Source organism: Chelatococcus sp. CO-6, assembly GCF_001271345.1.
GTDB classification, from domain to species: Bacteria; Pseudomonadota; Alphaproteobacteria; order Rhizobiales; family Beijerinckiaceae; genus Chelatococcus_A; species Chelatococcus_A caeni.
This window is the reverse complement of record NZ_CP012398.1, coordinates 2241195-2298865: the sequence shown is the minus strand read 5'-3', so window position 1 is coordinate 2298865 and position 57671 is coordinate 2241195. Positions and strand designations below refer to the sequence as shown.

Annotated in this window: 48 protein-coding genes (2 of these 48 cut by a window edge); 32 read left to right on the top strand and 16 right to left on the bottom strand. The window is 65.1% G+C overall.

Going from position 1 to position 57671, the window contains the following annotated elements; translation table 11 throughout:
• The 4 genes in view from AL346_RS10760 to AL346_RS10745 are tightly spaced (at most 39 nt apart) and all read left to right on the top strand, a layout consistent with a single transcriptional unit that may run on beyond the window.
• Nucleotides 1-2974: the 3' portion of a DEAD/DEAH box helicase gene (locus AL346_RS10760; protein ID WP_019400646.1), read on the top strand. Its footprint begins 2672 nt before the window's first position; the window shows 2974 of its 5646 coding nt (coding positions 2673-5646); its start codon lies off the left edge, out of view; its stop codon occupies nucleotides 2972-2974.
• 1 nt (nucleotide 2975) lies between these two features.
• Nucleotides 2976-3590 carry a PD-(D/E)XK nuclease family protein gene (locus tag AL346_RS10755; RefSeq protein WP_019400647.1) on the top strand — a complete coding sequence of 205 codons (615 nt, stop codon included), beginning with the start codon at nucleotides 2976-2978 and terminating at the stop codon, nucleotides 3588-3590.
• A gap of 39 nt (nucleotides 3591-3629) precedes the next feature.
• Nucleotides 3630-4133, top strand: coding sequence for a hypothetical protein (locus AL346_RS10750; RefSeq protein WP_019400648.1), 504 nt, complete (start codon nucleotides 3630-3632; stop codon nucleotides 4131-4133).
• Between the two features lie 5 nt (nucleotides 4134-4138).
• Entirely contained in the window at nucleotides 4139-4588 is a 450-nt protein-coding gene (locus AL346_RS10745) for a very short patch repair endonuclease (RefSeq protein WP_019400649.1), read from the top strand.
• Nucleotides 4589-4619: 31 nt separating this feature from the next.
• Here AL346_RS10745 and AL346_RS10740 read toward each other — a convergent pair whose 3' ends face one another.
• Entirely contained in the window at nucleotides 4620-5489 is an 870-nt protein-coding gene (locus AL346_RS10740) for a nucleotidyl transferase AbiEii/AbiGii toxin family protein (protein ID WP_019400650.1), read from the bottom strand.
• The gene (locus AL346_RS10735; protein WP_026014859.1) at nucleotides 5482-6099 is read right to left on the bottom strand and encodes a type IV toxin-antitoxin system AbiEi family antitoxin domain-containing protein; all 618 of its coding nucleotides are present in this window, start codon (nucleotides 6097-6099) and stop codon (nucleotides 5482-5484) included. Before AL346_RS10735 ends, AL346_RS10740 begins: the two co-directional genes overlap by 8 nt.
• A 311-nt stretch (nucleotides 6100-6410) precedes the next feature.
• Between AL346_RS10735 and AL346_RS10730 the strand changes: the two genes are divergently transcribed.
• From AL346_RS10730 to AL346_RS10690, 9 genes are all read left to right on the top strand, one after another.
• On the top strand, nucleotides 6411-7370 hold the full coding sequence (locus tag AL346_RS10730; protein WP_019400652.1) for an ArdC family protein: 960 nt from the start codon (nucleotides 6411-6413) through the stop codon (nucleotides 7368-7370).
• Nucleotides 7367-7771 carry a DUF2958 domain-containing protein gene (locus AL346_RS10725; protein ID WP_019400653.1) on the top strand — a complete coding sequence of 135 codons (405 nt, stop codon included), beginning with the start codon at nucleotides 7367-7369 and terminating at the stop codon, nucleotides 7769-7771. Before AL346_RS10730 ends, AL346_RS10725 begins: the two co-directional genes overlap by 4 nt.
• A 120-nt stretch (nucleotides 7772-7891) precedes the next feature.
• Entirely contained in the window at nucleotides 7892-8380 is a 489-nt protein-coding gene (locus tag AL346_RS10720) for a RadC family protein (RefSeq protein ID WP_050996451.1), read from the top strand.
• Nucleotides 8381-8555: 175 nt separating this feature from the next.
• The gene (locus tag AL346_RS10715) at nucleotides 8556-10664 is read left to right on the top strand and encodes a ParB/RepB/Spo0J family partition protein (RefSeq protein WP_019400655.1); all 2109 of its coding nucleotides are present in this window, start codon (nucleotides 8556-8558) and stop codon (nucleotides 10662-10664) included.
• A 99-nt stretch (nucleotides 10665-10763) separates the two neighbouring features.
• Nucleotides 10764-11174 (top strand): hypothetical protein, encoded by a 411-nt coding sequence (locus tag AL346_RS10710; protein WP_019400656.1) that lies wholly within the window; start codon nucleotides 10764-10766, stop codon nucleotides 11172-11174.
• Entirely contained in the window at nucleotides 11171-11389 is a 219-nt protein-coding gene (locus tag AL346_RS10705; protein WP_019400657.1) for a DUF6117 family protein, read from the top strand. Before AL346_RS10710 ends, AL346_RS10705 begins: the two co-directional genes overlap by 4 nt.
• A 104-nt stretch (nucleotides 11390-11493) precedes the next feature.
• Entirely contained in the window at nucleotides 11494-15810 is a 4317-nt protein-coding gene (locus tag AL346_RS10700; RefSeq protein ID WP_019400658.1) for a strawberry notch family protein, read from the top strand.
• The gene (locus AL346_RS10695) at nucleotides 15807-16850 is read left to right on the top strand and encodes a toprim domain-containing protein (RefSeq protein ID WP_026014861.1); all 1044 of its coding nucleotides are present in this window, start codon (nucleotides 15807-15809) and stop codon (nucleotides 16848-16850) included. Before AL346_RS10700 ends, AL346_RS10695 begins: the two co-directional genes overlap by 4 nt.
• A gap of 325 nt (nucleotides 16851-17175) precedes the next feature.
• Nucleotides 17176-18111, top strand: coding sequence for a DUF2493 domain-containing protein (locus tag AL346_RS10690; RefSeq protein ID WP_019400660.1), 936 nt, complete (start codon nucleotides 17176-17178; stop codon nucleotides 18109-18111).
• A 63-nt stretch (nucleotides 18112-18174) separates the two neighbouring features.
• Here the strand turns inward: AL346_RS10690 and AL346_RS10685 are convergent, their stop codons facing one another.
• Complete coding sequence (locus AL346_RS10685) at nucleotides 18175-19008, bottom strand: RES family NAD+ phosphorylase (protein WP_019400661.1); 834 nt, start codon at nucleotides 19006-19008, stop codon at nucleotides 18175-18177.
• A gap of 324 nt (nucleotides 19009-19332) precedes the next feature.
• Here AL346_RS10685 and AL346_RS25365 point away from each other — a divergent pair, with 324 nt between their 5' ends.
• Complete coding sequence (locus AL346_RS25365) at nucleotides 19333-19500, top strand: hypothetical protein (RefSeq protein ID WP_019400662.1); 168 nt, start codon at nucleotides 19333-19335, stop codon at nucleotides 19498-19500.
• A gap of 144 nt (nucleotides 19501-19644) precedes the next feature.
• The gene (locus tag AL346_RS10680) at nucleotides 19645-20085 is read left to right on the top strand and encodes a hypothetical protein (RefSeq protein ID WP_019400663.1); all 441 of its coding nucleotides are present in this window, start codon (nucleotides 19645-19647) and stop codon (nucleotides 20083-20085) included.
• A gap of 445 nt (nucleotides 20086-20530) precedes the next feature.
• Here the strand turns inward: AL346_RS10680 and AL346_RS25020 are convergent, their stop codons facing one another.
• A complete protein-coding gene (locus tag AL346_RS25020; protein WP_156332731.1) occupies nucleotides 20531-20683 on the bottom strand; it encodes a hypothetical protein in 153 nt (50 codons plus the stop codon).
• On the opposite strand from AL346_RS25020, the gene AL346_RS10675 reads away from it, so the two are divergent.
• The 17 genes from AL346_RS10675 (at nucleotide 20682) to AL346_RS10600 (ending at nucleotide 32681) form a co-directional block, all read left to right on the top strand.
• Nucleotides 20682-21002, top strand: coding sequence for a DUF736 domain-containing protein (locus tag AL346_RS10675; RefSeq protein ID WP_053193627.1), 321 nt, complete (start codon nucleotides 20682-20684; stop codon nucleotides 21000-21002). The genes AL346_RS25020 and AL346_RS10675 overlap by 2 nt on opposite strands.
• Nucleotides 21003-21193: 191 nt before the next feature.
• Nucleotides 21194-21442 carry a helix-turn-helix transcriptional regulator gene (locus tag AL346_RS10670; protein WP_019400666.1) on the top strand — a complete coding sequence of 83 codons (249 nt, stop codon included), beginning with the start codon at nucleotides 21194-21196 and terminating at the stop codon, nucleotides 21440-21442.
• 135 nt (nucleotides 21443-21577) lie between these two features.
• Nucleotides 21578-21844 carry a DNA -binding domain-containing protein gene (locus AL346_RS10665; protein WP_026014862.1) on the top strand — a complete coding sequence of 89 codons (267 nt, stop codon included), beginning with the start codon at nucleotides 21578-21580 and terminating at the stop codon, nucleotides 21842-21844.
• A gap of 72 nt (nucleotides 21845-21916) precedes the next feature.
• Nucleotides 21917-22261: a transcriptional regulator domain-containing protein gene (locus AL346_RS25940; RefSeq protein WP_371259728.1), complete on the top strand. Its 345-nt coding sequence runs from the start codon at nucleotides 21917-21919 to the stop codon at nucleotides 22259-22261.
• Entirely contained in the window at nucleotides 22221-22730 is a 510-nt protein-coding gene (locus tag AL346_RS10660) for a DUF2285 domain-containing protein (protein WP_019400669.1), read from the top strand. Before AL346_RS25940 ends, AL346_RS10660 begins: the two co-directional genes overlap by 41 nt.
• 134 nt (nucleotides 22731-22864) lie before the next feature.
• Nucleotides 22865-23146 (top strand): AlpA family transcriptional regulator, encoded by a 282-nt coding sequence (locus tag AL346_RS10655; protein WP_019400670.1) that lies wholly within the window; start codon nucleotides 22865-22867, stop codon nucleotides 23144-23146.
• Between the two features lie 11 nt (nucleotides 23147-23157).
• Complete coding sequence (locus AL346_RS10650) at nucleotides 23158-24303, top strand: replication initiator protein A (protein ID WP_019400671.1); 1146 nt, start codon at nucleotides 23158-23160, stop codon at nucleotides 24301-24303.
• Nucleotides 24300-24938 carry a ParA family partition ATPase gene (gene parA, locus AL346_RS10645; RefSeq protein WP_019400672.1) on the top strand — a complete coding sequence of 213 codons (639 nt, stop codon included), beginning with the start codon at nucleotides 24300-24302 and terminating at the stop codon, nucleotides 24936-24938. Before AL346_RS10650 ends, parA begins: the two co-directional genes overlap by 4 nt.
• Nucleotides 24935-25189: a hypothetical protein gene (locus tag AL346_RS10640; RefSeq protein ID WP_019400673.1), complete on the top strand. Its 255-nt coding sequence runs from the start codon at nucleotides 24935-24937 to the stop codon at nucleotides 25187-25189. The genes parA and AL346_RS10640 overlap by 4 nt, the downstream gene beginning before the upstream one ends.
• Complete coding sequence (locus AL346_RS10635; protein ID WP_019400674.1) at nucleotides 25186-25707, top strand: DUF2840 domain-containing protein; 522 nt, start codon at nucleotides 25186-25188, stop codon at nucleotides 25705-25707. Before AL346_RS10640 ends, AL346_RS10635 begins: the two co-directional genes overlap by 4 nt.
• Entirely contained in the window at nucleotides 25704-26249 is a 546-nt protein-coding gene (locus AL346_RS10630) for a S26 family signal peptidase (protein ID WP_019400675.1), read from the top strand. The genes AL346_RS10635 and AL346_RS10630 overlap by 4 nt, the downstream gene beginning before the upstream one ends.
• Before the next feature lie 47 nt (nucleotides 26250-26296).
• Entirely contained in the window at nucleotides 26297-26632 is a 336-nt protein-coding gene (locus AL346_RS10625; protein WP_026014863.1) for a DUF736 domain-containing protein, read from the top strand.
• Between the two features lie 3 nt (nucleotides 26633-26635).
• Nucleotides 26636-27403, top strand: coding sequence for a lytic transglycosylase domain-containing protein (locus tag AL346_RS10620; protein ID WP_019400677.1), 768 nt, complete (start codon nucleotides 26636-26638; stop codon nucleotides 27401-27403).
• Between the two features lie 243 nt (nucleotides 27404-27646).
• Entirely contained in the window at nucleotides 27647-29386 is a 1740-nt protein-coding gene (locus AL346_RS10615; RefSeq protein ID WP_019400678.1) for a VirD2 family relaxase/mobilization nuclease, read from the top strand.
• Nucleotides 29387-29509: 123 nt separating this feature from the next.
• Nucleotides 29510-31495 carry a conjugal transfer protein TraG gene (locus AL346_RS10610; protein WP_019400679.1) on the top strand — a complete coding sequence of 662 codons (1986 nt, stop codon included), beginning with the start codon at nucleotides 29510-29512 and terminating at the stop codon, nucleotides 31493-31495.
• 3 nt (nucleotides 31496-31498) lie between these two features.
• Nucleotides 31499-31930, top strand: coding sequence for a hypothetical protein (locus AL346_RS10605; RefSeq protein ID WP_019400680.1), 432 nt, complete (start codon nucleotides 31499-31501; stop codon nucleotides 31928-31930).
• 535 nt (nucleotides 31931-32465) lie between these two features.
• Nucleotides 32466-32681 carry a hypothetical protein gene (locus AL346_RS10600; protein WP_167095637.1) on the top strand — a complete coding sequence of 72 codons (216 nt, stop codon included), beginning with the start codon at nucleotides 32466-32468 and terminating at the stop codon, nucleotides 32679-32681.
• Between the two features lie 247 nt (nucleotides 32682-32928).
• Here the strand turns inward: AL346_RS10600 and AL346_RS10595 are convergent, their stop codons facing one another.
• The 12 genes from AL346_RS10595 to AL346_RS10540 form a co-directional block, all read right to left on the bottom strand.
• Nucleotides 32929-34461: a thymidine phosphorylase family protein gene (locus AL346_RS10595; RefSeq protein ID WP_053193624.1), complete on the bottom strand. Its 1533-nt coding sequence runs from the start codon at nucleotides 34459-34461 to the stop codon at nucleotides 32929-32931.
• Complete coding sequence (locus AL346_RS10590; RefSeq protein ID WP_019400684.1) at nucleotides 34458-35816, bottom strand: MBL fold metallo-hydrolase RNA specificity domain-containing protein; 1359 nt, start codon at nucleotides 35814-35816, stop codon at nucleotides 34458-34460. The genes AL346_RS10595 and AL346_RS10590 overlap by 4 nt, the downstream gene beginning before the upstream one ends.
• 55 nt (nucleotides 35817-35871) lie before the next feature.
• On the bottom strand, nucleotides 35872-36870 hold the full coding sequence (locus tag AL346_RS10585; protein ID WP_019400685.1) for a ribose-phosphate pyrophosphokinase: 999 nt from the start codon (nucleotides 36868-36870) through the stop codon (nucleotides 35872-35874).
• Between the two features lie 123 nt (nucleotides 36871-36993).
• Nucleotides 36994-38304 carry a glucoamylase family protein gene (locus tag AL346_RS10580; RefSeq protein WP_156332730.1) on the bottom strand — a complete coding sequence of 437 codons (1311 nt, stop codon included), beginning with the start codon at nucleotides 38302-38304 and terminating at the stop codon, nucleotides 36994-36996.
• A gap of 135 nt (nucleotides 38305-38439) precedes the next feature.
• On the bottom strand, nucleotides 38440-39222 hold the full coding sequence (locus AL346_RS10575; protein ID WP_026014865.1) for a hypothetical protein: 783 nt from the start codon (nucleotides 39220-39222) through the stop codon (nucleotides 38440-38442).
• 166 nt (nucleotides 39223-39388) lie between these two features.
• A complete protein-coding gene (locus AL346_RS10570; protein ID WP_245258839.1) occupies nucleotides 39389-41992 on the bottom strand; it encodes a cation-translocating P-type ATPase in 2604 nt (867 codons plus the stop codon).
• Between the two features lie 185 nt (nucleotides 41993-42177).
• Nucleotides 42178-50595, bottom strand: coding sequence for a GH36-type glycosyl hydrolase domain-containing protein (locus AL346_RS10565; protein WP_245303197.1), 8418 nt, complete (start codon nucleotides 50593-50595; stop codon nucleotides 42178-42180).
• Nucleotides 50592-51617: a universal stress protein gene (locus tag AL346_RS10560; RefSeq protein ID WP_082312490.1), complete on the bottom strand. Its 1026-nt coding sequence runs from the start codon at nucleotides 51615-51617 to the stop codon at nucleotides 50592-50594. Before AL346_RS10560 ends, AL346_RS10565 begins: the two co-directional genes overlap by 4 nt.
• Nucleotides 51618-52124: 507 nt before the next feature.
• Nucleotides 52125-53777, bottom strand: coding sequence for a phosphoglucomutase (alpha-D-glucose-1,6-bisphosphate-dependent) (pgm, locus tag AL346_RS10555; RefSeq protein WP_019400692.1), 1653 nt, complete (start codon nucleotides 53775-53777; stop codon nucleotides 52125-52127).
• Nucleotides 53778-53798: 21 nt separating this feature from the next.
• Nucleotides 53799-54404: a histidine phosphatase family protein gene (locus AL346_RS10550; protein ID WP_019400693.1), complete on the bottom strand. Its 606-nt coding sequence runs from the start codon at nucleotides 54402-54404 to the stop codon at nucleotides 53799-53801.
• The gene (locus AL346_RS10545) at nucleotides 54401-56785 is read right to left on the bottom strand and encodes a phosphoketolase (RefSeq protein WP_019400694.1); all 2385 of its coding nucleotides are present in this window, start codon (nucleotides 56783-56785) and stop codon (nucleotides 54401-54403) included. Before AL346_RS10545 ends, AL346_RS10550 begins: the two co-directional genes overlap by 4 nt.
• Before the next feature lie 4 nt (nucleotides 56786-56789).
• Nucleotides 56790-57671: the 3' portion of an acetate/propionate family kinase gene (locus AL346_RS10540; protein ID WP_019400695.1), read on the bottom strand. 342 nt of this gene lie beyond the right edge of the window; the window shows 882 of its 1224 coding nt (coding positions 343-1224); the start codon falls outside the window, past its right edge; its stop codon occupies nucleotides 56790-56792.

Genomic DNA, 57671 nt, shown 5'->3' with positions numbered 1-57671 from the left:
CGGTGCGGGGCTGTCACGCGTCACCGACCTCGAGGAAGAGGCCGCGCGGCGGCTGCTGACCACCGGGATGAATCCCGGAGGCGTCGACCGCAGCGTCATGTGGACCGATCTCGACGAGCATCAGGGGGAATGGCAGCGGCTGTTCGACTGGACCCGGTCTCCGCCGGCCTACAGGCCGGCGCTCTCCGGCGAAGAGCAGGCGCACCGCGCGCGCATCCAGGTCGCTGCGCGCGAAGCCGTCGCCGAGACCCTGTTCTCCGGCGGCCGGCGCGATCTCGAATCGCTGAAGCTCGGCTACGTCACGTTCGACCGCATGCGGCACACCACCGCGCCCGCGGTGGTGCGCGAAGCGGCCGACAGCTGCATCCGCATGCTCGGCAAGCGGCGGCGCATCGACACCCATCGCGCGACCGTCGATGATCCGCGCCTTCCCAAATACGCCCGCGATTATCTTGAAGCGGTCGCCGTGCTGAACGGCCGCACCCCCGCTGACTTCGAGCGCGATGTCACGGACCTCCTGGCGGCAGCCGGTGTGTTCGACCAAGGGTTGCTGCTTTTCCGCGGCCTTTTCGCCGCGGACGCGGGCGACACCTATTATGAGTGCGCGCGCTGCTCGCGCATCCATCTGCACGCAAGCGGCGGAATCTGCAGCGGCTGCCAAAGCCGGCTCGACACGCCCCTGCGCATCGGCATCGACGATGCGGGCCAGGAGGGCGACTACTACCGCTGGCTGGCCGTGAGCGCCGGCCCAATCTTCCGGCTCAACTGCGCCGAGCTCACCGGCCAGACCGACAAGCTGATGGCGCGCGACCGCCAGCGCCTGTTCCAGAACATCACGGTCGGCGCCGAAGTGCCGCTCACCGACAATATCGACCTCCTGAGCGTGACCACCACCATGGAGGCCGGCGTCGACATCGGATCGCTGCTCGCCGTGATGATGGCCAACATGCCGCCGATGCGCTTCAACTACCAGCAGCGCGTCGGCCGCGCCGGACGCCGCGGCGCTCCGCTGTCCCTGGCGCTGACGCTCTGCCGTGGCCGCAGTCATGACGACTATTACTTCCAGCGCCCCGAGCGCATCACGGCGGATCCGCCGCCGCCGCCCTATGTGGATACCAACCGGCCGCAGATCCTCCTGCGGGTTCTCGCCAAGGAAGTGCTGCGCCAGATCTTCTCGGATCTCAGCCTGTTCCCCGGCACCGCAGGCGACAGCGTGCACGGCGAATTCGGCACGGCCGCCGCCTGGACGCAGCCGCCGCCCAATCCGCCCGCCGGCTATCGGGGCACGACTGTCGCCGACATCATCCAGGACTGGATCAGCCGGCATCAGGCGGCGGTCGCCGCCATCTGCGATGCGCTGCTCGTCGGTACGCGTCTCGCCGGTGACCCCGCCCAGCGAGCGGTCGCGATCGGCTGGATCACCAACAGCCTCGTGCCAGAGATCACGGCCGCGACCCAGGACCAGAGCCTCATCCAGATCGGCCTGAGCGAGCGCCTAGCCAATCGCGGCATCCTGCCGATGTTCGGCTTCCCGACCCGCGCGCGGCTGCTCTATCATAAGCAGCCCTCGAACTGGCCGCCCCGCCAGGTCGTCGACCGCGATCTCGAGCTGGCGGTCAGTATGTTCGCGCCTGGCGCCGAGACCGTCAAAGAGCGGACCATCCACACCGCCATCGGCGTCGCGCACTACCGGCCCCAGGGGCCGCGCGCCGTGGAAGAGGTCAACCCGCTCGGTCCGTCGGTGCGCATCGGACTGTGCGGAAACTGCCAGCATGTCGAGACGGTGACGCCCGACGTACCGGCCTGCCCGGTGTGCGCCTCGCCGACAGGGCCGGACGAGCGCGACTATCACCCGATGGACCTGCGCCAGCCCAAGGGCTTCGTCAGCTATTTCACCAAGGCGCGCGACTATGACGGCGTGTTCGACTTCGTTCCGCGCGCCGCGCGTCCGAAAGTGGGCCGGCCCGCCTTTCCGATCGTCCCGCATCTGAATTTCGATGTGGGCGCAGGCCAGGGACGGCTGCACGTCGTCAACGACAATGCCGGCCGGCTCTTCCATTTTTCGCAGGAGCGCTGGGCGGGAACCGAGGCGATGATCGACGTCGCCGCGGCAAATGCCGCCGAGGAGAAGCACGCCGCGTCGGTCGGACGCCGGCCAGGGCGGCCCCTCGCGCCGACGGGAGCGATCGTACCCTGCGCGCTGGCGGCGATCAGCGAGACCGACATGCTGCTGCTCGGCATCCGCGACTATGGTCCCGGGAGCGGCGCTGATCCACGGACGCCGCAAGGACGGGCCGCGCTCTACTCGCTGGCCTTCATGCTGCGCCGCGCGGCGGCCGTCCTTCTCGACATCCAGGACTATGAGCTAAAGGCCGGCATCCGCAGCCAGGAGGATCCCGCACTCGGCACCGTCACCGGCCAGGTCTTCCTTTCCGACACGCTGGAGAATGGCGCGGGCTATGCGACCCACCTTGGGAACCCGGCGGCAATGCAGGAACTGCTGGAGATGATTGCGCAGCCGACGCCGCGCGAGTTTCATGACCGGCTCGCGGCCCATTCGCACGCGGACGCCTGCGACACATCCTGCCCCGACTGCCTGCGCAGCTACAGCAATCTCGCCTACCACAATCTGCTCGACTGGCGGCTGGCGGTCGACATGGCGGAGCTCGCGCTCGATCCGTCGATTCCGCTCCTGTTGTCGTCGCCGAGATGGAGCCGTGTCGCGGATCTCGCGGCCGTCACTCTCGAAGCCGCGCGGCCCGGCTTCAGCCGCACGCTGTTCGGCGGTTTGCCGGCCCTGACCGATGGGACGGAGGCGGTCATCGTCACCCATCCGCTGTGGCTGACGGAACGGGCGACGGTGGGCCCGGAACTCGCGGCTGCCTGGGACGATGCCGAGCGCAGCCACGGCCTCAGGGTCGACCCCCAGCGCAGCTTCATCTCGGTGTTCGAGGCACTGCGGCGGCCGGTCTAGCATGCCCGGCCAGATCGCTCTCACGCCCATCGACCGCACCAGCCCGACCCTGTGGTCCCACATGCGGCTGTGCGCACTCCGCGGCGCCTTTGCCGCATCATCGGCGGCACAGGGACTTGTTCTGCATGATCCACGCACGTGGCTCGGGACCGCTTTCCACAAGGTCATGGAGGCCGCCGCCCGGCCCGGCGCAACGAAGGCCGACGCAGAACAGGCCTGGACGGCGACGGTCGCTCAGGCATCCGCAGCGGCCGCCTCGCACGCGCTGGACGCGCGCTACGCGGCGCCAGAGCGATGGCCCGGCTATTTTCTTGTCCGGCAGAGGGCGCTCGCCTCGGCGCAGCGCACCATCGCCACGAACCCCGGCGGCCAGCGCCGGCCGGCGCCTGTTGGCGGCACGCGTGGAAGCGGCGCCTCGACCGAGCGGCTACTGCTGGCGCGCGGCGGCCGCCTTGCCGGACGGCCGGACCGCTTCGACGGCCGCGTGCTGACCGAATACAAATCCTCCATTCCGGATCCAGCCTGGCGCGGAGCAGACGCGATCCTTGAAGGCTTCCGCCGACAGCTGCGCCTCTACGCTGCCATCATCGCAGAAGCCCTGGGCCGCTGGCCGTAGGAGGGGCGCATCGTCGCTGCCTCGGGTCAGACCCTGGACGTGCCGATCGATCCTCCCGCCTGCAACGCCGAAGCCAGCGACGCGCTGGCGGCGCTCGACAGCCTCAACCGGCAGCTCGCCGCGGAGGCGCCTGCCGGCGCGCTCGCGCAGCCCGAAGACCAGGCGTGCGCGGACTGTCCCTTCCAGGTCCTCTGTCCTTCCTTCTGGCCATGGCTTGCAGCAACAGGGTCAGGCGGGCTGCCCGAAACAGCGGCTGCTGGCGTGCTGGACAGGATAGAGCTGGGCCTGGATGGCGACCTTTACACCGCCTACCTCTCTGTCGATCAGCCATCCATGCCGCCGGGCATACAGCCACTTGTGCTGCGCCGGAGCATTCACGGCGACCTGACGGCTTCGCCGCCAGGCGCGCACTGGAGAATCGTCGCGGCTAAGCTGAAGCCCGACGGGCGTCTGCGCGCAGATCCGTCCACCTGCGTCTTCGCGCTGGACGACCTTCCGGGCATCGTGACGGCAGATGAATCTGCGCGTGAAAGGGCAGACTAGCTGAAATGTCCAGGTCCAAGTCATCGCCAATCGCGAAGATACCACCACGGCGGAAACGCGAGCCGCTCACGCGCTCGCAGATTATGGCGCGTATCCGATCCAAGAACACCAAGCCGGAAGTGCTGACGCGCTCAGCCGTGCAGGCGCTCGGCCTGCGTTTCCGCAATCACGTGGATGACCTTCCCGGCAAGCCCGATCTTGCCAACAAGACGCGCAAATGGGCAATCTTCGTCCATGGATGCTTCTGGCATTCGCACGCTGACTGCCGGCTCGCGTCGTCACCCAAGTCGAATACCCGATACTGGAGCGAGAAGCTCGCCCGCAACCGGTCCCGCGATGCGGAAAAGATCACGGCTCTGGAAGCTCGGGGCTTCCGTGTCCTCGTCGTCTGGGAGTGCGATGTCCGCGATGGCGCCCGGCTGCAGCGTGCGCTTGAGGCGTTCTTCGCCTCCTAAACGGCAGTTCACGCTTGCGCGCCGTTATCAGCTATGTGGTGAGCTTTGCGGCTACCGCCGCGTGAGGCAGAAGAAAAGCAGACAGGTCCTCGATCACGTCCGCAAGCGTTCCAGGATCAAGCGCGACATCCCCGATGAACGCCTTCCATTGGCGCTGCTTCTGTTCGTCAGCCGCAAAGTCGGTCGTCAGCGCATCAGGCAGGCCGGTAGGGATTTCCGTATTGCGCCGCGCAAAGGTTGCGGCGATCGCGCGTGAAAGCCTGTCATCGTCGAATGCGAACGATCGGCTGAGAATCCAGATGTCGTAGAAGTCCTTCATCCGGCTGTTCGCCCGGCCCAGCGCCACCATCGCCTGGAATTTCTCGGCGATCACTGTCTCCCGCGCGTAGGCGCGCAGCCTCGGCGCGGGGAGATCGAGCATGACCGGATAGTCGACGACTTCCGCCCCAGGCTCCAGCGCATCGCCAAAGCCGATATCGATTGTCAGATTGATCCGGGCGCCGCCGACCGAAGCGATCGCACGCAGACGGAGACCGCCATAGTCGAGTTCCTCGCGAATTCGGTCGACACGCAAGGTATCCGGATCGAACACGACGCCGTCTTCAACGTTTTGGGCGAGGATGTCCCGGAATGCCGCCACCATCGCCTCTTCGCTCGGGTCACCGAAACCCAGCAGATCGAGATCACGCGTCCCGCGGTGCGGATCGTCGAACCAGCTCATCATCAGCATGGCTCCTTTCAACACGAAGCGGTCGGCGTGGGGTGACTGGCTGAGCCGGAACAGAAGGCGCTCCAGCGCGAAGCGCGTGAGCACCAGATCGAAGCTCTGTCCCTTCGTCTTGGAGAGGTTGAGGAGCCGAGCGCGCACCGAGGCGCCGATATTCTTGATCTCCTTAGCCATTGGCGGTCAGCGCTTCCAGATAGGGGCGGATCACCGTGCCGACCCCGCCCGTATCCGCCGCCCTGGCGATCTCTGCAGGCGCGGATTTTCGTTGGCGCAGAGCCTCTTGCAGGCCTTCGAGCGCGACGGCAAGACCGATCTTGCCGCGATGGCGGAAGCAGTCCGCGACGGTCTTTGCCACACCGAACACCTTTACCGATACGCCTTCGATCACATGGGTTTCAACGCTGTCGGCAAGCAGATCGTCCGAGAAACGCAGCACACGGATCGGCATGTCGCTCGGCTTCGGCGTCCAGTCGTTCCGGCCGATCGCCATCCACACCTTCTTCGGAAGCTGATCCGTGAGGCCATGAAAGGCGAGTGCCGAGACGAGGCAGATCACGCCCTTGGGGAAACGCTTGGCCGCCTCGGCGAGGCTGTGGTTTGCGTCGAGCTCTGCGTCGGGGAGCTGGTAGAGCCCGCGCGCCAGGCGGATGACCTCGCCATCCTTTTCCATACGGCTGACGGTTGCGGCGGTTACACCGGCATCCCTGAGTTCCGAAAAGCGCAGAATCCCACGCGCCGCGAGGAGATCGCGGGCTGTCTCGCGCTGGGATCGGGCCTGAGGCATAGATACATACTCTCGCACTTCAACATCCGTAGTGCGAGGTTTTGTATCACATGGGGCAGTAAAGGAAAAGACCAAGGAGGTTGCTGAATCGGCTGATTGGAAGCCATCGCGCCGCTGATTGGAAGCGTATGGACCGCGACGTGGAAAGCCCAGGAGGGGAAGGCCTTCCCCTGCGGTTGAGCCTGTAGTCTCGCCCGACCCCTTCTGCGGGGACACCCCGCAACGCCCCGAGAGTGAGAGTGCGGACCGGTTTGCCGTGACGGGTTGGAAGCCGAGGGAGAGGCCCTTGGCGCCCGTCGCGGAGAACCGCGATGTCCAGACACAAGCAAAACGCCGGCGCAAGACGCGACCGGACCAATCTCTATTCCGAGATCACCGACAAGATCATCGCCGAGCTGGAGGCGGGCCGCGTGCCCTGGGTCCAGCCCTGGGGCACGGCTGCGGCGAAGGCGCCGCTCGCCATGCCGAAGAATGCTTCGACCTCCCGGCCTTATTCGGGGATCAATGTGCTGCTCCTGTGGGGCGCGGTGATCGAACATGGCTTTACCGGCCAGAGCTGGCTCACCTTCCGCCAGGCCCTCTCGCTTGGCGGCAATGTCATGAAGGGCGAGCGCGGCACCTCCGTCGTCTATGCCGACCGCTTCGTGCCGGAGGACGAGAAGCGGCGCGCGCGCGAGACCGGCGAGGAAGCCCAGGCGATTCCCTTCCTGAAGCGCTTCACGGTTTTCAACACCGACCAGTGCGAGAACCTGCCCGGGGATGTCGCGACGGCCGCGCTGCCGGTTCCGGAGGGGCTGATAGAACCCGCCGTGGAGGCGCTGATCGAGGGCACCGGCATCGATTTTCGCATCGGCGGCAACCGGGCCTTCTATGTGCCGGCCCACGACTATGTTCAGGTCCCGCCGCCGCAGGCCTATTTCGAGCCGATCAATTGGCACCGGACCGCGCTTCATGAAATCGGTCACGCCAGCGGCCATCACAAACGGCTCAACCGCGATCTTTCCGGCTCCTTCGGCTCCAAGAAATACGCCTTCGAGGAACTGATCGCCGAGATCAACGCTGCCTTCTGCTGTGCCTCGCTCGGCATCGTGCCGACCGTCCGGCACGCCGATTACATCGGCTCCTGGCTCGACGTCATGCGCGAGGATTCCCGCGCCATCGTCCGTGCCGCCTCGCAGGCCAGCAAGGCGGCGGACTGGATCCTGTCCTTCCTTCCGGATGCCGGCAGCTCCGCCGTCAATGCCGACCTCATCGACAGGAGGGCGGCATGATTCTCCTGACACCTGATCTGCGCGTTCGGCTGCTCGCCAACGGCCGTCAGCGTGACGTCGACCATGTGCCGGTCGTGAAATTCTTCAATCCGCTCGGCGAAGGCGTCTGGCTCGCGACCGAGCTGGATCCGGACGGCGACATCATGTTCGGCCTCGCCGATATCGGCTATCCGGAACTTGGCAGTTTCTCGCTGGAGGAAATGGAGTCCATCCGGTTGCCCTTCGGCATGGGGATCGAGCGGGACCTGCTCTTTGCCACTGATCTTCCGATCTCGGTCTGGGCTGAGGCGGCAAGAGAGGCTGGCAGCATACGTGCGGCCGAGCGCATTCTTTACGCCCGCGCCCGCGGCGATGCCGCGCTCACCCGGAAATCCGCCGACACGGAAACCCGCAAAGTCTGATTTCCGGCTCTCCGGCTTTGCGATCCTGCGCCGCTCTCTCCGAGGCAGAGGGCGGCGCCTCGCCTCGTGACGGGTTGAGAGCATTGGCATCGGGCCTGCTGCCCGTCGGGAGACCTGAACATGACCCGGCATCAGAAGACATTTGGTGTGGAGCCGCAGTCCGCACCGCTCTCGGCCCAGGAGCAAGTCGTCATCTATGAGGCGCGCCAGATCCTGCTGCGGCACCTCAACCAGAATCCGGTCCTGTCATCCTGGCAGGCGGTGCTGGACTATTGCGCTCTCACCATCCGCGGCGAAGTGGAGCGGTTTCATGTCCTCTATCTCAACCGCAAGAACCGTCTCATCTCGGATGAGTGCCTCTCCATCGGCACGGTCGATCACGTCCCGGTCTATCCCCGGGAAGTTCTGAGGCGGGCTCTGGCGCTAAACGCGACCGCGCTGATCATCGTCCACAATCATCCTGCCGGTGATCCTGAACCGTCGCCATCCGACATTGCGATGACGAAGGAAATCCAGAAAGGCTGCAAGTTTATGGGCCTGACGCTGCATGACCATATCATCGTCGGTATCGGCCGGGAGGTCAGTCTGCGCGCCCGAGGCGAAATCTGATTGTGTGTCGGACAGCCAATTGGCGCTTGGTTTATCCGCACGCGATTTCCCGAAGTGGCGGCCTGTCACAGGAAGCCGACCGCGCCACCCGGAGAGTCAGAGGAGGGAGGGGATTTCCGTGACGGGTTGGAAGTCGAGAGAGAGGCTCTCGGCGCCCGTCGCGGAGTAACCCATCATGGCAACCGCCAGTCAGAAAATCACCCTCAGCGCCTCGCGCGACATCCCCTTCAACAAGCTCGTCCTCTCGCAGTCCAATGTCCGGCGCCTGAAGGCCGGCGTCTCTATCGAGGAACTGGCCGAGGACATCGCCCGCCGCGGCCTCCTGCAGAGCCTCAATGTGCGACCGCTCCTCGACGCCGAGGGCAAGGAAACCGGCATGTTCGAGATTCCCGCCGGCGGCCGCCGCTACCGGGCGCTCGAACTCCTCGCCAAGAAGAAGCGCCTCGCCAGGACGACGCCCGTGCCCTGCATCGTGCGGGAGGCCGGCAGCGACATCTCGGCGGAGGAGGATTCCCTGGTCGAGAACGTTCAGCGCGCCCCGCTGCACCCGCTCGACCAGTTCCGCGCCTTCCAGACCTTGCGCGAACAGGGCACGACCGAGGAGGAGATCGCCGCGCGCTTCTTCGTTTCCCCCAGCATCGTCAAGCAGCGGCTCAAGCTGGTCACCGTGTCGGAGAAGCTCCTCGACCTCTATGCCGAAGACGGGATGACGCTCGAGCAGCTCATGGCCTTCACCGTCTCGGCCGACCATGCGCGACAGGAACAGATCTGGGAGTCGATCCAGCATAGCTGGTCGAAGGAACCCTACCAGATCCGCCGCATCTTGACGGAAAACACCGTGCGCGCCGCCGACCGACGCGTGCGCTTCGTGACCATCGAAGCCTATGAAGAGGCTGGCGGCACCGTCATGCGCGACCTGTTCCAGGACGATGACGGCGGCTGGGTCGAGAACGTGCCGCTGCTGGAGCGTCTCGTCGCCGACAAGCTCAAGGCCGAGGCGGAGACCATCGCCGGCGAAGGCTGGAAGTGGATCGAGGTCGCCGCCGATTTTCCCTACGGCCATACGCAAGGCCTGCGACAGCTTTCCGGCAGACCGGTCGATCTGACCGACGAGGAACGCGCGACGCGCGACGCGCTGCGTGACGAATATGACCGTCTCGAATCCGAGTATGCCGAAGCCGACGAATTGCCCGACGAGGTGGATGAACGGCTCGGTGAGATCGAGGCAGCACTCGGCGCGTTCGAGGACCGGCCGAAGCGTTACGATCCTGCCGAGATCGGCCGTGCCGGCGTGTTCGTCGGCATCGGTCATGATGGCAGGCTCAGCGTCGACCGGGGCTATGTCCGGCCTGACGACGAAGCTCCGGCGGGCGGCGACACCGGCGTTGACGGCGACGGCGGCCAAACGCCGGGCAGTGACGGTCAACGCAGGGTCATTTCGGTCGGCGGCGAGCCCGAGCCGCAGGATGACGAGGACGATGTGGTCAAGCCGCTGCCCGAGCGGCTGGTGATCGAACTGACCGCACACCGCACTCTCGCACTGCGCGACGCGCTGGCGAGCAATCCGCACATCGCCATGACCGCGCTCCTCCACAAGCTGGTGCGCGATACCTTCCAGCACGTCTCCTCGCCGGGATGCCTCGAGGCTTCGATTCGACATGTGTTCTTTCCCGTGCAGGCCGACGATCTCAAGGACAGTGCATCCGCCAAGTCCGTCGACGATCGGCAGGAAGCCTGGAAGGCCGATCTTCCCCTCGGCGACGATGACGCGCTCTGGGAGAGGCTCGACGATCTCGACGACGCAAGCCGCATGGCGCTTCTCGCTCATTGCGTCTCCTTCGGCGTCAATGCGCTCCACGAGAAGGCCAATCCCTACGGCGCCGGGCCGACCGTGCACGGCGTGCAGCAGCGCATTCGCGAGGCTGACCGGCTGGCGCGCGCCACCGGTCTCGACATGGTGGAGGTTGGCTGGCGTCCGGCGGTCGACAACTATTTCGGCCGGGTGACGAAGCCGCGCATCCTCGACGCCGTGCGCGAGGCGAAGGGCGAGGAAACCGCACAGCTCATCGATCATCTGAAGAAGCCGGACATGGCCAAGGAAGCCGAGCGACTGCTCGCAGATAGCGGCTGGTTGCCCGAACCGCTTCGCCTTCCCGCGCTGGACGACGACGTGGACTCCGAGGTGAACAGCGGCGAATCCGAAACGCTGCCGGCCTTTCTCGCCGACGAGGAGGAGGTCGACGGCGAACCCGCCGACGAGCCTCAGCCCGTGGCCGCCGAATAAGCAGACGCGGGGCGGTCCCGCGCCGCCCCGCGTCCTTCACCATCAATTCCGACAACGCCCGGTCCCCGCACCGGGCGTTTTTCGTTTCCGGAGGCCACCATGGCTGACTATTTCACACACTTCTCCTGCCTGCTCGACGTAGGCACGCCCGGCAATGCCGCCCGGGCGCTCGACATCTACAATGATCTCTGCGCGCAAGGTGCGATCGAGGATCCGCCCTCCGACGGGTTTCTCCTGTCGATCGATCCCGCCCACGGAGGCTCAAAGCTCTGGATACGGGAAGACGGCACCGGCGATCCGCAACGCGTTGTCGACTTCGCTTTGCGCTGCGCCGACACCTTCGCGCTCACCGGCCGCTGGGGCTTTCAATGGGCGAACACCTGCTCGCGTCCGCGCATCAATGCCTTCGGCTGCGGCGCCCATGTGCTCGATCTCGGTCGGCGGGACACCGTCGCCTGGATCGGCACCCATGGCTGGCTCGACGATACGATCCGAGGAGGCCGGCCATGAGCATTCCCGATCATGCCCGCGCCAATTTCGAGACGCTCCTGCGCGCGGCGGCCGACGGCAATCTCGCTCTCATGGAGTGTGTCGACGCCGCGACGGGTACACCGCGCTACGTCATCTGCGCCGTCGGTCGCGACGGCGAGGACTTCGTCTTCACGCCCTTCGGCCACCTCGCCGAGGGCAAGCCCTGCGAGGCCTATGTGCCGCCGGCGCCATGAGAGGGAGAGGATGGCCGGGACGGGTTTGAGCCGGGACGGTCAAAGAGAGAGCGCCGCCTGGTTCGACCCGTTCCCGCTCTCCCGAGGTCTCCTTCATGACGCAAATGATCCCCGCCGCGGCGCGCGCCGCCGCCACACATCTGATAGCCGATGTCGAACCGATCCCGCACGCCGCCGATGCGGCCCGGACGCTTCTCGTTCATCTCGAAAAGGGCCGCAGTATCGATGCGCCAATCCTGAGGAACGCCATGGAGACCGCCTCTGGCGGCTCCGATGCCGACGGCGCCTGGGACTGGAAGCTGGCCTATGACGCCTGCGAGGCGGCGACCATCCTGTTCCTGCGCAAATACGGCAAAGTGCTTTTGCGCAAAGCCGGCTCTCCGGCGGCGGCGCTACCGCTGCTCGAGAAGATCACCGATCTCCTCCCGACCCATACCCGCCGCTCCGAAGAAAGTCAGGCCTTCCAGCAATTCTCGACGCCGATTCCGCTCGGGTTTGTCGCCGCCACCGCGGCCGCGATCACGCCGCGCGATGCCGTGCTGGAACCCTCGGCGGGCTCCGGGCTGCTCGCTATCCTCGCCGAGATCGCCGGCGGCAGACTCATTCTCAACGAGCTTGCCGACGCGCGCGCGGATCTTCTCTCCTCCCTCTTTCCGGCCATCCCGGTCACCCGCTTCGATGCGGCGCAGATCGACGACCATCTGGACGCCAACCTTGTGCCCAGCGTCGTCGTCATGAACCCGCCCTTCTCGGCGATGGCGAGTGTCTCGGGGCGCATGGCCGACGCCGCCTATCGCCATGTCGCCTCGGCGCTGGCGCGCCTGGCGCCCGGCGGGCGTCTCGTCGCCATCACCGGCGCGGGCTTTGCGCCCGACGCCCCGAAATGGCGCGACGCCTTCGTCAGGCTGCAGGAACATGGCCGTGTCGTATTCACTGCAGCCATCGACGGCCGTGTCTATGCGCGGCACGGGACGACCATCGACACCCGGCTCACCGTCATCGACAAGCTCCCGGCTGACGATCCGACCGCCTTTCCCGCGTCACCGGGTATCGCGCCTGATCCGGCGACGCTGCTTGGCTGGATCGAGGAGAACCTTCCGCCGAGGGCGTCTCTCTCGCTGCCGACCATCGCGTCGCTTCGTCCTGCGGCCTCCGATCCGAACAATCGTTCGTCATTTCACGCGGGCGCGGTCGAGCAGGCCTCTGCCATTGCCGTCCCTGCGGGCGAAGAACTTGCCTATGAGACCATCGAATGGAGACCGCCCGAGGACGCCCGGCTCACCGATGCGCTTTATGAGGAATACGCCCTTCAGTCGATCCGTATTCCCGGCTCTCAGGCGCATCCCACCAAGCTGGTGCAGTCGGCAGCCATGGCCTCGGTGGCACCGCCGACACCGAGTTATCGCCCGCATCTGCCGGCAGGTTTCGTCGGGACCGGCATCCTGTCGGACGCCCAGCTCGAAAGCGTCATCTATGCCGGCGAAGCTCATAGCCAACATCTGCCCGGCGCGTGGACCGTTGATGAGACCTTTGATGTCGTCACCGCTGCGGCGGACGATCAGGACGGCGCGGTGCGCTTCCGGCGCGGCTGGTTCCTGGGCGACGGTACCGGCGCGGGCAAGGGACGCCAGGTCGCCGGCATCCTGCTCGACAACTGGCTCAAGGGACGCCGCCGCTCGGTCTGGGTGTCAAAATCCGACAAGTTGATCGAGGACGCGCAGCGCGACTGGTCGGCGCTCGGTCGGGAACGGCTCCTCGTCACCCCGCTCTCGCGTTTTCGCCAGGGCACGCCGATCCGTCTGGCCCAGGGCATCCTTTTTGCGACCTACGCCACGCTGCGCTCCGACGAGCGCGGATCGAAGGTTTCGCGGGTCCAGCAGATCGTCGATTGGTTGGGAACAGACTTCGATGGAGTGATCATTTTCGACGAAAGCCACGCCATGCAGAACGCCGCCGGATCGAAGGGTGAGCGCGGCGAACAGGCTGCATCACAACAGGGTCGCGCCGGGCTTCGCCTGCAGCACGCACTGCCCGATGCGCGCGTCGTCTATGTCTCGGCGACCGGCGCCACCACGGTGCACAATCTCGCCTATGCCCAACGGCTCGGCCTGTGGGGCGGCGAGGACTTCCCCTTCGCCACCCGCGCCGAGTTTGTCGAGGCGATCGAGGATGGCGGGGTCGCGGCGATGGAGGTGCTGGCGCGCGACTTGAAGGCGCTCGGCCTCTATCAGGCCCGCTCGCTCTCCTATGAAGGCGTCGAATATGAACTGGTCGAACATCAGCTCACCGACGAGCAGCGGCGTATCTATGACGCCTATGCCGGCGCCTTCGCGATCATCCACAACAATCTCGACGCCGCCATGCGGGCGACCAATGTCACAGGCAGTGAAGGCACGCTGAATCGGCAGGCCAAGTCCGCCGCGCGTTCGGCCTTCGAGAGCGCCAAGCAGCGTTTCTTCAATCATCTCATCACGGCGATGAAGACGCCGTCGCTGATCAGCGCCATCGAGTCCGATCTCGCCGCCGGGCATGCGGCGGTCATCCAGATCGTGTCGACCGGTGAAGCGCTGATGGATCGGCGCCTGGCCGAGATTCCGACAGAGGACTGGAACGACATCCAGGTCGACATCACGCCGCGCGAATATGTGCTCGACTATCTGGCGCATTCCTTCCCGGTGCAGCTCTACGAGCCCTTCACCGACAGCGAGGGCAATCTCTGCTCGCGGCCGGTGTTCCACGACGGCCAGCCCGTCGAAAGCCGTGAAGCCGTCGCCCGGCGCGACCGGCTGATCGAGAAGCTCGCCTCGCTGCCGCCGGTCCCCGGCGCGCTCGACCAGATCGTCCAGCGCTTCGGCACGGACATGGTGGCCGAGGTGACGGGCCGCTCGCGCCGCATCATCCGCAAAGGCGACCGTCTCGCCGTGGAAAGCCGCGCCGTCGCCGCCAATCTCGCCGAGACTCAGGCCTTCATGGACGACGCCAAGCGCATCCTCATCTTCTCGGATGCGGGCGGCACCGGACGTTCCTATCACGCCGACCTCGCGGTCAAGAACCGGCGGCTACGCGTCCACTATCTCTTGGAGCCGGGCTGGAAAGCCGATGCCGCGATCCAGGGCCTGGGGCGCACCAACCGCACCAACCAGGCGCAGCCGCCGCTCTTCCGGCCGGTGGCGACCGAGGTGAAGGCGGAAAAGCGCTTCCTCTCCACCATCGCGCGGCGGCTCGACACGCTCGGCGCCATCACGCGCGGTCAGCGCCAGACCGGAGGCCAGGGCCTATTCCGCGCCGAGGACAATCTCGAAAGCGCCTATGCGCGCGATGCGCTGCGCCGGCTCTATCTGCTGATCGTCGCCGGCAAGGTCGAGGGCTGCCCGCTCCAGACCTTCGAGGAATCTACCGGGCTGAAGCTCACCGACGCCAACGGCATCAAGGACGAGCTGCCGCCGATCACCACCTTCCTGAACCGGCTGTTGGCGCTCACCATCGATCTGCAGAACATCCTATTCGCGAGCTTCGAGCAAATCCTATCGGCCCGGATCGAAGGCGCGATCGCCAGCGGCACTTATGATGTCGGGCTCGAGACGCTGCGCGCCGAGCGCTTCACGGTCACGGACCGGCAGGCCATCCACACGCATCCCGCGACCGGCGCGGTGACGACGTTGCTCACCATCGCCCAGCGCGAGCGCAACCGGCCGGTGATGCTCGACGCGGCGCTCGAGCATCTCACCGATCCCCGCGCGGCTCTCCTCGTCAACGAGCGCTCCCGACGAGCCGCGGTGCGCATCCCGACCACCAGCGTGATCGACGATGACGGCGCGGTCGAACGCCGCGTGCGGCTGATCAGGCCGATGGAGGCGACCAATGTGCCTGTCGCCATGATGGGCGACACCCATTGGGTGGAAGCCGACCGCGCGACATTCACGAAGGCCTGGGAGGTGGAGGTCGCGTCCGTGCCGGAGTACACCGACAGCACCATTCACATGGTCGCCGGGCTCCTGCTGCCGATCTGGAAGCGCCTGCCCAATGAGTCGACGCGGGTCTATCGGCTCCAGACCGATACAGGCGAGCGCGTCATCGGTCGCAAGGTCTCGCCGGCCTGGGCGGCAAACGCAACGACAACCGGCACGACGGCGCTCTCGCCGGAAGAAGCGTTCGCGGCGCTGATGGACGGTCAAACGATTCTCGACCTCGCCGAAGGCCTGCAGCTTCGCCGCGCGCGCGTCATGGGCGTGAACCGGATCGAGCTGACCGGCTTCACCGACACCATGCGCGATCGTCTCAAGGCCTATGGGCTGTTCGGCGAGATCATCTCCTGGAAGTTCCGCCTGTTCGTGCCGACCGATGCGTCCGCTCCTGCGATCCTCGCCAAGCTGCTGGAGCGATTTGCGATCGAGCGCATCTCTGAGCGGGAGGTGGCATGATGGCTCGTGACGCATCCGATCTCGCACACCGTCTCGGCCGTCAGGCCGAGGCCGTCTGCCGCGAGTATCTCTCCAGCGGACGGCGCGAGGGCCGTTACTGGATGGTCGGCGACGTCCGCAATACGCCTGGCCGCTCCATGTTCGTCCGGTTGATCGGACCCGAATCCGGCAAGGGCGCGGCCGGCAAATGGACCGACGCCGCCACCGGCGAGCATGGCGACCTGCTCGACGTCATTCGCGAGAGTTGCGGGCTGATCGACTTCAGGGATGTCGCCGATGAGGCGCGGACCTTTCTGAGCCTGCCGCATCCCGAGCCCGAACCGGACCGCCAACGGCGGCCGGCGCCGGCGCCCACCGGATCGTCGGAGGCCGCGCGACGGCTTTTCGCCATGTCGCAGCCGATTACGGGCACTATCGCAGAAGCGTACTTACGCAAACGCGGCATCACGGCTTTGCACGGAGTCGGATCGCTCCGCTTCCATCCGCGCTGCTATTATCGGCCCGACGAGCATTCTCCGACCGAGACCTGGCCGGCGATGATCGCTTCCGTCACCGACCTCGACAGCCGGATCACCGGAGCGCACCGCACCTGGCTTTCCCCCGACGGCGGCGACAAGGCGCCGATCGACACGCCGAGGCGGGCAATGGGCGACCTTCTCGGCCATGCGGTCCGGTTCGGCGTGGCGCACGACGTGATAGCGGCGGGAGAAGGCATCGAGACGATCCTGTCATTGGGTTGTGTCCTGCCCCACATGCCGATGGTCGCCGCGCTTTCGGCCGCACACCTTGCCGCTATCCTGTTCCCGGCGACACTGCGCAGGCTCTACATCGTCCGTGACGACGATCCGGCCGGTGACGGGGCGCGCGACAACCTGATCGAGCGGGCGAACGCCGCCGGGATCGAGGCGATCGTGCTGTCGCCGGTACTCGGGGACTTCAACGAGGATCTCCGCACCTTCGGCATCGGCACTCTCCGGGCAGCGGTCCGCCAGCAGCTCGCCCCGGAGGACGTCGCCCGTTTTCTCGCCCTGGCGGCATAGCCGGAAGGGGCAAGCGCGGGGCAGCGGCAGCCGTCGCCGTATCGCACGAGGCTGCTCCGTTTGCATCGGAGGGGACCGCGACCCGGCCTTCGAGAGGGCGATCGGCCGTCAAGCGGCCCGGACCGGCAATGGCTGCGCCCGGCTATTTTCCGGCGCGCTCCAAGAGGAGCGCTTTCCATCGCGAAACAAAATAGCCGGCCTTCGCCATCCTCCGCTGCCGCTTCGGCCCTCTCGCTTGCGCTCCGGGTGCAGGTCCGGGCCGCCCGACGGCTTTCGTCGCCAGAAGGCCGCGAGGGTCGCGGTCAAACCGACGAAGGAGCATCCCATGGCGAGCGAACACGACGACGGCTTCGAGCCTCACCACGCCTCATCCCCCACCGACCATGTCCTCACCGAACTCCAGCTCTACGGATACCGCCCATTCCAGGACGAACCCGATCCGAGACCGCTCCCGGAGGGGAACATCGTCGCCGGGGCCATTGCAGATATATTCGATGCCCTGATCGCGACCCTCGGCGACACCCGCCTCGAGCCTGACCTCGACGACCTTCTCTGGTCGGCCGTCAACCTCTTCCATCGCGCCGCCGACCGGATCGAACGCGAGCTCGACGACAACGAGCAGGCGCAGCGCCGCAGCCAGCGCGAACAGGACGGCTCCGAAGTCCGCTCGGTCGAACTGGAGCGCCTCACCGCCGAGGGGCAGACACTGATCGAACGCCGCAACGCCTTCGAGCTGATGCGCGACCAGGCCGCCGAGCATTTCGAGCGCCACACCGGCTCATCCTGGCGGCCGCGCAGCGGATCGATGGTCAATCACCGCGCCATGACCTCAGCAATGATCGACAGCCGCGATTTCCTCGCAGCCAAGCGCCGGGCCGAGACCGAGGTGCTCCTGCCGGCGGGACCGAAGATCGCCTTTACCGGCGGGCTCGATTTCAACGACCACCACCTGATCTGGGCGAAGCTCGATCAGGTCCATGCAAAGCACCCCGACATAGTGCTGCTGCACGGCGGATCGCCCAAGGGCGCCGAGCGCATCGCCGCCCGCTGGGCCGACACCCGCAAGGTGCCGCAGGTCGCCTTCAAGCCCGACTGGACCCGCCACGCCAAGGCCGCTCCGTTCAAGCGCAATGACTCCATGCTGGCGGTATTGCCAATCGGCGTGATGGTGTTCCCCGGTACCGGAATCCAGGGCAATCTCGCCGACAAGGCCCGCAAGATGGGCATTCCCGTCTGGAAGTTCGGCAACGGCGGCGCGTGAGCGCCGCCCAATTTCCCTCGACGCCCGCGTCGCGCTCGTCGGTGATGAGGTGCAGAGGAACGTCTAGTCTTGCGGGTCCGATTTCAAATGCTTGGTCGCAAACCAGCGATTGCCGATTTCCTTGAACGCGACCTCGATGCCGGTCACTTCATACGGGGCGCAATTGATCGCATCAGCATCGTCCGGGCTGAACAGGACGACGTTGAAGCCTTTCTCGCCGAACTGGCTCTTATAGACGATGGCCTCGTACCCGCTGTCCCGAAAAAGCTCGGCCAGTATCTGCGTCGGCACGTAGTCAGCGGCGTCATCCGAGACAGTCACTGGCCGCGAAAAGGCATTATCGATGTCGATCCAAACTGCCTTTTCCTTCACCTCGGCACTGACAGGCGTCCCATCGAGGAAGTGCCTGAGACCGACTTCGCTGAACGACGATTTTCCGTGGCCTCGCGAGAGATCGATCGCCCTGAGCGCACGCAAGAGCTTGAACTGGGCGACCGAAATGGAAGCGCCCACCCAAGGCCTCACCTCCGAGATGACCGTCTGCTCGGTTGTGCCGAGATAAAGGGCGGGGATGCCTGCCGGATTGGCGCGCCCCTCGATGGCTTGATTGGGCCGGGGATTCATGCGCGCGGCGCCATAGCCGACAGGCTCCTCCCCCAATTCGTTCCCGTCGTCATCTTTCGGCGTGTGCCAGTCGATGCCCCGCTGCGCGCGGAAAAGGATCATGCCCTCGGACAACTCGACATCCCGACCGCGGTTCGTCGCGCGGACGGTCGCAAGAAATGCCTCCTCCTCCCGGGTCAAGACGTAGCGACGTTCGTGCCGCACGCGACGGGCGAATTTCGTATAACTGTCCCACGACGCAAATTCCGGCTTCTCTGGATCGTCAAGCTCCATCGAGCATCCCCCCAAAACTGGTATTTCTTAACATACACTGGCCGGTTCTTCAGCACTCGCGCCGTGTCGGGAAGCAACTCGGCCTTGGTGTTTCCTCCTCAGAGAATCGGCGTTCGGCTCAGATCGCGGGCATCCATCCCCCGCTTCCAATGCGCTGATCCTTGGTCCCTCCGAGGGCCTGACGCCATCAACCCGTGAAGGGTCCGCTACGCGAGCGTGCGGCCTTGAGGCTTCGCCTCCGCGGTGATTGCGGCCCTCGGCCGGACACATCGGGCGCCTGTCGCGCGGGGGATGGTCCCCCGCCTCCAGACAGGAGCCGGAACGATGTCCCTCAACGACGCTCACGCTTTCGCCTTCAGCCTCGCCACCACACTCATGGTCGCCATCGTCATCTTCCGGGCCGGCGACGGCAGCCTTTCGGTCGTTCCCGCCAACGAATACGACGGCGACACCGCCGCCATCATCCATGAATTCGATCCCTTCCAGCCCTGACGAAGGTAGCACCTGGTCCGACGAGCGGAACTTCCTAGCCGATTTCCGCTCCCGTGGCCGCTCATCTTCAGCTATACTTTGCACCGCGCCGTGGTGGTGGTGGAAGGCGCGACCGTCAGACCTTTTCTCACGGAGACCACCACCATGATCTTCCTTGGCATCATCTTCAGCGTCGCGGCCATCGGCGTTCTCTGCTGGCTGCTGTTCATGCTTGCTATTTACGCGCTTCCAGCCTTCGCCGGCGTCACCGCCGGTATATGGGCCTATGACAGCGGTGCCGGCTGGCCGGGCGGCATCGCGATCGGCCTGGTCGCGGCCGGGCTGATTTTCGGCGTCGGCCAACTGCTTCTCGCCGTCGCGCGGCCGCTCTGGCTGCGCATCGCCATTGCGCTTGCCTTCGTCGCCCCGGCAGCGATCGCGGGCTATCACGCGACCCATGGCATCGTGAAGCACGCCATGCCGTCGGAGACTTGGCAGATCGCCTTTTCCGTCGTCGGTGCGATCGCGGTCGGCGTCACGGCATTCCTGCGGATCTCGGCGATGGCCGCGCCCGAACCGGCCGGACAGGGCATGGCGCGGGGCTGACACAGAGACAGCCGTCGGAGCATGGCCAGCAAGTCGGCACGCCTGCCATCCTCGACGCAGGAGATGGACGAAACTGGCCCTCGAGCAGAGATCGCAATGTCAGGCCCGAAATAGCGTAAGGCACGTTGAAGCGGCGCTGGACAGGTAGCTGGTCCGCTGCACAGCCACTCGACGACGAAGGCGCGGATGGCGTTTCACGAGCCGAGGGCTGCGGGAAGCCCATCGCGGTTCTCGCCAGGACAGGTGCAACGTCGTCACCGGCAGCGACCCGTTGCCAGGATTCCTACGGCTGCACGGGACCGCCACGTTCTCCCTTGATCTTTTTGTCGGGTCGACCGCTCCAAACGGCCTCTCCAATGGCCTGATCTGGCCGAAGACCGGCTGCGCCTCGATCGCCTATGCCGCAATGGCGCCGATCAACTTTCTTCCCCTGAGCGCTGCGCGCTCATTCCTCGCGAAACAAGAAAGTGGCTCGGCTGCCATCCTCCGCTGCCGCTCCGGTCGCAAGCGATGCGTCGTCGATCGACTCCGGCCTGCCGATCGCCATCGAGGCCGCAATGGTGCGGGCTCGGAGCTTCAAATCAAGGAGAACTGACATGGCGACCATCGGCACCTTCAAGAAGACCGGCAACGAATACACCGGCGAAATCGTCACCCTCAATGTGCAGGCCAAGAACGTCCGCATCGTCCCGGAAACCAACCAGGCCAGCGAGAACGCCCCCAGCCACCGCGTTCTGGTCGGCCGCGCCGAGATCGGCGCCGCCTGGTCCAAGCAGTCCAACGAGGGCCGCGACTATCTGGGCCTCAAGCTCGACGATCCGAGCTTCACCGCTCCGATCTACGCCAACCTCTTCGACGACGAGGACGGCGGTTTCAGCCTCATCTGGTCCCGCCCCACCCGCCGCAACGGCGACTGATGCGCCGCGACGCCCCGCCCGGACGATCCGGGCGGGGCCTTTCGCCGTTCGTAGCCGACCGAATCAGTCGCAACGCCGATCGCTCCGAACGACACCAACACAGCGTTTTGTGGCTGGTCCCTTACCGATAGAACGACTATTATAGTCGTAGTTCTGGCATGTGCGTTCGTGTCGGTGGGAGGTGATCATGCATGATCACCGCCCGACAGACGCGGGCCGCACGCGCGTTGCTTGGTTGGACGCAGGAGACGCTCGCTGAAAAGGCCCTGGTATCCCTGACCGCGTTGAAGCGCCTCGAGTCCGAGAGCGGACTCAAGGTGTATGAGACGACGCGCGATCAGGTGCGCCGGGCGTTCGAGGCCAATGGCATCGTCTTCCTCAACTCCGACCAAGGAGAAGGGGTGATGTTCGTTCGTGCGAAAATCGACAGCCGAAAATAGCCCCGACATCCCATTCAGCGCCTCGGCGATGCCTGCCACGCATCACGCGATGCGCCAGCGGTCTTGCCTCTGCCCGTCGAACGCCTGGTTAACAAATGGGGCGCGGGCGGGTATGGTGTGGCTCTGGGGGCTGGGGTGACGCAAGTACAATTCCTCGATGAACCGCCGCAGAGCGCGGCGCTCACGGCCTATGACCGTGAGCACATGAAGCTCTACATGCGCCTGCTCGATGCGGCGACCGACGGCGCCGACTGGCGCGAGGCCGTCACGATCCTGTTCGGCCTCGATCCGGCTCGCGAGCCGGATCGCGCGCGCCATGTTCATGACACCCATCTCGCCCGCGCCCGCTGGATGACCGAGCATGGCTATCGCCTGCTCGTGCACGAGGGCCGTCCCCACTAGCCGGAATAGCGATGCCGGTCAGGCATCGCCCGTTGCCACCTTCGGGGCTTCCGGCGACCTCTGCAACCGGGAATGGTGCGCCTCCCGGTAGACAGCGCGCAGAGGACGCCCATGACCCCTGACATATCCCGGTGGCGGTCGACATCGACCTACGACTATCTCGACGATCTCGTATCGCCCGATCTCGGCTGGGAATGGCTGCGGCGCAATGGCGACTATCAGCGCGACTATGCCGAGACCAGGCATCCGGCGTGCGATCTCAACGAACTGACGAACCGGGTCCGCAGACGCTGGGGGCTGCAATTTCCTTGTCCGCCCTTCTTTCAACGCGACCGAAATCCCCGTCTTCTGGTGCCTCGAGGACGACACCAGCACCGTGCTGCTGACGGCCGCGCCTTCCATACTTCCCGCCGATAGCAATCTCTTCACCGTCGTTCAGGAAACCGCCGCCCGCTCCGACGAACAGGGCGTCCATTTCCTGCACGATCCCGGAGATGGGCAGGTTCTCCATCTCCTGCGGCTGGCAGGCGTTGCCGGCGGCGAACCCCTTGCCGCGCTGATCCCGCTCGATCTCGACGGCCTCGACCGGCTCGAAGCCGTTCAGCGTCTGCTCAAATCCCTGCTTGGCCGCGCCGTACCGGCCGATACCCGCCTGACCAAGCAGCAACGCCGGCGCATCCGCCACATGCTGCAAGCCGTCGACGGACGCATGAACGGCGCGACCTACCGCGAGATCGCAAACGTCATTTACGGCGTGTCCCGCGTTGCATCCGATCCCTGGAAGTCCTCGGCGCTGCGCGACGCGACCATGGACCTTGTCAGGGATGCCCTCGCCATGATCGCCGGCGGTTATCGCGCCCTTCTTCGTCATCGCCGCCGATCCTGATCCGATGTCGGCAGAGGGGGTGCGATTTTGGCATCCCCTTCTTCGCACTCCCCCCTCGCGGCTCTCCTTCGCCACCGTGGCCTGCATCCGCCGCTCACTGCCAGCGGCCTCAACCAGCCCACGGAGGCCCGATCATGTCGCCCAATCTCGCCGGCTTGCCGCCGCGCTTTCTCAGAACTCCCGAAGCCGCGCGCTTCCTCGGTCTCTCCGGCCGGACGCTGGAAAAGCACCGCACCTATGGAACCGGCCCGGCCTATCGCAAGCTCGGAGGCCGCGTCGTCTATGCGATCGAGGACCTACAGGCCTGGGCCGATCGGGGCGCCGTCACCTCGACCTCCGACCCGCGTGGGTCTGTGCTGCCCGCCAAGCGCCATGAACCCGCACCGGCGGCCCACGCCGGCCGCACCCGTCGCTGAGACGTCCGATCATGAAGCGGCGGCGCCTCATCACCTCGACCGAGCGGGCCAGGCTCGATCCCTTCATCGTTGCGACCGGCGACGCCAGTCCGCGCGATCAGCGCGACCTCATGGAGCGACCCTTCTTCTCGCTCGCCAAGGCCAAGCGCGTCGCGCCGATCCTTTATGAGGCCGGCGGCGTCCGCGTCGAGGTCTTCGCCGTGCCCGAGCACGGCATGGCGACCATCTGGGATGCCGATGTCCTCATCTGGGCCGCCTCGCAGATCGTCGAGGCCGAAAATCTTGGCTTCAAGACCTCCCGCTTCCTGCGCTTCACACCCTATCAGCTCCTGACATCGATCGGCCGCGAAACCGGCCAGCGCGACTACAAGCTGCTGAAGGGCGCGCTCACCCGCCTGCAATCGACCGTCATCCGCACCACCATCCGCCAGGGCGAACATTGGCGCCGCCACCAGTTCTCCTGGATCAACGAATGGGAGGAATGCGTCACGCGCAATGGCCGCGTCGAGGGCATGGAGTTCGTGCTGCCCGACTGGTTCTATCGCGGCGTCACCGACCGCTCGCTGGTGCTCACCATCGACCCGGCTTATTTCCGGCTGACGGGCGGCATCGAACGCTGGCTCTACCGTGTCGCGCGCAAGCATGCCGGCCGCCAGCCGCGGGGCTGGATTTTCGAGTTCGCCCATCTCCACGAAAAGTCCGGCAGCCTCATGCGCGTCTCCGACTTCGCGCTCCAGCTCCGGCGCATCGTCCCGCGCCAGCCGCTGCCCGGCTACCGCCTGCACATCGAGCGCAAAGGCCGGCGCGAGCTGCTGCGCATCCTGCCGGCGAAATCTTCGATAGGACCTGTGGACAGCGCTGTGGACGCGGTCGGGACTTCGCACGCAAGCGGTATCGGGATTTCGCACGCGGGACCATCGAGACTTCGCACGCAGAGATCGCAGTTAAGTCTCTGGCCGGAAACGACGATTCCTAGCCTTAACTTAGAATCTAACAGAGAATCTAACTCTTATGTTGCGCGGAGCGATGTGGAAAACACCGTCGCTGCTGCCATTAACGGGCTCCTGCGAAAGACATCCGGGGCACGGCCAACCGGCAGCGACACCGCTCACCCATCGCGACTCCCCCTCGGGCGTAAACCGGGAGGGGCACGATGATTGTCGCGTTCCTCAACCAGAAGGGCGGCGTCGGCAAAACGACGTTGGCGCTCCATCTCGCGGGACAATGGGCACGGCAGGGAAGGCGCGTCACCCTGATCGACGCCGACCCGCAGGGCTCGGCGCTGGACTGGTCGCAGCAGAGGGCGCGCGAAGGCCTGCCACGCCTGTTCGGCGTCGTCGGCCTTGCGCGTGACACGCTGCATCGCGAGGCGCCGGAGCTGGCGCGGGACGCAGATCACATTGTCATCGACGGACCGCCCCGTGTCGCCTCGCTGATGCGCTCGGCGCTGCTCGCCGCCGATCTGGTGCTGATCCCGGTGCAGCCGTCGCCCTTCGATGGCTGGGCCTCTGCCGAGATGCTGTCGCTCCTGCATGAAGCGCGCATCTATCGCCCGCAGCTTGCCGCCCGCTTCGTTCTGAACCGCTGCGGCGCGCGTACCGTCATCGCCCGCGAAACGGCCGAGACGCTCGCCGATCACGATCCGCCGGTGCTGACGGCGCGGATCGGTCAGCGCGTCGCTTTCGCCGATACGGCGCAATCCGGGCGGCTCGTCTTCGAGATCGACGAGGACAGCCCGGCCGCGCGCGAGGTCGCGGCCCTTGGCGCCGAGGTGGGGAGGCTTGCGCCATGAGCGGGCGCGCTCCGAAACGCGGTTTCGCGTCGCGCCCCGCCGATCCCGAGCGCTGGATCAAAGCGTCGGATGCACCGCCGGCGCGCGACGCGGATGCCGCCGGTTTCACCGCCCGGCTGACGATCGACGTCACACCCGAACTGCGCGGCCGCATCAAGATCGCGGCGTTCCGGCGCGGACAGACCGTCGCCGACATGCTCCGCGACCTGCTCGCCCGCGAATTTCCCGCAGACGAAGGAGACCCTTCATGACCGGCACCACGGCCCCCCGCGTTGACGGCGGCCCGGTGCCGTCCGCCAACAGCTCCGATGGGCTCACTCATGTCGAGCTGACCTGGATCGAGAGCAGAATCGAATACTGGATCCGCTTCGGCCGCCAGGCCGGTGAACGGATTCTCGATCGTCGTCGGCGTGTCGTGTCCTTCCGTCCCGGTGCCGCCTTCGCCTTTGTCCGGTGGGCGGCCAACGATTTCGGCACGGTCATCTCGCGCATCGACATCGTGCGCGCCGTCGAACCCGGCGCCGCCTATCAGACGCTGCCCTTCGTGCGTCCTGGTGGCGAGATCCTGCTCAAGATCGAAGGCTGGTCGAAGGTCGAGAAAGTGCTCCTGCATATCGACGCGGTGGAAGCCGCCGGCGTCGATCCCTGCGACGTCGCCCCCGACCACTGGCGCCATGTGGCGCACAGGATGAACGCCGGTCACGAACCGCGCTCCTACACGTTTGCGCGCCATCAGGCATGGCTCAAGCGGCGGGAGATCGAACAATGACCCGCTTCGGCTATGTCATGCTCACCTACGTCGCCGCGATGGGCGTTGCCGCCGCAGCGGTCATTCCGACATCGACCAGGCTCGTCTGGAACGTGTCGGCCAGCGCGCCGATCGGGCTCTATCGGATCGATCCGGCCGAGCGTCTCGAAGTTCCCGACCTGGTCGCGGTGATGCCGCCCGAGCCGCTCGAAGATTTCATGGTCGAGCGCGGCTATATCGGCCGCGACGTGCCGCTCCTGAAGCGCGTCATGGGGCGTCCCGGGCAGCGGGTGTGTCGCACCGGCCACGCCATCACCGTCGATGACATCCCTCTCGGGGAAGCGCGCGACCGCGACAGTCACGGCCGCCCCCTGCCGGTCTGGCACGGCTGCCGCCGCGTCCAGCCGGACGAGCTGTTCCTCATGAACATCGACGTCCCCGACAGCCTCGATGGTCGCTACTTCGGCCCGCTCCCGGCCACCACCGTCATCGGCCGGGCGGTCCCCATTTACACCGACGAAGACGGAAACGGCCGCTTCGTCTGGCGAGCGCCGATGCGGTGACGACGCGCGCCTTCCTGCAATCCCACCGCAACCAAAAGGAGATTCCCGTGCCCCAGATCGGTCAATTCACACGCACGCCCGGTGGATATTCGGGCCGGCTCCGCACCCTCTGGTTCGACTGCGAACTCACCTTTGTCACCGCCGACAACGCCGACAGCGACAACGCGCCCGCCTACCGGGTTCATCTCGGTGACGAGGACGGCCCGGAGGTCGGCGCGGGCTGGAAACACTCCGGCGAACGGGCGGGCACGTTTATCTCAGTCGTCCTGGACGATCCGGCCTTTCCGTTTCCGGTCCGCGCCCGGCTATTCCAGTCGAATGAGGACGGACGCGACTGGGGCCTGCACTGGACCCGCCCGAAAAAGCGCGACGACCAGGACTGAACGATGCGCTGCGTCCGCTTGTCCCCAGCACTGCGGCGGTGCGGCCCTTGCGGCCGCATTGCCCTCCTTCTCCTTTCCGGCCTTTCCCTCAGCCTGGTCGAAAACGGCGCCGTCCTTGCTCAGCCGGCGACCGCCGGGCAGCAGCAGATCGGCCATCCATTCGCCGCTCATATTGCCGAGGCAGCGCAGCGCTTTCGCATTCCCGAACACTGGATCGTCACCGTCATGGGCGCCGAGAGCGCCGGCGCTACGCGTGCCGTCTCATCCGCGGGCGCGATGGGGCTGATGCAGGTCATGCCCGATACATGGGATCACCTGCGCGCCCGGTATCGCCTCGGCCGCGATCCGTTCGATCCGCGCGACAACATCCTCGCGGGCGCAGCCTATTTGCGCGAGATGTACGACCGCTACGGCACAATTGCCGCGATGCTGGCGGCCTACAATGCGGGGCCTGCCCGCTACGACGAGTACCTTGCTACCGGTCGGCCATTGCCTGCCGAAACGCGCGCCTATGTCGATTTGCTTGCGCCCGCGCTTGGCGCGGCTGTGCCGTCGCCGAACGCTCCGGCCGCACCGCCATCGCCACCGGACTGGCGCGAGGCACCGCTGTTCGTCCCGCGCTCAAACGACCGCCGGACTGTCGACAACCGTGCCTCCGAGGAGCCGTCGAAGACGTCCCACTCCCCCGTCCCGGAGCAGCGCGAACACCATCAACGACCACGGCCGGAATCGGTATTCGTCGCCCACGGCAGCACGAGGGACCCGTCGTGACCGACGCCATGTGCATTCGTGCCCTGTTGGGCTCTGGCGTAGCATGGCGGGCGCCGGTGGGGGCAGCAGGCCCAACAACCGCACGATGGCAGGATAAAAGGGCGCACATTGTGCGCCGGTCGGTCGGTTGTTTTGCTTGGATTTTCTGGCGCGTTCCGCACATTGCCCAGCCTTGGCGCAATGTGCGCCGACCGCTCAAATGCCCGTGTCTACGCGGGTTTTCGCACCTTGCGGAGCGATCTCATGGCCGATGATCGCGAGTTCCGCATCCGTCCCGGCCGCATCCGCTCGACGCGTGCACAGGCCGCGCGCCCCTTCATCGCCCAGGCGCTCGCCGCCGCGAAGAAAGCCGGCGGAGGCGTGTCGCGGTCTGGCCGCGTCGTTTCCGGCAACCGCTCGCGCTTCGGCCATGGCCAGCGTGCCAGCATCCAAGCCAACCGGCTCATCACCGCGCGCTCACGCGGCGCGGTGATCAAGGCACGTGTGGTCCGGCATGCCGCGCGCGCCGCGCCGCTTGGCACGCATCTCGATTATCTGCGCCGCGACGGGGTGACCCGCGACGGCGAGAAGGCGCGGCTGTTCGGGCCCGGAGAGGAGGAGACGGATGGCCGCGCCTTCGCCGAGCGCTGCGAGGACGACCGCCACCATTTCCGCTTCATCGTCTCGCCGGACGACGCGCTGGAGATGTCGGACCTCAAATCCTTCACCCGCGACCTCGTCGGACAGATGGAGAAGGATCTCGGCTCAGGTCTCGACTGGGTGGCTGTCGATCACTGGAACACGGAACACCCGCATGTCCATCTGATCGTGCGCGGTGTGCGCGACGACGGCCAGGATCTCGTCATCTCGCGCGATTACATCAAGGAGGGCATGCGCGATCGGGCGCGCGACCTCATCACCCAGGAACTCGGCCCGCGCACCGACCTCGACATCCGACGCAGCCTCGAGAACCAGATCGCCTCCGAGCGCTGGACGCAGCTCGACCGCCAGCTCGTTCGTGACAGCCGGCGCACCGGCGTCATCGACCTCGCGCCGCATCCGGGCGAGCAGCCCGACGAGTTCCACGCGCTCAAGGTCGGGCGGCTGCGCAAGCTGGAGACGCTCGGCCTGGCCGAGCTGGTCGGCCCCGGCCAATGGATAATCGACGACACGGCCGAGGCGACGCTGCGCGAACTCGGCGAACGCGGTGACATCATCAAGCGCATGCACCGGGCGCTGACCGAGCGCGGCATCGGGCGCGGATCGGCGGATTACGTGCTGGCCGCCGAAAGTCTCGACACGCCGATCGTCGGCCGCTTGGTCGAACGTGGACTCGACGACGAACTGAAGGGCACGGCCTATGCCGTGGTCGACGGCGTCGACGGACGGACCCACCACATCAAGCTCGCCGATCTCGATGCGGCCGGCGACAGCGCGCTAGGCTCGATCGTCGAGCTGCGCGCCTATGACGATGCCCGTGGACAGCGGCGGGTCGCGCTCGCGGTGCGTTCCGATCTCGACATTGAACGGCAGGTGACCGCATCGGGCGCGACCTGGCTCGATCGGCAAAATATCGCACGCGATCCCGCAGCTCTGTCGGAAGGCGGGTTCGGCGCCGAGGTCCGCGATGCCCTGGACCGGCGTGCAGATCACCTGATCGAGCAAGGTTTCGCCGAACGGCAGGGCCGGCGGATCATCTTCAGTCGCAATCTCCTCAACACGCTCCGCCGGCGCGAAGTGGACACACTCGGCGAGAAGCTCGCGGCTCAGACCGGCCAGCCCTTCCAGCGTGCGACCAACGGCGAGTACGTCGCCGGCGCCTACCGCCAGCGTTTCACGCTCGCCTCCGGCCGCTTCGCGATGATCGACGATGGTCTCGGCTTCCAGCTTGTTCCCTGGACACCCTCGCTCGAAAAGCATCTTGGCCGCCACGTCTCAGGCGTGGCACGCGGCGACGGCGGCGTCGACTGGGGTTTCGGACGCAAGCGGGGCCTGGGCCGGTGATGCCTCCGCTAGAAACTCTCCGATTTCTTACCGGCGGCCACCGTTTCTGCGATGAGCGAAGAATAAGCTTGAGAGCGGCAGGCATGGCCCGCAGCGTGCAGATATTTGCGCGGAACATAGACCATGTCGGGTACGAAAATTCTCTGGGGCCAGATCCTCATTGTCTTCACGATTGTCCTCACCACCACCTGGACGGCGACGCAGTGGACGGCCTGGCGCCTCGGTTTCCAGCCCCAGCTCGGCGCGCCCTGGTTCGAGTTCGCGGGATGGCCGATCTACTATCCCCCGGCCTTCTTCTGGTGGTGGTATTTCTACGACGCCTATGCCCCGCCGATCTTCATCGAGGGTGCCATCATCGCCGCCTCGGGCGGCTTCATGGCGATCGCGGTGGCGATCCTGATGTCCGTCTGGCGGGCGCGCGAGGCACAGAGTGTCGATACCTATGGTTCGGCGCGATGGGCGCGGCCCGATGAGGTCAAGGCGGCCGGACTGCTCGGACCCGACGGTGTCGTTCTCGGCAAGCTCAAAGACGACTATCTGCGCCATGAGGGACCGGAGCATGTCCTGTGCTTCGCGCCGACCCGCTCCGGCAAGGGCGTCGGGCTCGTCATTCCATCGTTGCTAACCTGGCCGGGCTCCGCCATCGTCCATGACATCAAGGGCGAAAACTGGCAGCTCACAGCCGGCTTTCGCGCTCGGCACGGCCGCGTCCTGCTGTTCGATCCGACCAACCCGACTTCGTCGGCCTACAACCCGCTGCTCGAGGTGCGCCGCGGCAAGTGGGAGGTCCGCGACGTCCAGAACATCGCCGACATCCTCGTCGATCCGGAAGGGTCGCTCGAGAAGCGCAATCACTGGGAAAAGACCAGCCACGCGCTACTAGTCGGTGCCATCCTCCACGTCCTCTATGCCGAGAAGGATAAGACACTCGCCGGCGTCGCCGCTTTTCTTTCCGACCCAAGGCGTCCCATCGAGTCGACGCTCGCTGCGATGATGAAGACGGCGCATCTCGGCGAATCCGGCCCACATCCGGTCATCGCCAGCGCCGCGCGCGAACTCTTGAACAAGTCGGACAACGAACGCTCCGGTGTGCTCTCCACCGCCATGTCCTTCATCGGCCTCTACCGCGACCCTGTCGTTGCAACGGTGACGCGCCGCTGCGACTGGCGCATTGCCGATCTCGTCGGCCGTAAGCATCCGACGTCGCTCTACCTTGTCGTGCCCCCCTCCGATATCAACCGCACAAAGCCGCTGATCCGCCTGATCCTCAACCAGATAGGTCGGCGCCTAACCGAGGACCTGCAGGCCAAGGCCGGACGGCATCGGTTGCTGCTGATGCTGGACGAGTTTCCAGCGCTCGGTCGCCTCGACTTCTTCGAGAGTGCGCTCGCCTTCATGGCGGGCTACGGGCTCAAGAGCTTTCTCATCGCCCAGTCGCTCAATCAGATCGAAAGGGCCTATGGGCCGAACAATTCGATCCTCGACAACTGCCATGTGCGCGTGAGCTTCGCGACCAATGACGAGCGCACGGCCAAGCGAGTTTCCGACGCGCTCGGCACTGCGACCGAGATGCGGGCGATGAAGAACTACGCCGGGCACAGACTCTCGCCCTGGCTTGGCCACCTGATGGTGTCGCGGCAGGAAACCGCGCGACCACTGCTCACGCCGGGCGAGGTCATGCAGCTTCCGCCAGCCGATGAGATCGTTATGGTCGCCGGGACATCGCCTATTCGAGCGAAGAAGGTCCGCTACTTCGAGGACGGACGTTTCCAAGAACGCATCCTGCCGCCGCCGTCGAACACCGAATCCGTGCATACGAAGGCTGATGACTGGACGAGTCTGCCATTGCCGGCGAGCCCGTTGGAAACCGCTCACATGTCTGCCAGCGCTGCATCGGAGGAGGACACGACTGATTCAGAACGGCGCCGCCAGCCCGAGTTGAGCCGTGCCAAACCCGTCGAGAAGAAGGCCCCGTTTGAAAACGAGTTCGAGATCGATCCCGCCGATGACGATCAGGAGGAGACTGCGCGCACCAGCGGGATGAACCGAATGATGCAGCGTGTGGCGCGGCAGGTCTCACTGGACCCCAACGACGGCATGGAGCTCTAGGCCATGCCCAGCCGCAAGAAGAAAGCGCAGATCTCCGTCTATATCGACCCGGACATCATGACGATGCTGGCGGACTATGCCGCCCGTCGCGAGCAATCGCAGTCGATGATTGCGGAGGCGGCGATCGCCTCCTTCCTGTCGCCGGATGACGCTGAAAGGCGCGAGGCCGCGATCGCCAAGCGCCTCGACCAGCTCGACCGCCGAATGAACCGCTTGGAGCGCGATATCGGGATTTCCGTCGAGACCCTTGCAATCTTCGTCCGGTTCTGGCTCGCGACGACACCGACTTTGCCGGAGCCGGCTGCACAGGCCGCGCGTGCCAAAGCCGGCGAGCGCTATGAGGCGTTCATTACCGCTCTCGGCCGGCGCCTCGCCAAAGGGCCGAAGCTCAGGCAGGAGATTTCCGAGGATGTCAGCGGTTCAGGCAGTCAATAACGCCGAGCGATGACGTAGTTCGTATCCCATGTGTTCCGCCATTTTCCCGTTACGAACTTCAAGCGGCGCGCCATGAGCGCCGGATTTCTTCCAAGTTTCAAAGGGGCTTGCTGAAGCCATCCGAACCTCGGAGACTGGCGTAGCGCAGACTTTCGGTCTTTGACGGGCTTTCGTCTCTAACCGAGCGAACCTCGTCTCGTTTGGTTCGGCTTCGCGAAAGGCAATGTTTTCGGCAAGTTCTGCTCGTTCCTCTGGCGCACCTTCTGCGACCCTTCTTCCGGCTGGCGTCACAATCCAGAGAACGCGAGGTAGGCGTTTCATGGCGGACGTACGGGCGGTTGTTCTGGACGCCTTCGGCTGCCAGCGCTTTCGCCAGCGTCGTCGCGGAGCCGGTGGCGACGAACCGTTCGAAGATCATCCTGACCGTCGCGGCCTCGTCTTCATTGACTACAGCTTGCGGTCGCGCACGTCGTAGCCCAGCGGTACGTAGCCGCCCATCCACATGCCGCGCTTGCGGGACGCCGCGACCCCGTGGATGCGGGCTGTCCTGCGCTTCGGCGCCATCGCACATGCTGTGTTGCTGTTCCTGCTCGCACGGCGGCGCTCCGGCGAGCGTGCGGGACGGCTGGCGGAACGCCTCGAAACTTTGGAGAAGGCCAATGACGTCCAACGCCAGATGCTCGACGCGGCGGCTCGCCGACCTCGCGATCGCAACGATCTCGCTGACCGGCTGCGCAACGGCCGCTTCTGACCCTCGCGTCGCCACCGTCTGCCCACCGGTGGTCGAGTATGGCCGCGAGTTCCAGGCGCGCTCAGCCGACGAACTCGATCTGCTGCTGGACGGGTCTCGGCCATTGCCGAGATGCTGAGCGACTACGCGGTGATCAGGGAGCAGGCGCGGGCCTGCTCGCACAGCAGCTAAATATGTTCAGTTGCCATTCCCCAAGGCGATCAGTAGCATCGCAGAGCGTTCAGCCATCCAAGCTCGACAGCGACCATCAAGACGAAAGCTCAACTTCGATGATGTCCGGACTTCTTCGCGCATACTCCAACGCATAGGCGAGTTCGCCCGCGGATTCCGCGTGGATGTCAAGCAGTGCCTCGGCCTTGTCGATCTCCTGACCGAGACTCACATTCAAGTAGACGCCCGCTGCCTTGGCTTCCGGCGCGCCAGCGAGCTTGGCGAGCCTTGCCAGCTTGCGATTGTTGATATGAACAATGCGACCTGCACGCGGTGCGATCAGTGGATGAATGTGGGACGCCCGCGGCGGCGTGCGCATGCCTCCTTGCGCCGCGCAAATGGCCTGGAACTTCCGCCAGGCTCGCCCGTCCGCAAGGGTCGCAAGCGCAGCGGCTGCTCCTTCCCCCTTGGCGGCCTTCCCACCAATCTCCAGGGCGGCGCCAGCCAGTGCCGCCGCGCGTCTGCGCAGATCATCCGGTGCATCCGGTGCACTACGGAGAACCGCGAGGACATCGAGCGCTTCCAGAGCCGGGCCTATTCCGCGACCGACCGGTTGCGATCCGTCGGTCAAGAGGCAAGTGGCCCAGAGTCCGAAACGCGCAGCGACGGCGCTGATCCGTTCCGCGAGGTGACGCGCCGACGCCTCGCCGCGGACCTTGGCGGTAGCTCCGACCGGGATATCGATCACGACGTGCGTCGAGCCGGCCGCGATCTTCTTAGACAGGACCGAAGCGATGAGCTGTCCCTCGGTATCGACATCGAGCTCGCGCTCTATGCGGACGAAAATATCGTCGGCCGGACTGAGATGCATCGCCCCGCCCCAGGCAATGCAGCCGCCCTCGGCCTCCACGACGCGTCGGAGCGTCGCGATATCAAGGTCAACCGGTGCAAGCGTCTCCATGGTATCCGCAGTTCCTGCCGGCGATGTGATTGCGCGCGACGAGGTCTTGGGAATCACGAGCCCGTTGGCGGCAACAATCGCGACAACAATCGGGGTTGTGCGGTTGCCCGGCAGTCCGCCAATGCAATGCTTGTCGAGCACGATCGGGGAATCCCAGAGCAAGCGCTCGCCGACATCGACCATGGCTCCCGTCAGATCGATGGTCTCCTGCTCGTCCAGAGGAAGGGCGGCGCTCGCCGTCAGGAAGGCCGCCAGATGCACATCTGTGTAGCGTCGTGCGGCGACGTCCCTGACGATCGACCCTACGGCGTGCGCGTCGAGGCGATTCCCATAGATCCGACGGCGGACACTGGCGAGGGATTCGAGCGTCGGTGCATGCGTGACGGTGACCGCGGCATCCTCGTCGAGGCTCAGGATCTTCCATGTGGTTTCGGTGAGCGCAATCTGATCGATGGCGAGCAGATCGTCCCCCTCGATCTGGAACAGGGTTGCCTGCACCTCCCGGCCACCGCTCGACACCAGGACCTGCGATCGGGAAGCCAGACCCTCCGAGCGGCAGACATGGCAGTCGGTCCGCATGATGACCACCGCCTGGTGCTGTGTGTGCAGGCGAAGGCGTGTTGCGCGCAGCTTCGGTGTGGCGGGGAGTTCGGCGTCACCCTGGCTCATAGGTCGAACGCCTGATCCTGGCGGGGAACGGTGGCCTTCCACTCCAGCTCCCTGCCGATGCGGACGCGCAGGGCTTCCGAAGCTTCGGGCTCCCCATGGACGATGAAGGTGCGGGCAGGCGCATGACGAAAGCCGGAGAGCCAGCGCATCAGCTCATCGGAATCTGCGTGCGCCGAAAGTGCAGGAAGGTCGGCAATCTCTGCCTGGACCGGTATCCACTGTCCGTGGATCTTGATCTCACGGGCGCCCTGCAACATGGCTCGTCCGCGGGTTCCGGCCGCCTGAAAGCCAGAGAACAGAATGGTGTTCTTCTGATCGGGTGCAAAGGCTTTGAGATGGTGGAGAACGCGGCCACCGGTCGCCATGCCACTGGCAGAGATCACCACCTTGGGATAGGTACTGGCGGTAATCGCCTTGGATGCCTCGACGTCCCTGGTGTAGGTGGCGATGGCGCAGACTGCGTCGCAAACCTCAGGCGAGAGCCGGTGATCCGCGCGATGCGTGTGAAGCAGGTCGGTCGCGCTGATCGACATCGGACTGTCGAGGAAAATCGGGATGGATGCCAGACGACCAGCCTGCTTTAATTGCCAGAGGTGATAGAGCAGCGACTGCGCCCGGCCAACGGCGAATGCCGGAATCACCACGGTCCCGCCGCGCTGAACCGTGCGGTCGATGACGGAACCCAGCATCTCGGTCGGATCGCCCTTTTGATGGGTTCGGTTGCCGTAAGTCGATTCAACGACAATATAATCTGCCTCCGGAACCAAGACCGGATCGGGCATGACCGGATCGTCATAACGCCCCAGGTCCCCGGAAAACACGATCCGCTTGCCGCCCCATTCGATATCTGCGGTGGCGGCACCCATGATGTGGCCTGCATGCCTGAACCTCAGAGTCGCACCGCCGGGCAATTGCATGGGCTCGTCGAACCGAACTGACGAGAAGCGTTCGAGGGCGCGTTCCGCGTCGCGAACCCCGTAGAGCGGCAGGGCCGGCTTATGCTTCGAGAACCCCTTGCGGTTTGCGTATTCGGCATCCTTCTCCTGGAGAAACCCGCTGTCCCTCAGGATCAGCTTCGCAACGTCGTGCGTCGCGTCGGTTGCGAAGATCTTGCCCTGGAAGCCATCCCTTACGAGCTTGGGCAAATAGCCAGAATGATCGAGATGGGCGTGGGTGAGAACCACTGCATCGATGCTCGAAGGGGCGATCGGCAGTGACTCCCAATTCAACTCACGCAGGTTCTTAAGGCCCTGGAACAATCCGCAGTCGACGAGGATCCGCTTGCCGTCATGGTCAAGAAGATGTTTCGAACCGGTGACAGTGCCCGCACCGCCGAGTGATGTGAATTTGAGCATGACTTCCTCCTGGTCGAATTCATGTGCTTAGTCGCCACCTGAAAGGGTTCGCCGCTCAGTCGACGCCACCTGTCCAAGGCGGAGCATCGCTGGCGGGAAACGAATCCAGGCCCGCCTGTTCAACTTCGTCATAAGGTTCGGGCGGACGGCGGTGCCGCTTTATGTCGACCGGAGTCTTGTTGGCGGACGCGATCATGGCTGCGATCAGCGGCGCAAGCCCGATGGCGTTGCTCTCATGTGGAATGGAGTCGCTGGAAACTATTCTGTCGGTGAGGAGCCTCAGGCGCTCATAGGATCCTTCGGCGAATACGCCATGGACAACTGCGCAGACAGGTCGCCGGAAGCCCTGGAGCGGCAGCTTCTTTGCCGCATCGATGAGCGTTTGCCCGGACGAGGCTATGTCATCGACGATGACCGGACAGTGGGCCTTCCATTCCGAAAGGTCGGGCAATTCGACATCGACGTTGCGGTCGCCGTGCCGGATCTTGCGCAGGACGGTATACGGAGCGCCGATGCGCTCGGCGATTGCCGACACCCACTGTTCGCTCTCCTCATCCGGGCCGACGATCAGCGGTTTGTCGACCTCTGCGGCGATCCAATCTGCCAGCAGAGGTGCCGCGTGCAGCGTATCGGTCGGGATCGTGTAGAGCGCGGAAAGCGCAGGATATCGGTGTAGGTGGGGGTCGACTGTCACCAGGCGGTCGAAGGTCGAAGATAGGAGCCGCGCGAATGTCTTCGAAGTTATGGCCTCGCCCGGTTGGAAGCGTCGGTCTTGTCGCATGTAGGAAAGGTAGGGCGCGATCAGCGTCACCTCGCTCGCGCCAAGCGAGCGGGCGGCGTCCGCGGCGAATGCGAGGCTGAGGAAGCCATCGGCCGGCCGTGCAAGCGTGCAGACCAAATCCACCGGCCGATCGGCGACATCCGAAAGAATGCGGACATAGCTCTCGCCATCGGGGAAACGCCGGGTTTCGATGTGCCCAAGCTCCCATCCTCCGGCTTCAGCAAGATGACGGGCGAAAGTTTCGTTGCCGGGCAAAGGCAGGATCAGCCGCATGTCAATGCACTCTTTCAGTTTCTACCGGTGGCCTCAGTGCCGCCCGTAGAAGCGCAGCTCACCCATTCCCACGCTCCACCGGCGGTCTATCTCGTCTTCGACAATCGCAATCCTCCACCGCCGTCACAGCCAACCGCCGATGAATCCCGCGCGACGGAAACCTGTAACTATGTAAGGGCTGGCTCGCATCAGCCGCCACAGTAATTCCGATCGGTAATTCTCACACATCAGCACCACAGGACCAAGGTTGATCCCGAAGTGATAGGGCGACGTCCAGCCACCGTGGACATCTTCTTCGTTCTGAAAGCTCAGGTTGAAGCTACACCGAAAGCAGTACTTTCCGGTCACCTGCGGATACACATCCTGAAAATGCGCAATCGTCGGCAACACGATCTCCGGGGCGAAGGGCAGCGACGCCACGACGGCCCATGGCGCGACCGTCCCATCGTCTGGGCCGTATGGCGCGCCGCGGGCGACATAGTCGAAGAAGGCGCGCTCAATGCCGTTGACACGGCGCGTCGCCCAGCCGGGCCCGTCGCTCGCGGTCAAGCCCCAGAAGTACTCTCCGTATCCCACAAATTCGAGTGGATTGCGGATCGCGTACTCCCGTTGAACATGGGTCGCGCGGCGGCTGTTCTCGAAATAGTCGATGCCCTTGTCCCGCGCAAATGCGTCCTGAATTCCGCGGAAGTCGATCCAGATGTGTGAGTACTGGTGGACGAAGAGCGGACCGCCATAGATGAATTCGTAGCCGTAGATCTCCTTCCATTCATAGGTCGATGCCCACGCCGCGTAACTCTCCGTTGGCAAGGAACGAGTAGGCGAGCCCAACCCGAGCACGTACAGCAGAACAGCCTCGTCATAGCCTTCCCAGCGGTAGGGCAGAAATCCGGCCTCGGGAGTCCACCCATGACTAATCGTCGCCCCGCCGTCGCACGCCCATGGCCAGTCCACGCGCCGGTAGAGCGCGTCGGCCAGCGTCCGTATCTCCCGCTCCTCTTCACTGTCCCGATCGAAATACGCCGCAGCGGCGAGCATGCCGGCCAGCAGGAAGCCGGAATCGACGGTTGACAGCTCGCAGAGGCCTGCGCGCCGTCCGGTGGTCATGTCGAGAAAGTGATAGTAGAAGCCTCTGTACCCAGTCGTGTCAGAGCCTGCCCCCTGCGCACTGGCCCAAAAGAACCGCAATACCGCCAGGGTCCGTTCGATTGCACTGTCGCGTGAGATCCATGCGCGTTCGACGCCGACTGGATAGGCAGCGAGCGCGAAACCCACGGCCGCGATGCTCGCGGGGGCGTCCGGCTGCGATTTGTCAGCCACGAGTCCATTCGCGGGATTGGTTTCGTTCAGGAAGTAATTGAAGGCATGACGCTGCAACGCATCCAGCCTCGTCTCTGGGAAGTGGGGCGATTTCTCGTTCGGTTGGCGCTGCATCACAAGGCCCGCCGTTTCACAGCGTGCGCACAACGCTTGTTCTTCGTAGAATCGCCAATGGATGTGCCAATCGATGAGTGTCCCATGCATTTGTTTCCGCAGAACGCTTCTATTTTGCTGACAAGTCGGGCCTCACTAACCGTCTTCTTTTTTGCTTTCTCTGGTCTCACGGCGCGGGCGCGCGGCCCAGCACATGTCGCAGACCGGATCCCCGGCCGAAAGTGTTCGGCGCCGGATATAGTGCCCCCGATGTCCGTCGGCGGCTATCAGATCAGCGCCTGGCCAGTCATACTTGCACCAGCTGTTTGCGAAGCCGGTTAGCACTTCAGGATCGCTCGTCTCGTCGGCAATGCGCCGGGCAAAGCTTTGCGGAGGACAATGCGTGAAATGCGTATGTATGTCCTCCCCTTCGCGAAAGACCTCGGCGGCGTAGCCAGGCGCACCGATCGGCCGGAAGGGGAATATCAGCAGCCCCCGGATGCTCCACCGCAGCCGCTTTCCGGCATCGCGCGTGACGAGCCGCGCCGGCAGGGACGAGAGTGAGAGCAGTCGGCGATAGACAGACCACCCGATGTCGGCCAAGGCGTCCCGCGCGCTCTGGTGATCGAGGTCGCTGCCACGCAGCGTCCTGTCTGCCGCCACGGTATAGATCGCAAGCTCGACCATGAGCTGACTGCCGAAATCCGGCAATGCGCCAAGTCGCGCCAGGGGGCGAAGGCGTGCCACTTCAGATGCAACTCCGCTCAGAAAGGAATTGATCTCGCTCCGCAGCCACCGGATTTCGCGGCCTGTCTTGTCCCGCAGTCTTCTGTCCATCAGAACACGCTGAGCGGCACTCTGAATGCAACGCCATAAAGCCCAGCGTGCGATGCGCCACTGAATCTGGTCTTTGCCGCTTGTCCCGCCGAACATCCTCATTGAGTGATCCTAAGTGGCACTAGTCTATATCCTAGCCCGTATCTCTCAAATTCCTTGCGTCGTTGGCGGGCCGCGCCGGTTGACGCGCTGTTCGAGCCATCCCGGGACGTGACCCGCATCTGTGCGGCTGACGAACCGGTCTGAGAGCTTCTCGGAAGTGGCGATGTCATGTGTTGTCATAACGGTGGCCATTTCCAGTTGCCGCCAACTGGACGCCGGCACGGACGCTCCGGCGCCACATCGGTTTTAGCACCTCGAGCACCAGCAGCACGGCCAGCCCTGCAAGCGGCGGGACGGCCAGGAATATCGGGTCAAGTGCCGCGAAGCCGAACAGATCGCGGGCGGGTTGCCAGAACAGGGTGACAGCCAGCAGGACGGCGACGATCGGCAGCACCACCGCCAGTGCCCGGTTGGGCCGCCGGATGGCCGTGATGAGAGACGATGACACCGAGCGGTCCACGAAGATCAGCGCCACGATGCCAAGGACCAGCGACGCAAAGGTCAGCCCGCGCACCTGATCGGCCTGAAGCCCGTAACCGGGGGCAAGCGCGAAGATCGTGGCGGTGACACCCAGCACCATCGCGCCCTGGACCACGCTCCAGAGGATGGTCGGGACGGAGAACAGGGGCTCGGCGGGCGGGCGCGGCGGGCGGTCCATCACGCCCTCTTCCTCGGTCTCGGCCTCGAAGACCAGCGAACAGACCGGGTCGATCACCATTTCCAGAAAGGCGATGTGCATGGGACCGAACAGGATCGGCATGCCGAACAGAAGCGGCATCAAGGCGAGCCCGGCGATCGGCACATGCACCGCCAGAATGAAGCTCATTGCCTTGCGCAGGTTATCATAGATCCGCCGCCCAAGTCGCACGGTGGTGACGATGGAGCCGAAATCGTCATCCAGCAGCACGATGCTGGCCGCCTCGCGCGCGACGTCCGTGCCGCGCCCGCCCATGGCCACGCCGATATCGGCCGCCTTCAGCGACGGCGCGTCGTTCACGCCGTCGCCTGTCATGGCCACGACGGCCCCGGCGGATTTCAGTGCGGTGACGATGCGCAGTTTCTGTTCCGGCATGATGCGGGCGAAGATGGTGACGTCCTGCACGGCGGTTGCCAGATCGGCGTCCGACATCGCCTGAAGTGCGGTCCCGTCGATCACCCGCCCACCCTGCAATCCGGCCTGCGCCGCAATCGCCTGCGCCGTGGCGGGATAGTCCCCGGTGATCATGATGACGCGGATGCCCGCGCTGCGGCACAGGGCCACTGCCTCCGGTACCGAGGCACGCAAGGGGTCCGCCAGGCCCACAAGGCCCAGAAAGCGAAAGGCGAAGGCGCGATGGCTGTCGGGCAGATCGGCGCCGGCAAACGTGGCCTCGGCCACCCCCAGGACCCGCAGGCCGGCTTCGGCCATCTCGTTCACCTGCGTCGTGACCCCGGCGCGGGCGGCCGCATCGAGCCCGCACAGGTCGGCCATCGCCTCGGGCGCGCCCTTGGCGGCGATCTGCCAACCCGCGCCGTCGCTTGCCCAGACCTGCGACATGGCGAGGAGGTCGGGCGCAAGCGGATAGCTGCGCACCAGGGTCCGGCCCGCACCGGGCAGGGTCTCGTCCAGGCGCAGGTCCGCGGCGGCCAGCGCATGAAACGCCTTTTCCATCGGATCGAACGGTTCGGGGGCCGAGGCCATGACCCCCGCCGCCGCCAGTTCGCGAAACGCCTCGGGCAAGGCCGTGTCGTCGATCCTCGCCGCCGTTCCGTCGGGCAGGCGGAGTTCGGCGATCGTCATGCGGTTCTCGGTCAGCGTGCCGGTCTTGTCGGTGCACAGCACCGAGGCCGCGCCCAGCGTCTCGATGGCGGACGCGCGTCGCGTCAGCACCCTGACCTTCGAGATCCGCCACGCCCCCATCGCCATGAAGACGGCGAGCACCATCGGGAACTCTTCAGGCAGCATGGACATGCCCACGGCGATACCCGCGAGCACGCCCTCCAGCCAGCCGCCGCGCAAAAGCCCATAGAGGACCACGACGGCCACGCTGACCGCGCCCCCCAGCGCCGCGAAACCGATGACCAGGCGGCGCATCTGGCGCTGCAGATGCGGTGTCTCGGTCTCCAGCGAGGCGAGCGAAGCGCCGATCTTGCCGATCTCACTGGCGGTCCCGGTCGCCGTGACCTCGGCGACGGCAGATCCGCCAACGATCAGGCTGCCCGAGAAGACCACGGGCAGGTCCTCGCCGCCCGGACGGGTGTCTGGATCGGGCGTTCCCACCCGTTTGCGGACCGGAACGGCCTCGCCGGTCAGCAGGGATTCGTCCGCGGACAGCCCCGTGGCCTCGATCAGCACCGCGTCAGCCGGCACCCTGTCGCCCTCGGCCAGCACGATCAGGTCGCCGCGCGCCACCTCGCGCCCGGCGATCCGCAGGCGCTCGCAGTCCCGGATCACGAGGGCGCGCGGACTCGTCAGATCGCGCAGCGCCTCCAGCACACGTTCGGTCCGCGCCTCCTGCACCACGGTGATGCCCACCGACAGGCAGGCGAACGCCAGCAGAACCAGCGCCTCTTCGAGGCTGCCGAGCAGCATATAGACCACACCCCCCGCGACCAGCAGCGCCAGCATCGGTTCGCGCAAGACCTCGAACACGATCCGCAAGGGCGTGCGGCGGCGGGCCCGAGGCAGTTCGTTGTAGCCCTCGGCGGCAACCCGGGCCTCGGCCTCGGCCTGGGTGAGGCCCTGATGTGACGGTGCTGACTCCTGCGGCTTCGTAACGGACAACTTCAAATTGCAGACCTCTCGTGGCGAGAAACAGACCCGGAAACACAAGTCGACTGATCTGCCCTTACCTTACATTACCTGTTCTTGCGCTTGGGCGCTGACCTCACCGGTCGGTCCGTGCCGGAGCCTGCAGAAAATCGACTGCCAGACTTTGGCCGGACCAAATTGCACTCGCTGGTGTGCAACGGGGCTCAGGGCCGCAGACGTGCCGTGACGCGCCGTTCGATCCCGCCTGTCGGGAGGGCAATGCAATCGCCGTCCAGCGGTCGACCTTCCACCGCTAGCTCGACGCGGCCACCGCCGATCCGGTCGGGGTCTTCGATGGTAACGACCAGTGTCCCGTCGGGGCCCTTGACCCTGACCTCTGCACCGCCCCAGCTCCTGGGGAGCCGCGGGGCGATCCTGACCGCACCGCGCTGGAGGCTCAGGCCAAGAATGCCCTCGACGGCGAGTTGCCATGTCCACCCGGCGGCTCCCGTGTACCACGTCCAGCCGGCCTGACCGATGCCGGGCCCGGCGCCGCGGACGTCGGCCGGCACCACATAGGGTTCCGCGCGGTAGAGTTCCGCTTCGGAGCGGTCGCCCGCGCGGCGTATGGGGTTGATCAGATCGAAAATGCGATAGGATTCGTCTCCATCGCCCAGCCGCGCATGGGCCAGACCCAGCCAGGCCGCCGCATGCGTGTATTGACCGCCATTTTCCCGCACACCGGGCGGATAGGCGCGAATATAGCCCGGATCGCGCGGTGTCCGGTCGAACGGCGGCGTCAACAGACGCACCAGCCGCGCATCATGATCGACGAGACGCTCGGTCGCGGCGGCGACAGCCATGGCGGATCGATCAGGTGAGGGGCCGCCGGCGAGTGCTGCCCAGGACTGGGATATGCTGTCGATCTGGCACTCGTCGGACTCCTTCGAACCCCATGGCAGACCGTCATCCGCGAAGGCGCGCGCGTACCATGCGCCATCCCAGCCGGCTGCGTCGGCAGTCCGACGCAGATCATCGGCGCGTGCCTTCCAGATGTCATGGAGGTCGTTGCGTCCGGTTTCCGAGGCAAGGCCAGCGAAGGTGTCGGCGCAGACCGCTGCGAACCAGGCGAGCCACACGCTTTCGCCACGCCCTTCGCTGCCGACCCTGTCCATGCCGTCGTTCCAGTCCCCGGTGCCGATCAGTGGCAGCCCATGAGCGCCCATTGTGACGCCACGATCCATTGCCCGCCGGCAATGCTCGAATAGCGACTCGCGCTCCGCGCCCGACACGAACAGAGCGTAGCGGTCTTCCTCGTCGATCCCCAGCGGCGGGGCGGACAGAAACGGAACTTCCACGGCGAGGATGGAGGTGTCGCCGGTGGCACCCACATAGCGACCGGTTGCATAGACGAGCCACAGCAAATCGTCCGAGCAGCGCGTTCGCACACCTCGCCCCAGAGGGGGATGCCACCAATGCAGCACATCGCCCTCTTCGAACTGGCGCGACGCACAGTCCAGGATATGCGCACGCACGCGCTCAGGCTCGGAAAACAGAAGCGCCATCATGTCCTGCAACTGGTCACGGAAGCCGAAGGCGCCCCCGGCCTGCTGGAATCCGGCGCGCGCGAAGATGCGCGACGCATAGGTCTGGTTGAGGAGCCAGCGATTGACCATGAGGTCGAACGCCGGGTCCGGCGTAGTGACCCTGACGGCTCCGAGCCGCCGCTTCCATACGGCGTCGTTTTCGGCGAGCGCCTGTTTGACCCGCTCGACGTCGGCCCAATGCACCGCCAGACGCGCAGCATCGGTGGGATCGCTTCCTTCGCCAAGCACGAATACGACCTCCTCCGTTGCGCCTGCAGCCAGATCGACGTGGACCTGGAACGCCGCGCAGGGGTCGGCGATGTCGCTGGTCGCACCGTCTAGGCCCCAGGCCGTTAGGCCGGCCGGGCGGGCCGCATCGCCCTGCCTTCCAAGAAATGCCGCGCGGTCGCAGGTCAGGCTGTGCGGGGGTCGGCTTGCGGCAAGAAACGCAGTGCGGTCCCCGAATTCCGGGTTCCAGCCATTGCGAGCGATCAGAGCTCGGCTTTCGAAGTCGAAACCGGTGACCAGATGCGGCCGCGCGGTGCTGGACATCGCACCAAGCAGCCACTCGGCATAGTAAGTGACCGTGAACCGGCGGCCGCGGTTGCCAGGATTGGACAGGGTCAGCAGCGCCAGCTTCACTGGATCATCGGGCGGGACGAAGACGGTGAGACGCTGTTCGAGGCCTTCTTCGTTGCGCTGCCAGGTCGTGGCGCCTGCACGGTGATGGATCTGGCAGGACGCAGCGCCGCCGGCAGGCAGCGGGGTCGGTGTCCATATTCGGGCTGTTTCCTCGTCGCGCAGATAGAGCGCCTCGGACTGCGGATCGCCCACCGGGTCGTTCGACCAGGGCGTGAGGCGATGCTCACCGCTGTTGATGGACCAGCTAAAGCCCAGTCCCGCTTCCGAGACGATGGTGCCGAAGTTCTCATTGGCCAGCACGTTGCACCACGGCGCCGGTGTCACCTGCCCACCCTCCAGATGGATCGCATAGTCGCCATCTCCCGGGGTGAACCCACCAAGGGCATTGTCGAAGGCGAGATTTTCGGGGCGCACGAGTGGCGGTGCGGGGACAGGATCAGGCGGTGGCGGGCCGACCGCCTGGAAACTCGGCGGCGCGGTGCGTCCCGATTGCGGCGGTGTTACCGCCTCGGCCAGCGACTCGGCCGCTCCATCGAGGACCACCCGGGCCGTCGCCTCGAGGGTCCGACGCTCGGCTGCACCGAACCGGTCTGCGGCCAGAAGATGAATGCCACCCGGTCCGCCCAGACCCTCGGGCACGTTCGCGTCGCGAAGAGCGGTGAACAGCAGATCACGGATCGGCTCCTGATAACCCGATGCGCCCTCACGCAGGATCACCAGATCGGCGCGAAGCCCCCGCCTCAGCCACCACTGATGCGCCCGGATCATGATGGGCAGAAGCTGCGCATGCGCATCGTCGACGACCCGCACCAGGACGATCGGAAGATCGCCAGACAGCCCCATGCTCCAGAGCTGCGGCTGGGCGGGCAGTGCCGACTGCGACGCTGCCGCCATCGCGAGCGGCGGCCGTCGCGGGAAGACGAGGTCGCGGCAAAGGGCTTGCGCCTCGGCCAGGGTTCGGGAATCGAGCCCGAGGCGCCGCGCTTCGAGCGCGGCAGATCGCAGCGCATCTTCCATCGCCCAGTCGAGCGCCGCCGGGGATGCGTAGCGCTCGACGATCTCGAGCGCCGTCCCAAGTGACCCTGCCGCAACCGTCACGAAATCGACCTGTGCACGCGCTCCGGGCGCCAGGACAACGCGCGCGCGCAACGCCATGACCGGATCGAGTGTCCATCCGGCGGTGCCATCCAGCAGGTCGATCGCGCCCGGCGGTCGTTCGGGGTCGCCGTGCCGGCCGAGAAACCTTCTGCGGTCTGTCTCGAAACCTGCCGGCGTCACCGCGGCATCGCCCGGCAACAGGCTGTGAATGAGGACCGGCGGCCGATCGGCGGGTCGTCTCGGGCGGCGCTTGAAGACAAGCGCATTCTGGCCATCCAGCCGCTCGCTGTGGACGAAGAGCTTGTTGAAGGCGGGGTGCCGCTCATGGGCCGCCGCAGGCGCAAGGACGACCTCCGCATAGCTTGTCACATCGATCTCGCGCGTCCGGTCGCCGTCGTTGGAGAGCGTGACGCGGCGGATCTCGACGTCGTCGCCCGCCGCAATCGCGATCTCGAGGCTCGTCGACAATCCCCCCACGCGCTCGTGAAAGTCGATCTTGTGGGCATGGTACGTTGTCTCCGACGTGCCAGCCGCGTCGCGTCCGCCCAGCGAGCGGACCGTTCCGCTGTCGTGCTCGCTTAGATAGATGCGCGCGTCGCCGCTTCGGCGGATTTCATCGCCGGTCCAGCGCGTGAGCGACTGGCCGTGCCACCAGAGCGCTCCGCCTCCGGCGTCGGTCAGCCAGGATGCGAGACTTCCGTTGCCGATGACGTGGAACTGGGGGCTTTGCCGGTTTTGTGCAGTCCAGCCATGCAGCGCCGGTGTCGGCGTGCGTGCGAGATCGGGCGCGCTCGTTTCGGTCTCGGTGGCTTGCTCGGGCGGAAACTCCCACGGAACACGCTCTTGCAGCAGCAGCTCGGTTGCGCGCATGCGCGGCTCGCGGCCGAAACGCCTCACAAGGATGTTGTCGTCGAGCGCGTTTCCGATGGCGGCGGAAATCATGCCCTGGTGGTGGGCCATGTAGGCCCGGACGGGCGTGAAGCCGCCTCGTGCCGGTCGCCGGTCCGGCGTGAAATCGGCAGCCTCGAAGAATCCGTACCGGTCGCGCAGGCCGAGCTTGTCCAGGCGACGCAGGTTGGAGGTGGCAAGCCGCGGCGCAACGGCCAGCGCCAATGCGCTCGCATAGGGCGCGACCACATAATCCTCAGAGAGCCCGCGCTTCAGTCCGAGTCCGGGAACTCCGAATGCCTGGTACTGGTAGCGATGCGAGGAATCACGGACAGCATAGCCGGATTCTGAGACGCCCCAGGGCAGGCCGAGCTTGTCACCATAACGCTGTTGCACGGCGACAGCGGCGCGTTCGCTTTGACCCAGAAGCCGCCCCGCATCGCTCGGCAACAGCAGAGCCGGCATGAGATACTCGAACATTGACCCATTCCACGACAACGTCGTCAGCGCGCCGGACGTCTTCGTGATTGGGCGTCCCAGATGAAACCAGTGTTCGACGGGCACGTCGCGCTTGGCGATCGCGAAGTAGCTTGCCAATCGGGCTTCGCTTGCCAGCAGGTCGTAGTGGTGCTGGTCCAATCGGCTGGAGTCGAGATTGTAACCGATGTAGAAGGTCTTGGTTTCCGCGTCATAGAGCGGCCGGAAATCCATGCCGAAGGCGCGAGCCTCGGCGCGAGCCGCGCATTGCTCAAGGCCGTCGAAAAGGTCGCGGGACGCGGCATCCCCCCGGTCGAGTGCCGCAATCACCTCTGCAACCCAGCGTCGGCTCTCTGAATCGGCGGGTGTAAGCTCGGATAGCGCGTTGCGGGCCCGGCCGATCCTGTCGGCCATCTGGTCAATCCGAGTATCTGGTTGTGGCAGCGCCTTCAGCAGCTCCGCCAGCCCTTCAAGCCCGGCCGGCGGCGTATCGATCAGTGCTCTCCATGGTTCCAGCTGTTCGAGGTCCCGCCGCATGCTCAGCAGGTGGTGATCGGCGCGATCCAGCCAGAGATAGATCTCGTGTGAAGTGGCATTGACGTCCGCTTCCAGCGCCTTGGCGGCAAGCCCCTGAACCTGTCGCCATTCTTTCGAGCCGATTTCATCCAGTGCTGATCGCCAGTTCCCCGGCGTGCTTCGGATCGCCGGAAGCCTGCTGGCAATGACGTCGAGCAAATCGCAGATCGCCCGTCGATCGGCCTCGGGCAAAGTGGACAGAGCCTCGCGCAGCAGATGAAGCGCATCGTCAAATCCGTCCCAAAGCGTTGGCGACAGCAGCGGACCCCTCGCGGCCTCCCTGCAGCCTTCGCGCAGCGTGAGCAGGCTGACCGCAAGATTGCCACTGTCGACCGTCGAGACATAACGTGGCGCGAGCGACTTGAGGGTTTTTGTGTCGAACCAGTTGAGCGAGTGGCCGGCATAGCTTTCCAGCCGATCGAGTGAGTCCAAGGCGGCAGTTGCTCGCGCCGCCAGATCACGAAGGCCAATGTGCCCCAAATCCCACGCCGTCAGCGCCGAGAGGAACATCATTCCGACATTGGTCGGGGAGGAGCGATGTGCGATCTCTTCGTGCGGGCTTGCCTGATAGTTGTCGGGCGGTAGCCAGTTATCGTCGGGGCCGGCGAACGTCTCGAAGTAGAGCCAGGTTCGCCGCGCGATCCGGCGAAGATAGAGCCGGTCTTCGGACCGCAGGGTCTCGGGTACAGCCTGTCGCTTCCTGCTGATAAGCAGGGCGATCTCGGGCGAGGCGAACCATAGGAACAGCAGCGGCGCTGCACCAGGCAGGGCGGCGGGATCAAGCACGGCAAGCAGGAGGGCGATGGCGGTCGCGATCAGAGGGGCTGCAGCCATCTCCCACCAGATGCCGATCCGGGTTCGCGAAACCTCCGCTGCGGAATGCGCGGCCGAAGTCCACTCCAGCAGCCGGCGCCGCGAGACGTAGACGCGCCAAAGCGTGCGCCCGATCGCATCAATCGCGGTCGCAGCCTCGTAGGCAAGGAAGATGATCGCCAGCAGCCAGCGCCCGGCGTGATCGGCCAGCTGGCGCAGGCTGCTCTGCGTTGCACCCCGCCTGCGCCCGCGTGCCAGACTGGTAACGAGGTCGGTGAAGAGGTACGCACCCGGCGCGGCGACCGTCAGCATCGTCCAGATCAGGGCGTGTCCTGGTAGAGCCAGCCATCCCGCCGCCGCGAATGCGACAAGCGCCGCGGGGATGAGGCTGCGGCGCAGATTGTCGAATATTTTCCAGCGGTCGAGCGCGGAAAGCCGGTTGGGAAGGCGGGCGTCGCCACGGCCTGATACGATTCTGCCCAGCCAGGGCGTAAGCTGCCAGTCTCCCCGGATCCATCGAAAGGCGCGACGCGCATAGGCAAGATAGTTTGCGGGGAAGTCCTCGTAAAAGACGATGTCGCTGGCGAGTGCGGCACGGCCGTGAAGACCCTCGAACAGATCGTGGCTGACGATCGCATTCTCCGGTACGCAGCCATGCAGGCATCTGTGGAACGCGGCGACGTCGAAGGCGCCCTTGCCGGTGAAAATCCCCTCCCCGAACAGGTCCTGATAGACATCCGAGACAGCCCGGCTGTAGATGTCGATGGCGGTGTCGCCGGTATAGAGGCGGGTGAACAGCGAGCGGTCGCCGGCATCGGGTGAAATCTCAACTCTGGGCTGGATGAAGGTGTAGCCGCGGCGCGGTCTTCCGTTCGTCGGATCGAATTCGACGCGGTTGAGCGGGTGGGCCAGCGCACCCAGGAGTCGGTTGATGCCGTTCGGCGGCGCCTTGGTGTCGGCGTCGAGAGTAACGACGAAGCGCGCCCGGCGCAGTGCGATGACATCACCTTCACGCAAGGCGTAGGCATCAGGCAGGTGACCCAGAATAAGACCGCTGAGTTCCTCGAGCTTGCCGCGCTTGCGCTCCCAGCCCATCCAGCAGCCTTCGGCGGCATTCCATCGGCGTCGGCGGTGGAGGAGCATGAACGGTGCATGGTCGGCGTAGCGCGCGTTGAGGCGGCGCACACCAGACACCAGAGCTGCCTCGATTTCCGTGTCCTCCGGCATGCGCTCAGCATCGGCGTCCGCGAGGTCGCTCAGTAGTGCCATGCGGATGAGTGGATCGGGATTCGACAGCCAATGCGTCTCCAGGCGCTCGATGAGCGGTGCCACTTCGGCCGCCTTGCGCACGATCACCGGCATCACCAGCGCCGCGTCGCAGCCGGCGCCCAGCCCCTGTTCAACGTCGAGCTTCGGCAGCACCCGAGGTGGGACGAGTCGAGTGACGATCCAGTGCGTGAAAGTGACACTGATGATCATTGCGGGCGTGAGCGCCAGCACGAGTCCGACCACCCACGCCGCCGCGCTGGCGTCGAGCATGAAGAGCAGCAAAGCAGGTAATATCATCGCTGCAATCGCAAAGCCTGCCAGTGCCCCAGCATAGCTTCTGCCGGGACGAGCGATGACCCAACGGCGCAGGATGGCATCCCGACTGGCGTGAAATCCGACCTTCTGTTCGAGTTCCGGTCGGCCCTCCGCGATCAGCCAGGATCCGACATGTCCAAGACGCCGCGCGCCGGAGTGGGCGCGCGTCAGTTTCAGCGCGACCTCTGCGACCTCCCACTCGGATGCAGGCGCGCCGTCTGCGATTTCCTCGACGGCTTTGCGGTATCGGTCGCGCGTATCGAAATCCATGGCCGAATAGACGCCGGCGGGATCGTCCCGCAGGATCGCTTCGACACGGCTCACCCGCTCGAAGAACGCCTTCCAGGACGTGTTCGACACCGCCATAAGCGCCGAAATCGCGCGCGAGACACCTTCGGTCGGGTCGAGCGTCTCGCGTCGCGTCAATCGGGGTGTCGGCTCGAACGGCGGGGCAAGGTCGGGCAGAAGCTCGGACAACGCGTGGACGAGCGCCTCCAGGCAGGCAAGGCGCAGCATCGCCGGAAACGCCCAGAGTTCGGCAATCGTCAGCGGCCCGTCCTGCTGATAGGCTCTGACGAACTCCACCGTGCCCGCGAGGCTGACCTGCATATGCGCAACATCGAGCATGGCTTGCGCCAGCGCCATGACTCGCGGGATTCCCCGATATTCGGGCGCAGCCAGCCGGGGCAATCGGCGGTAGAAGGCGTGTGGGAGATCCTCGCGAACCTGCCGAATGGCGCGCCGCACCTGAAACTCGTTGTCGAGCACCCACTCCGCGGCCTTGGCCGCATGCGGCGGCGGATCGACGCAACCGCGGCGCGCGCGATCCAACCATGCAGGGACGGCGGAGAGTTTCCGCCACACGGGAACCGGTTCGGGAACGCCCTTGCCGATGTCATGACGCAACCGGATCGCAACAGCCGCAAGCGCGTACGCGCGCTCTGGCGCGGTGTCCTCCAGTGCTTCGGCCAGTGTCACATCAGCGTCCGGCTCGGCAGCCGCAGGGGCATGGCCTCGCTTGATTTCCTGTCACTCATCGGCGGACTGCTTTCACGTCCCCGCACGAGCAGGCCAGGGATGTCCACATGGTTGATCAGGTAGTCGGCGACGCTGCCAACCGACATGTCAGGGTGTCCGCTCTGGCCGGTGCAGGAAAGGACCAAAAGGTCGGCGTGCTCTTCCACCGCCGCGCGAGCGAGCGCATGGCGGGGATCGCCGCTTGGCAAAACCCTCACTCTCGTCCCCGCGGTGAGGGGCAACCGAGACCGGACTCGTTGCAGATAGCGCTCGCCCGCACGCTCGTTTCGGCGGCGCAGCCGGTCGCGCAGAGTGATGGTCTCCGCTCCGGGAGGGCTCGCCTCGGTGAGGTCGACATTCGGGGCCGCATGAACAAGCATGATCTCGGCGTCGTGGGCGACCGCGATTCCAAGACCAAGCGGCAAGGCGGATTCTGATCGCGACGAACCATCGAGCGGTATCAGCACGCGGCGATACCGTATCGGCGCGTCACCGACTTGCGACGACGGCACGATCAACAGCGAGCCGTTGACGGCCTCGGCGACACGACGCGCTGTGGCACCCATCCCGCCGAAGGACCCGTTGCTTTCGCCCCACCGCCCCAGCACGGTCAGATCTATCGCATTGTCGCGCGCCCAGGCACAGATACGCTCCGCAGCCGGTCCGTCGGCGACCACCGTGTCCGTCTGAAGGTCGTCAAGGTGCGCCGCCCGCTCGCGCAAGGCAGCCTCCACATCGCGGTGGCGCAGTGTCCACTCCACCGGGTCCATCGGTGAGTGTCCCGACGACGGCTCGAGAATGCGCAGGACGGTCAGTCGCGCCCCCGCCGCCATGGCCACCGCGGCGGCGTGTGCCAACACGGCACCCGCAAAGGATGATCCATCGACACAGGCCAAGACATGGCGAAGGAATTGATGCCCGACGTCCTGGAGAGGTGGCAGAGCCTCCGTCTTGTCTTGCTTCAGGAGTTCGAGTTCCGGCATGGCACACTCCCTGCTGCTATGATGCTAAGGGGCACGTTCAAGCGAATGCTTCGGCCCCTCTTCCGATAGAACGGTCAAGAGGTCGCCTACGTTCCGCCGCCCGGCGAAAATGCGGCTCTCTCCAAGTGCCGTATCTTTTTAAACCGACCAACAGGATTTGGAGTTGATCCAAATCATATGCGCCAAACTCTTATCGCTCCATTCTTTCAAAAAACTGGAGCCGCCAGCGAACTCGACGCGGTACAAAAACCGCTTCACAAACCGCATCGGGAACCTGAATGCCGGAGCGCCCGTCGCCCAAAGAACAGCAGGAAGCGTTGTGATCGCCCCTGCGCCAATTCGCCGCCGGTTGGCTCAAACAAGCTCGTTCACAGCGTCTGGGGCTTTGATGCCTGCAGCCCAGCGGCACCTTTCAGGCTCCAGTGCATTCTAACATCTCCGACGACAGAAAGCGAGGCGATGCATCGCTGGTCACATTGGGTCGGTTATGAAAGTCCTTTCAAACGATTAAGGGCTCGCAAGCGCTACATCGACGAGACTCTGTGCTTCCTGCAGGATTCGCTGGAGATGCTCTTTGCCGTTGAAACTTTCCGCGTAGATCTTGTAGATCGCCTCGGTACCAGATGGTCGCGCTGCAAACCAGCCGCTGGCGGCGATGGCCTTGATACCGCCGATAGCCGCGTTGTTGCCCGGCGCGTGATCGATAACTTGTTCGATCCTCTCGCCGGCCAACCGGTCGCTTTGCAATTGGTCGGGGGACAGCTTGGCCAGCCTGGCCTTCTGCTCAGGAGTGGCAGCCGCTTCGACGCGGTCGAAAGCCGGTTCACCAAGCTCTCGGCTCAGCTTTGTATAGAGTTCGCCTGGATCTCTACCCTGCCGCGCGGTGAACTCCGCAGATAGCAACGCCGGGACCAGGCCATCCTTGTCGGTCGTCCACACCGAGCCATCGCGGCGCAGCAGTGATGCCCCCGCGCTCTCCTCGCCACCGAAACCGAGAGAGCCGTAATAGAGGCCGGCAGAAAACCATTTGAAGCCAACGGGCACTTCGTACAACTGGCGGCCGAGCCGCTCGGCAACGCGGTCGATCATCGCTGTCGTGACTACGGTCTTGCCGATTGCAGCATGTCTGTTCCACTGCGGCCGATGCTGAAACAGATAGTCAATCAATACCGACAGGTAATGATTTGGAGGCATCAATCCACTGCTGCGGGTGACGATGCCGTGGCGGTCGTGGTCGGTATCGCAAGCGAATGCGACGTCGTAGGCGTCTTTTAACCCGATCAGCCGTTGCATTGCGTACGACGACGACGGGTCCATGCGAATCCTGCCGTCCCAATCCACCGTCATGAACGCGAATTGCGCATCGACTTTCTCGCTGACCACTGTCAGATCGAGCTTGTAGTGATCGGCGATGGGCGCCCAGTAATGAACGCCGGCGCCACCAAGCGGATCAACGCCCATGCGAATGCCGGCGCCGCGAATTGCGTCGAAGTCGATGATGCTGCCGAGGTCAACGACATAGGCGTTGAGGTAATCGTGCTCGTGTGTGGTTGCGGACTTACGCGCCTGTGCCAGCGGAATGCGCCTGACGTCTTTCAGGCCGCCTTCGATCAAGGCATTGGCACGGCCCTGCACCCAATCGGTGATGTCGGTATCGGCCGGACCCCCGTTCGGCGGGTTGTACTTTAAACCGCCTGTGTCGGGCGGATTGTGCGATGGCGTGATGACGATGCCATCAGCGAGTCCTCTTTTTCGTCCGCGATTATAGACCAGGATCGCATGCGAGACCGCGGGCGTCGGGGTGAACTCGCCACCGGCCGCGATCATTGTTTCCACGCCGTTCGCGGCCAGCACTTCCAGCGCGTTGTCGAATGCGGGCTGCGACAGCGCATGAGTGTCGATGCCCATGAACAGCGGGCCGCCGATACCGTGGCTCTTGCGGTAGTCGCAGATCGCCTGGCTGATTGCCAGGGCGTGCCACTCGTTGAAGCTGCGCTCGAACGAACTGCCGCGATGGCCGGAGGTACCGAACGCGACGCGCTGCGCCGGCACGCCGGGGTCGGGTTTCAGGTCAGCGTAGGCGACCAGCAGTTTCGGGACATCGACCAAGATCGACTTCGGTGCCGGCATGCCCGCCAGAGGACTGATTTGCTGGCTCATTGGTAGGCTTCTGGTTCTTGGCTATGACGTAGTTGACGAAAGTGACGGAGCGTTCCACAGGCGAATGACCGGTTCATCCAGGTCGTGGTGATAGCCGAGAATACTGAGTGATGCTGTCGTGAGATACAGGTATCGGGCGTCTGCCGCGGGCAGGCCGAGCCAGCGGGCAGTGAGGACGCGCAGGATGTCGCGATGCGCGAAGACGAGCACGTTGCCCCCCAGCGCCCGGATCCGATCGATGACGCGCTCCGCGCGCGCACTGATTGCTTGCAGCGTTTCTCCGTCCGGGCATCCGTCCTTGAACAGACGCCAGCCTGGTCGCTCCGCCTGGATCTCCGCCGTGCGCCTGCCCTCGTAGGCACCGTAGTCCCATTCCATCAGGTCGGGATCAAACTGCGCACAATCGTCAAAACCCGCCAATGCCGCCGTCCGTTGCGCGCGTTGCAACGGGCTGGTGAGCACTTGGACGAAGCTCAAGCCTTGCAACTGCGTGCCCAGCTCTTGCGCATCCCGCTCGCCCCGATCGGTCAGCGGGATGTCAGCGCGGCCCGTCGCCCGCCTGCTGAGGCTCCAGGCGGTCTCGCCGTGCCGGACAAGATAGATCCTTGGAAGGGTACCGCCACTCATGTGCGCTTAGCGCTCTTGGGCCCAGCTTCGTTCACGCCCCATTTCCAGTTGCGGATCTCTGGCATGTCCTCGCCGTGTTGGCGGATGTAGCGCTTGTGATCGATGAGTTTGCTTTCGATGATCTTTTCCAGAGAGGCGGCACCTGGACCCAATCCCGGCACCCGGTCAATAACGGCCTTGGCCAGATGGAACCGGTCGAGTTCGTTGAGCACGACCATGTCGAAAGGTGTTGTGGTCGTTCCCTCTTCCTTGAACCCGTGAACGTGCAGATTGTGATGGTTGGTCCGGCGATAGGTCAGCCGGTGAATCAACATCGGGTAGCCGTGGTAGGCAAAGATGATGGGTTTGTCCCTGGTGAACAGGGCATCGAATTGCTCGTCGCTGATCCCGTGCGGATGCTGGCTCTGCGATTGCAACGTCATCAGATCGACCACGTTGACGACGCGGATCTTCAGGGTCGGAAAATGCTGCCGCAGCAGCTCCACCGCGGCCAGCGTCTCCAAAGTCGGCACATCCCCGGCACAGGCCATCACCACATCAGGCTCGCCGCCGTCGTCGCTGCTGGCCCATTCCCAGATGCCCAGTCCCCGGGTGCAGTGCGCGATGGCTGCGTCCATATCGAGCCACTGCGGCGACGGCTGTTTGCCGGCAACAATGACGTTCACGTAGTTGCGGCTGCGCAGGCAGTGATCCGTCACGGAAAGCAGTGTATTGGCGTCGGGCGGCAGATAGACGCGGATGACCTCCGCCTTCTTGCTCATGACGTGGTTGATGAAGCCCGGATCCTGATGACTGAAACCGTTGTGATCCTGCCGCCAGACGTGGGAGGAAAGAAGGTAGTTCAGAGAGGCGATCGGCCGTCGCCATGGAATATGGTTCGCCACATCGAGCCATTTGGCGTGCTGGTTGAACATCGAGTCGATGATGTGGATGAAGGCTTCGTAGCATGAAAAGAACCCATGCCGGCCTGTGAGCAGATACCCCTCAAGCCATCCTTCGCACTGGTGCTCGCTCAACATTTCCATCACCCGGCCGTCCGGCGCGACGTGGTCGTCGCCCGGAACGATCTCTGCGGTCGAGCACCGGTTCGTCACCTCGAACACCGCACCCCAGCGGTTCGACGCGGTTTCGTCCGGGCTGAAGACTCGGAAAGTCTCGGGATTGAGCTTCACCACATCGCGGATCATCTCGCCCTGAACGCGCGTGGCTTCAGCGTTCACGCCGCCGGTTTGTGGTACTTCCAGCGCATAGTCGCGGAAATCGGGCAGGTGCAGGTCGCGCAACAGAAGACCGCCATTGGCGTGCGGGTTGGCGCCCATGCGGCGCGTCCCGCTTGGGGCCATGTCCGCGAGTTCGGGACGTAGCCTGCCTGCCTCGTCGAAGAGTTCGCGGGGACGATAACTCTCAAGCCACTCTTCCAGAATCCTGACATGTCCCGGATGGCTCATGTCGCCCATCGGCACCTGGTGCGAGCGATAGGTGCCCTCTGTCTGCTTGCCGTCGACCTCCTTCGGGCCCGTCCAGCCCTTCGGCGAGCGCAGGATGATCATCGGCCAGAGCGGACGCTGCCTGAACCCGCTTGAGCGGGCGTCCTGCTGGATCTGGCGGATGCTCTCGACCACGGTATCGAGCGTCGCGGCCATGAGCTGATGCATCTCCATCGGGTCGTTGCCCTCGACGAAGTGTGGCGTATAGCCGTAGCCGCGAAACAGGGAGTCGAGCTCGTCACGGGGAATGCGGGCGAGCACCGTGGGACCCGCGATCTTGTAGCCGTTCAGATGCAGGATCGGCAGGACCGCGCCGTCGCGTATCGGATTGAGGAACTTGTTCGAGTGCCAGCTGGTCGCGAGTGGAGCCGTTTCCGCTTCGCCATCGCCCACGACGCAGGTGACCAGGAGGTCGGGATTGTCGAAGGCGGCGCCGTAGGCATGCGACAGGCAATAGCCGAGTTCTCCTCCTTCATTGATGGAGCCCGGGGTTTCCGGCGCCACATGGCTCGGGATGCCGCCGGGAAAGGAAAACTGCGTGAACAGCTTTTTCAACCCCTGTTCGTCCTGCGAGATGTCCGGGTAGAGTTCGCTATAGGTTCCCTCGAGATAGGTGTTGGCAACCAGGCTCGGGCCGCCGTGCCCGGGACCGGTGACATAGATCACGTTGAGGTCATGCTTGTTGATGACGCGGTTCAAATGGACGTAGATGAAATTCAATCCCGGAGTGGTGCCCCAGTGGCCAAGCAGCCGTGGCTTCACGTGCTCAAGCCTCAACGGAATCTTGAGCAACGGGTTGTCGAACAGATAGATCTGGCCAACCGAGAGATAGTTGGCCGCTCGCCAGTAGGCGTCCATCTTCTGGATGAGGTCGGTCGAAAGCGGCTTGTTCATGGGCTTACTCCTCCGGATGGGCGTGCTGGACGGTTTCGGCGCGGGCAAGCAGTCCGAAAACCGCTTTCGCAATGATTACATCTTCGTCGGTGCGAATGACGCGCACCTGGACGCGCCCCTGATCGGCCGAGATGACTGTCTCGCCGGCAGCGTTCCGGTTCTCGTCCAGTTGGACGTCGAGAAAGCCGAGACCCTCGCAGATGCGCGCACGGATCGCGGGGGCGTTCTCGCCGATGCCACCCGAGAAGACGAGCGTGTCCAGTCCGCCAAGCGCGGCGGCAAATGCACCGATCCACTTCCTCACCTGGTAGCAAAACAACTCGACTGCTTCGGCAGCCCGAACATCGCTCGCCTCGCGACCCAACAGATCCCGCAGGTCGGAGCTCGTTTCCGAAACGCCCAGCAACCCCGAGTCCTGATTCACCATCTGGTGAAACTGCTGAGCGGTCATTTGCTCGGTTTGCGCAAGGTACCAGCCCAGCCCGGGATCCAGATCGCCGGAGCGAGTGCTCATCGGCAGGCCCGCCGCGGGCGTAAAGCCCATGCTGGTATCAACGCTCTTCCCGTCGCGGACCGCTGCGAGGCTCGACCCATTTCCGAGATGACACAGGATCACCCGCCCTTTCGCAGCCTCGGCGCCGGCCAGGCGCTCGAGCTCTTCCATGAGGAACTCGTAGGACAGGCCATGAAAGCCGTAGCGCTCGACCCCCTTGGCCGCAAAACGCCGGGGGATGGCCAGAGTCTTGGCGACCCGAGGCATGTCACGATGAAATTCCGTATCGAAACAAGCTACCTGTGGCAGACCCGGCATCCGCTGATCGACCAATTCAATCATATTGATCTCGGAAGGCAGATGCTCCGGCGCATAGGCGCTGACACGGCGCAG

Excerpts from the sequence above, each read along its gene's own strand:
- AL346_RS10755 (WP_019400647.1), top strand. The coding sequence starts at position 2,976 with ATGCCCGGCCAGATCGCTCTCACGCCCATCGACCGCACCAGCCCGACC.
- AL346_RS10745 (WP_019400649.1), top strand. The coding sequence starts at position 4,139 with ATGTCCAGGTCCAAGTCATCGCCAATCGCGAAGATACCACCACGGCGG.
- AL346_RS10740 (WP_019400650.1), bottom strand. The coding sequence starts at position 5,489 with ATGGCTAAGGAGATCAAGAATATCGGCGCCTCGGTGCGCGCTCGGCTC.
- AL346_RS10735 (WP_026014859.1), bottom strand. The coding sequence starts at position 6,099 with ATGCCTCAGGCCCGATCCCAGCGCGAGACAGCCCGCGATCTCCTCGCG.
- AL346_RS10730 (WP_019400652.1), top strand. The coding sequence starts at position 6,411 with ATGTCCAGACACAAGCAAAACGCCGGCGCAAGACGCGACCGGACCAAT.
- AL346_RS10725 (WP_019400653.1), top strand. The coding sequence starts at position 7,367 with ATGATTCTCCTGACACCTGATCTGCGCGTTCGGCTGCTCGCCAACGGC.
- AL346_RS10720 (WP_050996451.1), top strand. The coding sequence starts at position 7,892 with ATGACCCGGCATCAGAAGACATTTGGTGTGGAGCCGCAGTCCGCACCG.
- AL346_RS10715 (WP_019400655.1), top strand. The coding sequence starts at position 8,556 with ATGGCAACCGCCAGTCAGAAAATCACCCTCAGCGCCTCGCGCGACATC.
- AL346_RS10710 (WP_019400656.1), top strand. The coding sequence starts at position 10,764 with ATGGCTGACTATTTCACACACTTCTCCTGCCTGCTCGACGTAGGCACG.
- AL346_RS10705 (WP_019400657.1), top strand. The coding sequence starts at position 11,171 with ATGAGCATTCCCGATCATGCCCGCGCCAATTTCGAGACGCTCCTGCGC.
- AL346_RS10700 (WP_019400658.1), top strand. The coding sequence starts at position 11,494 with ATGATCCCCGCCGCGGCGCGCGCCGCCGCCACACATCTGATAGCCGAT.
- AL346_RS10695 (WP_026014861.1), top strand. The coding sequence starts at position 15,807 with ATGATGGCTCGTGACGCATCCGATCTCGCACACCGTCTCGGCCGTCAG.
- AL346_RS10690 (WP_019400660.1), top strand. The coding sequence starts at position 17,176 with ATGGCGAGCGAACACGACGACGGCTTCGAGCCTCACCACGCCTCATCC.
- AL346_RS10685 (WP_019400661.1), bottom strand. The coding sequence starts at position 19,008 with ATGGAGCTTGACGATCCAGAGAAGCCGGAATTTGCGTCGTGGGACAGT.
- AL346_RS25365 (WP_019400662.1), top strand. The coding sequence starts at position 19,333 with ATGTCCCTCAACGACGCTCACGCTTTCGCCTTCAGCCTCGCCACCACA.
- AL346_RS10680 (WP_019400663.1), top strand. The coding sequence starts at position 19,645 with ATGATCTTCCTTGGCATCATCTTCAGCGTCGCGGCCATCGGCGTTCTC.
- AL346_RS10675 (WP_053193627.1), top strand. The coding sequence starts at position 20,682 with ATGGCGACCATCGGCACCTTCAAGAAGACCGGCAACGAATACACCGGC.
- AL346_RS25020 (WP_156332731.1), bottom strand. The coding sequence starts at position 20,683 with ATGTCAGTTCTCCTTGATTTGAAGCTCCGAGCCCGCACCATTGCGGCC.
- AL346_RS10670 (WP_019400666.1), top strand. The coding sequence starts at position 21,194 with ATGATCACCGCCCGACAGACGCGGGCCGCACGCGCGTTGCTTGGTTGG.
- AL346_RS25940 (WP_371259728.1), top strand. The coding sequence starts at position 21,917 with ATGGTGCGCCTCCCGGTAGACAGCGCGCAGAGGACGCCCATGACCCCT.
- AL346_RS10655 (WP_019400670.1), top strand. The coding sequence starts at position 22,865 with ATGTCGCCCAATCTCGCCGGCTTGCCGCCGCGCTTTCTCAGAACTCCC.
- AL346_RS10650 (WP_019400671.1), top strand. The coding sequence starts at position 23,158 with ATGAAGCGGCGGCGCCTCATCACCTCGACCGAGCGGGCCAGGCTCGAT.
- parA (WP_019400672.1), top strand. The coding sequence starts at position 24,300 with ATGATTGTCGCGTTCCTCAACCAGAAGGGCGGCGTCGGCAAAACGACG.
- AL346_RS10640 (WP_019400673.1), top strand. The coding sequence starts at position 24,935 with ATGAGCGGGCGCGCTCCGAAACGCGGTTTCGCGTCGCGCCCCGCCGAT.
- AL346_RS10635 (WP_019400674.1), top strand. The coding sequence starts at position 25,186 with ATGACCGGCACCACGGCCCCCCGCGTTGACGGCGGCCCGGTGCCGTCC.
- AL346_RS10630 (WP_019400675.1), top strand. The coding sequence starts at position 25,704 with ATGACCCGCTTCGGCTATGTCATGCTCACCTACGTCGCCGCGATGGGC.
- AL346_RS10620 (WP_019400677.1), top strand. The coding sequence starts at position 26,636 with ATGCGCTGCGTCCGCTTGTCCCCAGCACTGCGGCGGTGCGGCCCTTGC.
- AL346_RS10615 (WP_019400678.1), top strand. The coding sequence starts at position 27,647 with ATGGCCGATGATCGCGAGTTCCGCATCCGTCCCGGCCGCATCCGCTCG.
- AL346_RS10610 (WP_019400679.1), top strand. The coding sequence starts at position 29,510 with ATGTCGGGTACGAAAATTCTCTGGGGCCAGATCCTCATTGTCTTCACG.
- AL346_RS10605 (WP_019400680.1), top strand. The coding sequence starts at position 31,499 with ATGCCCAGCCGCAAGAAGAAAGCGCAGATCTCCGTCTATATCGACCCG.
- AL346_RS10600 (WP_167095637.1), top strand. The coding sequence starts at position 32,466 with ATGCGGGCTGTCCTGCGCTTCGGCGCCATCGCACATGCTGTGTTGCTG.
- AL346_RS10595 (WP_053193624.1), bottom strand. The coding sequence starts at position 34,461 with ATGAGCCAGGGTGACGCCGAACTCCCCGCCACACCGAAGCTGCGCGCA.
- AL346_RS10590 (WP_019400684.1), bottom strand. The coding sequence starts at position 35,816 with ATGCTCAAATTCACATCACTCGGCGGTGCGGGCACTGTCACCGGTTCG.
- AL346_RS10585 (WP_019400685.1), bottom strand. The coding sequence starts at position 36,870 with ATGCGGCTGATCCTGCCTTTGCCCGGCAACGAAACTTTCGCCCGTCAT.
- AL346_RS10580 (WP_156332730.1), bottom strand. The coding sequence starts at position 38,304 with ATGCAGCGCCAACCGAACGAGAAATCGCCCCACTTCCCAGAGACGAGG.
- AL346_RS10575 (WP_026014865.1), bottom strand. The coding sequence starts at position 39,222 with ATGAGGATGTTCGGCGGGACAAGCGGCAAAGACCAGATTCAGTGGCGC.
- AL346_RS10560 (WP_082312490.1), bottom strand. The coding sequence starts at position 51,617 with ATGCCGGAACTCGAACTCCTGAAGCAAGACAAGACGGAGGCTCTGCCA.
- pgm (WP_019400692.1), bottom strand. The coding sequence starts at position 53,777 with ATGAGCCAGCAAATCAGTCCTCTGGCGGGCATGCCGGCACCGAAGTCG.
- AL346_RS10550 (WP_019400693.1), bottom strand. The coding sequence starts at position 54,404 with ATGAGTGGCGGTACCCTTCCAAGGATCTATCTTGTCCGGCACGGCGAG.
- AL346_RS10545 (WP_019400694.1), bottom strand. The coding sequence starts at position 56,785 with ATGAACAAGCCGCTTTCGACCGACCTCATCCAGAAGATGGACGCCTAC.